General features: G+C 47.6%; 52 protein-coding genes, 2 tRNA genes and 3 pseudogenes (2 of these 57 cut by a window edge). 13 read left to right on the plus strand and 44 right to left on the minus strand.

Features of this window, described 5'->3' with window-relative positions:
- From I6E49_RS01110 to holA, 3 genes are all read right to left on the minus strand, one after another.
- Positions 1 to 1176: the 5' portion of a Tex family protein gene (locus I6E49_RS01110; RefSeq protein ID WP_235400001.1), read on the minus strand. It extends 951 nt beyond the left edge of the window; only the first 1176 of its 2127 coding nucleotides appear in the window; it begins with the start codon at positions 1174 to 1176; the stop codon falls past the left edge of the window.
- Positions 1177 to 1385: 209 nt separating this feature from the next.
- Complete coding sequence (locus tag I6E49_RS01115; RefSeq protein ID WP_235400002.1) at positions 1386 to 1904, minus strand: helix-turn-helix domain-containing protein; 519 nt, start codon at positions 1902 to 1904, stop codon at positions 1386 to 1388.
- Between the two features lie 762 nt (positions 1905 to 2666).
- Positions 2667 to 3698: a DNA polymerase III subunit delta gene (gene holA / locus I6E49_RS01120; RefSeq protein WP_235400003.1), complete on the minus strand. Its 1032-nt coding sequence runs from the start codon at positions 3696 to 3698 to the stop codon at positions 2667 to 2669.
- Between the two features lie 127 nt (positions 3699 to 3825).
- On the opposite strand from holA, the gene I6E49_RS01125 reads away from it, so the two are divergent.
- Genes I6E49_RS01125 through I6E49_RS01135 form a run of 3 tightly spaced genes read left to right on the plus strand, consistent with a single transcriptional unit; the run spans position 3826 to position 5734 of the window.
- Entirely contained in the window at positions 3826 to 4290 is a 465-nt protein-coding gene (locus I6E49_RS01125; protein ID WP_235400004.1) for a type I restriction enzyme HsdR N-terminal domain-containing protein, read from the plus strand.
- Between the two features lie 29 nt (positions 4291 to 4319).
- The gene (locus tag I6E49_RS01130) at positions 4320 to 4886 is read left to right on the plus strand and encodes a sugar O-acetyltransferase (protein WP_235400045.1); all 567 of its coding nucleotides are present in this window, start codon (positions 4320 to 4322) and stop codon (positions 4884 to 4886) included.
- 50 nt (positions 4887 to 4936) lie between these two features.
- Positions 4937 to 5734, plus strand: a complete 798-nt coding sequence (locus I6E49_RS01135) for a DnaJ domain-containing protein (RefSeq protein WP_235400005.1) — start codon at positions 4937 to 4939, stop codon at positions 5732 to 5734.
- Positions 5735 to 5852: 118 nt separating this feature from the next.
- Here the strand turns inward: I6E49_RS01135 and I6E49_RS01140 are convergent, their stop codons facing one another.
- Positions 5853 to 7136 carry an O-acetylhomoserine aminocarboxypropyltransferase/cysteine synthase family protein gene (locus I6E49_RS01140; protein ID WP_235400006.1) on the minus strand — a complete coding sequence of 428 codons (1284 nt, stop codon included), beginning with the start codon at positions 7134 to 7136 and terminating at the stop codon, positions 5853 to 5855.
- Positions 7137 to 7304: 168 nt separating this feature from the next.
- On the opposite strand from I6E49_RS01140, the gene I6E49_RS01145 reads away from it, so the two are divergent.
- On the plus strand, positions 7305 to 7718 hold the full coding sequence (locus I6E49_RS01145; RefSeq protein ID WP_235400007.1) for a hypothetical protein: 414 nt from the start codon (positions 7305 to 7307) through the stop codon (positions 7716 to 7718).
- 929 nt (positions 7719 to 8647) lie between these two features.
- Here the strand turns inward: I6E49_RS01145 and recQ are convergent.
- Positions 8648 to 10489: pseudogene (recQ, locus tag I6E49_RS01150) on the minus strand (DNA helicase RecQ); the annotation flags it as partial.
- Positions 10490 to 10590: 101 nt separating this feature from the next.
- Positions 10591 to 10764 (minus strand): hypothetical protein, encoded by a 174-nt coding sequence (locus I6E49_RS01155; RefSeq protein WP_235400008.1) that lies wholly within the window; start codon positions 10762 to 10764, stop codon positions 10591 to 10593.
- 243 nt (positions 10765 to 11007) lie between these two features.
- Here I6E49_RS01155 and I6E49_RS01160 point away from each other — a divergent pair.
- Positions 11008 to 11178 (plus strand): annotated as a pseudogene (locus I6E49_RS01160) (IS982 family transposase); the annotation flags it as partial.
- 398 nt (positions 11179 to 11576) lie between these two features.
- Positions 11577 to 12524, plus strand: a complete 948-nt coding sequence (gene msrA, locus I6E49_RS01165) for a peptide-methionine (S)-S-oxide reductase MsrA (RefSeq protein ID WP_235400009.1) — start codon at positions 11577 to 11579, stop codon at positions 12522 to 12524.
- Here the strand turns inward: msrA and I6E49_RS01170 are convergent.
- Complete coding sequence (locus I6E49_RS01170) at positions 12521 to 12943, minus strand: MATE family efflux transporter (protein WP_374685175.1); 423 nt, start codon at positions 12941 to 12943, stop codon at positions 12521 to 12523. The genes msrA and I6E49_RS01170 overlap by 4 nt on opposite strands.
- Positions 12944 to 13255: 312 nt before the next feature.
- On the opposite strand from I6E49_RS01170, the gene I6E49_RS01175 reads away from it, so the two are divergent.
- Positions 13256 to 13681 (plus strand): Hsp20/alpha crystallin family protein, encoded by a 426-nt coding sequence (locus tag I6E49_RS01175; protein ID WP_374685174.1) that lies wholly within the window; start codon positions 13256 to 13258, stop codon positions 13679 to 13681.
- Between the two features lie 180 nt (positions 13682 to 13861).
- Here I6E49_RS01175 and I6E49_RS01180 read toward each other — a convergent pair whose 3' ends face one another.
- Positions 13862 to 15073: a glycoside hydrolase family 27 protein gene (locus tag I6E49_RS01180; protein WP_235400011.1), complete on the minus strand. Its 1212-nt coding sequence runs from the start codon at positions 15071 to 15073 to the stop codon at positions 13862 to 13864.
- A gap of 112 nt (positions 15074 to 15185) precedes the next feature.
- Between I6E49_RS01180 and I6E49_RS01185 the strand changes: the two genes are divergently transcribed.
- Complete coding sequence (locus I6E49_RS01185) at positions 15186 to 15620, plus strand: GNAT family N-acetyltransferase (protein WP_235400012.1); 435 nt, start codon at positions 15186 to 15188, stop codon at positions 15618 to 15620.
- 2 nt (positions 15621 to 15622) lie between these two features.
- Here the strand turns inward: I6E49_RS01185 and I6E49_RS01190 are convergent, their stop codons facing one another.
- The 7 genes and pseudogenes from I6E49_RS01190 to I6E49_RS01220 all read right to left on the minus strand — a co-directional run bounded on the left by I6E49_RS01190 (position 15623) and on the right by I6E49_RS01220 (position 24252).
- The gene (locus I6E49_RS01190) at positions 15623 to 16417 is read right to left on the minus strand and encodes a DNA/RNA non-specific endonuclease (RefSeq protein ID WP_235400046.1); all 795 of its coding nucleotides are present in this window, start codon (positions 16415 to 16417) and stop codon (positions 15623 to 15625) included.
- Between the two features lie 105 nt (positions 16418 to 16522).
- A pseudogene (locus I6E49_RS01195) lies at positions 16523 to 17236 on the minus strand (ABC transporter permease); the annotation flags it as partial.
- Positions 17237 to 17288: 52 nt separating this feature from the next.
- Complete coding sequence (locus I6E49_RS01200) at positions 17289 to 17900, minus strand: ATP-binding cassette domain-containing protein (RefSeq protein WP_235400013.1); 612 nt, start codon at positions 17898 to 17900, stop codon at positions 17289 to 17291.
- Between the two features lie 15 nt (positions 17901 to 17915).
- Positions 17916 to 18128 carry a helicase associated domain-containing protein gene (locus I6E49_RS01205; RefSeq protein WP_235400014.1) on the minus strand — a complete coding sequence of 71 codons (213 nt, stop codon included), beginning with the start codon at positions 18126 to 18128 and terminating at the stop codon, positions 17916 to 17918.
- A gap of 129 nt (positions 18129 to 18257) precedes the next feature.
- The gene (gene secA / locus I6E49_RS01210) at positions 18258 to 21647 is read right to left on the minus strand and encodes a preprotein translocase subunit SecA (RefSeq protein WP_235400015.1); all 3390 of its coding nucleotides are present in this window, start codon (positions 21645 to 21647) and stop codon (positions 18258 to 18260) included.
- Positions 21648 to 21784: 137 nt separating this feature from the next.
- Positions 21785 to 23089, minus strand: coding sequence for an alkaline phosphatase family protein (locus I6E49_RS01215; protein WP_235400016.1), 1305 nt, complete (start codon positions 23087 to 23089; stop codon positions 21785 to 21787).
- A 44-nt stretch (positions 23090 to 23133) separates the two neighbouring features.
- On the minus strand, positions 23134 to 24252 hold the full coding sequence (locus tag I6E49_RS01220) for an Lnb N-terminal periplasmic domain-containing protein (RefSeq protein ID WP_235400017.1): 1119 nt from the start codon (positions 24250 to 24252) through the stop codon (positions 23134 to 23136).
- Positions 24253 to 24510: 258 nt separating this feature from the next.
- On the opposite strand from I6E49_RS01220, the gene I6E49_RS01225 reads away from it, so the two are divergent.
- The 5 genes from I6E49_RS01225 to I6E49_RS01245 all read left to right on the plus strand — a co-directional run bounded on the left by I6E49_RS01225 (position 24511) and on the right by I6E49_RS01245 (position 31575).
- Positions 24511 to 25821 (plus strand): hypothetical protein, encoded by a 1311-nt coding sequence (locus I6E49_RS01225; RefSeq protein ID WP_235400047.1) that lies wholly within the window; start codon positions 24511 to 24513, stop codon positions 25819 to 25821.
- Positions 25822 to 25857: 36 nt separating this feature from the next.
- Complete coding sequence (lptC, locus tag I6E49_RS01230) at positions 25858 to 26505, plus strand: LPS export ABC transporter periplasmic protein LptC (RefSeq protein ID WP_235400018.1); 648 nt, start codon at positions 25858 to 25860, stop codon at positions 26503 to 26505.
- Between the two features lie 60 nt (positions 26506 to 26565).
- Positions 26566 to 27804 carry a hemolysin family protein gene (locus I6E49_RS01235; protein WP_235400048.1) on the plus strand — a complete coding sequence of 413 codons (1239 nt, stop codon included), beginning with the start codon at positions 26566 to 26568 and terminating at the stop codon, positions 27802 to 27804.
- 145 nt (positions 27805 to 27949) lie between these two features.
- Positions 27950 to 30091, plus strand: coding sequence for a peptidylprolyl isomerase (locus tag I6E49_RS01240; RefSeq protein ID WP_235400019.1), 2142 nt, complete (start codon positions 27950 to 27952; stop codon positions 30089 to 30091).
- Between the two features lie 587 nt (positions 30092 to 30678).
- Positions 30679 to 31575, plus strand: coding sequence for a hypothetical protein (locus tag I6E49_RS01245; RefSeq protein ID WP_235400020.1), 897 nt, complete (start codon positions 30679 to 30681; stop codon positions 31573 to 31575).
- A 191-nt stretch (positions 31576 to 31766) separates the two neighbouring features.
- Here the strand turns inward: I6E49_RS01245 and I6E49_RS01250 are convergent, their stop codons facing one another.
- From I6E49_RS01250 to I6E49_RS01390, 29 genes are all read right to left on the minus strand, one after another.
- Entirely contained in the window at positions 31767 to 32033 is a 267-nt protein-coding gene (locus tag I6E49_RS01250) for a PqqD family protein (protein ID WP_235400021.1), read from the minus strand.
- A gap of 8 nt (positions 32034 to 32041) precedes the next feature.
- Positions 32042 to 32533: a S24/S26 family peptidase gene (locus I6E49_RS01255; RefSeq protein ID WP_235400022.1), complete on the minus strand. Its 492-nt coding sequence runs from the start codon at positions 32531 to 32533 to the stop codon at positions 32042 to 32044.
- Complete coding sequence (locus I6E49_RS01260) at positions 32530 to 33432, minus strand: hypothetical protein (RefSeq protein ID WP_235400023.1); 903 nt, start codon at positions 33430 to 33432, stop codon at positions 32530 to 32532. Before I6E49_RS01260 ends, I6E49_RS01255 begins: the two co-directional genes overlap by 4 nt.
- A gap of 4 nt (positions 33433 to 33436) precedes the next feature.
- Positions 33437 to 33871 (minus strand): hypothetical protein, encoded by a 435-nt coding sequence (locus I6E49_RS01265; RefSeq protein WP_235400024.1) that lies wholly within the window; start codon positions 33869 to 33871, stop codon positions 33437 to 33439.
- A 122-nt stretch (positions 33872 to 33993) separates the two neighbouring features.
- On the minus strand, positions 33994 to 34857 hold the full coding sequence (locus tag I6E49_RS01270; RefSeq protein WP_235400025.1) for a sigma-70 family RNA polymerase sigma factor: 864 nt from the start codon (positions 34855 to 34857) through the stop codon (positions 33994 to 33996).
- Positions 34858 to 35136: 279 nt separating this feature from the next.
- Positions 35137 to 36606, minus strand: a complete 1470-nt coding sequence (locus I6E49_RS01275; protein WP_235400026.1) for a Do family serine endopeptidase — start codon at positions 36604 to 36606, stop codon at positions 35137 to 35139.
- Positions 36607 to 37013: 407 nt separating this feature from the next.
- A complete protein-coding gene (locus tag I6E49_RS01280) occupies positions 37014 to 37439 on the minus strand; it encodes a biotin/lipoyl-containing protein (RefSeq protein ID WP_235400027.1) in 426 nt (141 codons plus the stop codon).
- A gap of 10 nt (positions 37440 to 37449) precedes the next feature.
- Positions 37450 to 37599 (minus strand): hypothetical protein, encoded by a 150-nt coding sequence (locus I6E49_RS01285; protein WP_007896899.1) that lies wholly within the window; start codon positions 37597 to 37599, stop codon positions 37450 to 37452.
- Positions 37600 to 37617: 18 nt separating this feature from the next.
- The gene (locus I6E49_RS01290) at positions 37618 to 39183 is read right to left on the minus strand and encodes an acyl-CoA carboxylase subunit beta (protein ID WP_235400028.1); all 1566 of its coding nucleotides are present in this window, start codon (positions 39181 to 39183) and stop codon (positions 37618 to 37620) included.
- A 128-nt stretch (positions 39184 to 39311) separates the two neighbouring features.
- Positions 39312 to 39791 carry a cytidine deaminase gene (gene cdd / locus I6E49_RS01295; RefSeq protein WP_235400029.1) on the minus strand — a complete coding sequence of 160 codons (480 nt, stop codon included), beginning with the start codon at positions 39789 to 39791 and terminating at the stop codon, positions 39312 to 39314.
- A 37-nt stretch (positions 39792 to 39828) separates the two neighbouring features.
- Entirely contained in the window at positions 39829 to 41280 is a 1452-nt protein-coding gene (locus I6E49_RS01300; RefSeq protein WP_369681598.1) for a choice-of-anchor Q domain-containing protein, read from the minus strand.
- Positions 41281 to 41374: 94 nt separating this feature from the next.
- Positions 41375 to 41447: transfer RNA gene (locus I6E49_RS01305), tRNA-Lys, on the minus strand.
- A gap of 30 nt (positions 41448 to 41477) precedes the next feature.
- Positions 41478 to 41550: transfer RNA gene (locus tag I6E49_RS01310), tRNA-Lys, on the minus strand.
- Between the two features lie 172 nt (positions 41551 to 41722).
- A complete protein-coding gene (locus tag I6E49_RS01315) occupies positions 41723 to 42100 on the minus strand; it encodes a transglycosylase SLT domain-containing protein (RefSeq protein WP_366558413.1) in 378 nt (125 codons plus the stop codon).
- 662 nt (positions 42101 to 42762) lie between these two features.
- Entirely contained in the window at positions 42763 to 42921 is a 159-nt protein-coding gene (locus tag I6E49_RS01320; RefSeq protein WP_235394090.1) for a DUF4295 domain-containing protein, read from the minus strand.
- A 13-nt stretch (positions 42922 to 42934) separates the two neighbouring features.
- Positions 42935 to 43126: a 50S ribosomal protein L33 gene (gene rpmG, locus I6E49_RS01325; protein WP_094879561.1), complete on the minus strand. Its 192-nt coding sequence runs from the start codon at positions 43124 to 43126 to the stop codon at positions 42935 to 42937.
- 4 nt (positions 43127 to 43130) lie between these two features.
- Positions 43131 to 43394: a 50S ribosomal protein L28 gene (rpmB, locus tag I6E49_RS01330; protein ID WP_235394091.1), complete on the minus strand. Its 264-nt coding sequence runs from the start codon at positions 43392 to 43394 to the stop codon at positions 43131 to 43133.
- A 166-nt stretch (positions 43395 to 43560) separates the two neighbouring features.
- The gene (locus tag I6E49_RS01335) at positions 43561 to 44100 is read right to left on the minus strand and encodes a CinA family protein (protein ID WP_235400031.1); all 540 of its coding nucleotides are present in this window, start codon (positions 44098 to 44100) and stop codon (positions 43561 to 43563) included.
- A 57-nt stretch (positions 44101 to 44157) separates the two neighbouring features.
- The gene (gene tsaD / locus I6E49_RS01340) at positions 44158 to 45171 is read right to left on the minus strand and encodes a tRNA (adenosine(37)-N6)-threonylcarbamoyltransferase complex transferase subunit TsaD (protein ID WP_235400032.1); all 1014 of its coding nucleotides are present in this window, start codon (positions 45169 to 45171) and stop codon (positions 44158 to 44160) included.
- Positions 45172 to 45258: 87 nt separating this feature from the next.
- Positions 45259 to 46122 (minus strand): type I methionyl aminopeptidase, encoded by an 864-nt coding sequence (gene map / locus I6E49_RS01345; protein ID WP_235400033.1) that lies wholly within the window; start codon positions 46120 to 46122, stop codon positions 45259 to 45261.
- Between the two features lie 15 nt (positions 46123 to 46137).
- Positions 46138 to 48903, minus strand: coding sequence for a methionine synthase (metH, locus tag I6E49_RS01350; protein ID WP_235400034.1), 2766 nt, complete (start codon positions 48901 to 48903; stop codon positions 46138 to 46140).
- Between the two features lie 27 nt (positions 48904 to 48930).
- Positions 48931 to 49410 carry an SsrA-binding protein SmpB gene (gene smpB, locus I6E49_RS01355; protein WP_235394096.1) on the minus strand — a complete coding sequence of 160 codons (480 nt, stop codon included), beginning with the start codon at positions 49408 to 49410 and terminating at the stop codon, positions 48931 to 48933.
- A 33-nt stretch (positions 49411 to 49443) separates the two neighbouring features.
- Entirely contained in the window at positions 49444 to 49950 is a 507-nt protein-coding gene (locus I6E49_RS01360; RefSeq protein WP_235400035.1) for a DMP19 family protein, read from the minus strand.
- A gap of 75 nt (positions 49951 to 50025) precedes the next feature.
- The gene (gene hutI, locus I6E49_RS01365) at positions 50026 to 51261 is read right to left on the minus strand and encodes an imidazolonepropionase (RefSeq protein WP_235400036.1); all 1236 of its coding nucleotides are present in this window, start codon (positions 51259 to 51261) and stop codon (positions 50026 to 50028) included.
- Positions 51258 to 52745 (minus strand): histidine ammonia-lyase, encoded by a 1488-nt coding sequence (gene hutH / locus I6E49_RS01370; protein WP_235400037.1) that lies wholly within the window; start codon positions 52743 to 52745, stop codon positions 51258 to 51260. The genes hutI and hutH overlap by 4 nt, the downstream gene beginning before the upstream one ends.
- 46 nt (positions 52746 to 52791) lie before the next feature.
- Complete coding sequence (locus I6E49_RS01375) at positions 52792 to 54804, minus strand: urocanate hydratase (protein ID WP_235400038.1); 2013 nt, start codon at positions 54802 to 54804, stop codon at positions 52792 to 52794.
- A gap of 189 nt (positions 54805 to 54993) precedes the next feature.
- The gene (ftcD, locus tag I6E49_RS01380; RefSeq protein ID WP_235400039.1) at positions 54994 to 56700 is read right to left on the minus strand and encodes a glutamate formimidoyltransferase; all 1707 of its coding nucleotides are present in this window, start codon (positions 56698 to 56700) and stop codon (positions 54994 to 54996) included.
- A 216-nt stretch (positions 56701 to 56916) separates the two neighbouring features.
- Positions 56917 to 57276: a DUF5675 family protein gene (locus I6E49_RS01385; protein WP_235400040.1), complete on the minus strand. Its 360-nt coding sequence runs from the start codon at positions 57274 to 57276 to the stop codon at positions 56917 to 56919.
- 268 nt (positions 57277 to 57544) lie between these two features.
- Positions 57545 to 57671 carry the 3' portion of a DUF3987 domain-containing protein gene (locus I6E49_RS01390; RefSeq protein ID WP_235400041.1) on the minus strand. It continues 2192 nt past the right edge of the window, so 127 of the gene's 2319 nt are visible here — the last part of the coding sequence; its start codon lies beyond the right edge, outside the window; the stop codon is at positions 57545 to 57547.

Raw genomic sequence — 57671 nt, forward strand, 5'->3', positions numbered from 1 at the left:
ACCTATTTCTTTCAGGAATGTAGATGTTTCGCGACTGGCGGTTCCATTGCCAACGGCTATTGCCTCAATGTCGTATTTCTTCACCATGCTGAGCACCTGGCGTGCTGCACCTTGATGGTCGTTCTTGGGAGCGTGGGGATAGATAGCTTCGAAGTGGAGCAATGTGCCCTGTGCGTCAAGGCAAACTACTTTGCATCCTGTGCGGAAACCTGGGTCGATGCCCATTACTCGCTTCTGGCCCAATGGAGCAGCAAGGAGGAGCTGACGCAGATTTTCAGCAAACACTTCTATTGCTTCATTATCGGCACTTTGCTTGCTTGAGAGGGCGAACTCGGTCTCAATAGATGGCTTAAGGAGACGCTTGAATGCGTCATCGGCAGCTTCGCCCACAAGTTTACTACACTCGCTACGTCCCAATACGTACTGGCGATGAATCTTCTCCTTACACACTTCCTCGTCGGCAGAAATGCTGATGCGAAGGAAGCCTTCCTTTTCGCCACGACGCATGGCAAGCAGGCGGTGTGACGAACAACGTCGAAGTGGTTCGGAGAAGTCAAAGTAGTCGCTGTACTTCTGTGCCTCGTCTTCTTCGGCTTTTGTCTTCACAACTTTCGAAGAAATCACGGCCTCGCGTTTGAATACATTTCTGATGGCCTTGCGCACGTCCTCGTTCTCATTGACAGCTTCGGCTATGATAAACTTGGCGCCCTGAATAGCGTCTTCCACCGACTTAACGTCGCCCTTTACAAATTTCTCTGCCGTTCGGAATGGATTGGAGTCGCGCTGCAACAGGATGGTTTGTGCCAAAGGCTCCAGTCCTTGCTGGCGTGCAATGTCGGCTTTGGTGCGGCGTTTGGGTTTGTATGGCAAATAGATGTCCTCTAGTTCTGACATTACCCAGCAGTTTTCTATGCGCTGGCGCAATTGGTCGGTCATTTTGCCATGGTCTTCTATTGTAGAAATTATGGTTTCCTTGCGCTTTGCCACATCCTGCAGCTTCTCGCGCATAAGTGCAATGTCTGAAACCTGCACCTCGTCAAGATTGCCAGTGCGCTCCTTGCGGTAGCGACTGATGAATGGCACGGTACAGTTTTCGTCGAGAAGTTCGAGGGTGTTTTCGACACTACTTTCAGACAATGATAATGTGTCGGCAATGATTCTTGTAAATACGTTCATTATATATAATAAGGTATATGTGTCTACAGACCAGATAGGTAAACCTAAATTGTATAGGTAAGCCTAAATAGTTCTGAGTTGCTAAATAGTTTCTGCAAAGATAGTGCAAACCGAAGACAATACAAAACAAGCTCGCTTGTTTTTATTGTTGAGGTGCAGCATATCTTATCAAGAGATAGTGCAAACCGAGGACAATACAAAACTGTCTTTTACATATTCTTCGGTACGAAGGTCTCCCATGTCTGGTCGTCGTAGAATATTCTTATCTCTACGATATGACGTTCGTTTTTGTCGCAATTTTTTACCAACTGTATTCCACGTGTTTTGCTTGTGTTTTCAGGACCGGATGTCTCGGATGTTTCGGTGGCAGATGTTTCAATCCTTGGGTGGTTGTCAATGTTTGAGTTGATCGTATCGCTAATACTACCAGCGGTTTCTGGCGTGCTGTCAAAGTCAAGTGCAGAATTAGTGGGTGGGGTAGTATTTGAGTTGAGCATAGCTCCTGCCTCAGAGTTGCGATAGTCGGTCATAGCTCCACGGCCGAACAAGAGCCAGTCAGTAGAGATGTCAGGAAACCGGCTCTTGATAGCATCGACGATTTTGAGCGACGGAGCTGTGCGTCCAGTGAAAATGCTGCTGAGTGTAGCTGGAGCAATTTTTATGTTCTCTGCAAACTCCTGCTGGGTCATGTGCTGCGACTCAATAATTCTTTTTATTCTGTCTTTCATATGCAATGATGATGAATTCTTGTTTGTTCTTCTTTTTTACAAAGTTAAATCAAAAAAATGAAATATACAACTTTTGCAAGATATAATTAATTGCGTAAGTACACATTTGTATATGTAAATATGAGCAAGTTTGATTTGTTGTATATGGTAGTATGTGAATTGTAGCGTACTTGTCTGGTATTTTATCAGCAAAAGCTTTGTCTTTTACTTTAACGTTATTCTATAATTAACTGATTAATAAAGTATATAATTATGTATTGATAATGATGAATATACATTAAAACGATTAAAAACCTACTTTGTTTAATTATATGCTTATAATAAGCTTTAAAATGAATGCACTAAAATACTTATTATCAGGTATTTACCGATAATGTCGTAATACGATATGAATATTCATACACAAAAACACATCTTTTGATTTACAAATCAATATGTTTAAATATTGTAGATTTGTAAATATGAAAATAGAATGTGGATTTACAAATCCATATTTGCAAACCGTTGTTTTTGGCAATACGAATTTGTGTATTGGCTTTTTCGAATGTAAAAATATGTAAAACCTAAATCTTTTAAGCCTTCAATACTTCATTTTTCGCAATACAGAAGAATTCTGAACTAAGGATTATGTGGCTTGATTTTTTGCAGAAATAAAGGGGTAAAAAATGGCCTAACTCCCATATTCTTTAGGAAGTTAGGCCGGAAAAATAGGTCTGCACCGTTTCTAATTCTAGGAATGAAACTGGTAGAAAATATGCTTTTTTAGTGCAACATGAAGAAGATTAGCTCCTTCATAAGGTCGCCAGTTGAGGTGTTTTGGTTGTCCAACCCCTTACTTTTGGCTTCGATTTCCCTTAGTTTGGATAAAATCTGTAGAGTTTTCATTGCAGTGAAGTTTCTCATACCAGTGCGATAGTCCTTCAGACCCCACACCGACTTCAGATCAAGAAAGGCTGCGAGATTGTTGTCGTTGTTACGATCGGGCGCATAGAATGCTACCATCAGATTCTGGAAGTAAGAGTATAGTAAAGGCAGGCATGCAAACAGCGAACCTGCTTTGGGATTTTTGTCAAAATATTTTACTATCTGATTTGCCTTGAAAACATTCCTTTCGATTATGGCTGTCTTCAGTTCGAACACATTAAAGTCCTTGCTTACCCCTATTTCACGTTCTACAATTTCGGGTGTGATGCGTCGGTTGTCGTCGGGCAGTGAGATCATCACTTTCTCTAGTTCAGAGATAAGTCGGCTCAAGTCAGCGCCAATGTGTTCAGCTATCATCGAACACGATTTTGGGTCGATGGCAACGTGGTTGTCTTTGAGGTATTTCTCAATGAACGAGGGTAGCTCGAAGTCACGTTTCTTCTTGCTTTCAAATACCACTCCTACTGCCTCGGCCTTGCCTACTATCTTCTTTCGCTTGTCGATAGTGCCGTTTTTGTAGCAGATAACAAGTATAGTAGACTGTAGCGGTATTTCGAAGTATCGCTCCAAGGCATCAAGCGATTTCAACGCCTGCGCCTCCTTTACTATTACTACACGATAGGACGATGGCATTACGGGGTAGCCTTTACATAGGTCGGATATTTGGGCGGCTGATGTGTCAGCACCGAATACTATGGTCTGGTTGAAGTCGCGGTCGTCGGGCTCAATGACGTTCTCTGCGATATAGTCGGCTATCTTGTCGATGTAGTAAGGTTCATCGCCCATAAGTATGTATACCGGTGCATATTTTTTGGCTTTTAGGTCGCGCATGATTGTTTCATACGTAGCCACGGATTTTCTTTCTGCCATAATAATTATATTATAAGGTGTAAAAATAAATTAACGGGTAGCTTTACGGCTCGTTATTCTCGTTAAAATTGCATACTTTTGTATGCTGTTTGCCGCCAGTGCGGCATTTAAAAGCAAAATTACGAAAATGATTCGATTAAATCTACCAACTTTCGAAATAAAGTTATCAGGAACCAAAGAACATCCGCGAATATTCGACATTCTGCGCCGTCGCTATGTGGCTCTCACGCCCGAAGAATGGGTGCGTCAGCACTTTGTCCACTTCCTTACAGGACACAAGGGTTACCCTGCTGCTCTTATGGCCAACGAGGTGGGGCTGATGATTGGTAATAAGAAGTTACGGGCTGACAGCGTGCTGTACGACCGTCAGTTGCACCCTCGCATGATAATAGAGTACAAGGCTCCGTCAATCGAAATAACACAGAAGGTGTTTGACCAGATTGCAGCCTACAATCTCTTATTGCATGTTGATTATCTCGTTATGAGCAATGGATTTCAGCATTATTGCTGCCGTATGGACTACGAGAATCGTAGATATGAGTTCTTGAAGGAAATTCCTGATTATAGTGATATCAATAGTCCCAACCAATGAATATGACAGAACATAAGAACGAGTCGGAAATGACGACTGAATATGAAAAAATGCGTAGTCAACAGCTGTATTGCTTTGAGGATTCTGAGGTAATGGCAAGTATAGTCCGTGCAAATGAGCTGTGCACAAAATTTTCAATGATGACACTTGCCTCGTCTGAATACAGGTCGACTGTCGAGACACTAATCCCTGGCATACCGAAGTCGTCAGTTATCATTCCTCCATTTCGTTGCGACCATGGACATGGTATTAATATAGGTGAGCACACGTTCATCAATTACGACTGTATAATGCTTGATGGTGGAGAAATAACTATAGGGGCGCACTGTAAGATAGGTCCTCGCTGTCAGTTTTTCACGCCACAACATCCTATCGACTATGAGGAGCGTATGCAGCCTGTGGAGACCTGTCATCCTATCAGAATAGGCGATAACTGCTGGCTTGGTGGTAGCGTCACGGTGTGTCCAGGAGTAACGATTGGGCCTCGTAGCATCATTGCTGCAGGAAGCGTCGTGATTTGCGATATCCCTGCCGACTCAATGGCAGCTGGCAATCCGGCTGTGGTGAAGAAAAGACTCATAAGGAATACGGATTGATAATGTTGATAATAATACAAAGTGATAAAAAATAAAAACGAAAAGAAATAATGGGAGTAGGAAGATGGATAGGCGGATTTCTTGGCTTTATGTCGGGTGGGCCGCTCGGAGCACTTGCCGGCTATGCTATAGGTTGGCTGTTTGAGAAGGGGGCTGAAGGATTCAGCGGTGAAGACAATGTGTATAATGCCAACCGCCAGTATGGTGGTTATACAGAGCAACAGCAGTATGAGGGACAGCGCAATTCGTTTCTGTTTTCGTTGCTTGTTCTCGCTTCGTATATAATGAAGGCTGATGGGAGGGTAATGCACTCTGAGATGGAATTTGTACGCTCTTTCCTGCGTCGCAATTTCGGCGAGATGGCAGTACAACAGGGCGAGCAGATATTGCTTCGCCTGTTTGAGCGTCAGAAGCAGATGGGCAATATGGCGTTTAAGGATGTGATACGCGACTCATGTGCTGAGATAGCGCAGCATATGGAATACTCGCAGCGTCTGCAACTCGTCAACTTCCTCGTGATGATAGCACAGGCCGATGGTAGTGTGCCGCAGAGCGAGATTGAAGCCTTGCAGTTTATAGCAGCAAATCTTGGTCTTTCTGTCGAAGACTTGAATTCAATGCTCAATCTGTCGTCGGGCGGCAATAATCTTGATGCTGCCTACAAGGTGCTTGGCATCGCCCCAGACGCTTCTGATGATGAGGTGAAGGCTGCCTACCGCCGCATGGCTCTGAAGCATCATCCCGACCGTGTAGCTACGCTTGGAGAGGATGTACGTAAGGCTGCCGAACAGAAGTTCCAGGAAATCAATGCTGCCAAGGAGACAATATACAAGGCAAGGGGACTGTAGTGCGACAGGAAGTTGCCCTTTGGCATAATAAAAGTTGCCTTTTGGCGTAATAAAAGTTGCCCTTTCGCTCTTCTAAACGAATTCGTTTGAAGAGTGAAAGGGCAATTCTTTTTTATGTTTAAATCTTGTCCAAAGCTTGGCGGATGTCGTCGAGTATGTCCTCAACGTCCTCAATGCCTACTGACAGGCGGATGAGGTCGGGAGCAACACCTGCCTCGCGCAGCTGCTCGTCAGACAACTGACGATGGGTGTGGCTTGCCGGATGAAGCACACAGGTGCGAGCATCTGCCACGTGGGTTACGATGTTTATCATGTCGAGCGAGTCCATGAAGCGGATAGCTGTGTCGCGGTCGCCTTTCAGTCCGAAGGCTATCACGCCGCAAGAGCCGTTAGGCAGGTATTTCTCTGCAAGTTCATGATATAGGTCGCCTGGCAGTCCGCTGAAGTGAACCCATGCCACACGAGGGTCTGCCTGTAGAAATTCTGCCACCTGCTGTGCGTTGGCGCAATGCTGCTTCATGCGTAGGTGGAGCGACTGCAGACCGAGATTCAGAATGAATGAATTCATTGGGGCTGGAATTGATCCAAGGTCGCGCATCAGCTGAGCTACAAGCTTGGTGATATAGCCCATCTTGCCGAACTTCTTGGCGTAGGTGAGCCCGTGGTAGCTATCGTCGGGAGTACACAGGCCGGGGAACTTGTCGGCATTGGCGAGCCAGTCGAAATTGCCGCTGTCCACTACGCATCCGCCTACCTGGCTTGCTGTACCGTCCATGTATTTTGTTGTACTGTGAGTCACGATGTCGGCTCCCCATTCAAATGGACGGCAGTTGATAGGAGTGGCGAAGGTATTGTCAACAATGAGTGGAACGCCATTCTTATGGGCAATGCGTGCAAACTTCTCAATGTCGAGCACGGCACATCCCGGATTGCTTATTGTCTCGCCGAAAACAACCTTTGTATTTGGTCGGAAAGCTTTCTGAATCTCTTCTTCTGGGTCATTTGGGTTGACAAATGTGCATTCTATGCCCAATTTTTTGAGTGTTACACCGAAGAGGTTGAATGTTCCGCCATAAATCTCGTTGCTTGTCACGATATGGTCGCCTGCCTCGCAGATGTTGAATACAGCATAGAAATTGGCTGCCTGTCCGCTGCTTGTAAGCACGGCTCCTACGCCACCCTCAAGCTGTGCAATCTTCTGTGCCACAGCATCGTTGGTAGGGTTCTGCAAGCGTGTGTAGAAGTATCCTTCCTTCTTGAGGTCGAAGAGCATAGCCATCTCCTCAGAGTTGTCATACTTGAATGTGGTGCTCTGTATGATTGGCGGCTCGATAGGCTCACCGTTCTTTGCCTCGTAGCCTCCCTGTACGCAGATAGAGGCTGTTCTTAAATTCTTCTTCATCTTTTTGTTCTTAAATTTAGGCTTATTATATTGATTTCGGATGCGAAGGTACAAATAAAAGTGCTAATGAAGGCCATTTTTTCTTCTTATTTTTTGGGCTTTTATCAAAAGCGGACTAACTTTGTAGCAAATATGAAAGTGAAAATTCAATTTAATGTAATTTGAAAAATGAGAAAGATATTGTTCCTGTTGCCACCCATGGTGCTGGCTTTGGTGGTTGGAATGCTTACAAGTTGTCGTTTCGCTGCATCGTACAATGATGGCGACACTATAGCTGCATCAGAATTTGAGCCTGCTGACACTTCACTTGTTTCAAAGCGTCAGGTCAAGGATACGCTTAATCATGTGGCGCAGAATATTGTTGATAGTACTGACATCTTCTATGTAGGCACAGGCTCTACAAGACATTTTTTGCAGCTTGTTTCCTATCCGTCCAAACGCGACACGCTTGTGTACGGTAAGACATTGCATATCAAGGTGAAAGGTAGTGCCGACTTCAACAGTATTGTTCGCGTAAAGTTCTATTTGCTTAATGGCAAAGATTCGCTGGTGAGTGCTGTTGAACAGGTGGAAATCAATTAGAACAATTCTGCTGGATTGTCTTTGGCAATCTTGTCATTTTCATTTCTGAATGCTTGTTATTTTGCTCTATAGTATAAGTATGTATTCATATTTATTATTGGCTCATCCGATATTTAGAGTGATAATGATAATTTATTAAATGTAACAAGTTTATATAAGGGTGTGGTCAAAATGTGAGTTAAGGGTATTTAAGAAGAAGTTAATCCATCTACGATGGATATAAGTTCTTGCTAAGGCAAAAAATGTGAACGTATGCCGTTTTCTTTATACCCCTATTTTATCCGACCTTCTCTCTCCTCCCATTGCAATCGGCTTTTGGGTACATCGGCAAAGCCAGCCATCTGTTCGTCGTACGCCTGTTGCTGTTCGGGTGTGAGCGATATTATGCCATGCTGTATTTCGTGCTGCCATCGGCGCAATGAACATTCATACTCACCAGATGCCGAGAAAGGCATATGGCCGTTCTGACTGACGAACTGCTTCAGTTTGCTGAGGGCATCGTCGAAAGAGTCGCACACCAACGAATGAACGGGGTTGCCATCGGCATCATATTCTATTCTTCTTTTGATGCTTACCATTTCGTTATCTGCCGACACCTCCACATTGTACGCTGCCGTGACTATCTCTGCAAAACGCTTCACTACAGCATCACGCTTAGGGGCGTCTTCGCTCACATATCGCGTCATGGGATAGTTGCTGTCGTGCCACAGGTTGAAATACACGTCTTTGCTCAAATAGCCTATAGCGACACGCCACTTCAAGCACTCCATCAGCTCTGCACCGATATGATACTCCACGCCGTTGAACGTGACATAATCCTTAGGCGACTTACGTGTTTTCTTGGTCGTAGCCAGTTGCTGTCCGCCTGTAGCGACAGGTACCTCCAAAGTGTTCCACCCTTCGGTCTCTTCCGTCGAAAGGCTCTTATACTGGCGTATTGCCTTGACAAAGGCTGTACCGAACGTCTCCTGTTTATGAGCTCCTACTCCCGACACCATCCCGAAAGCCAAACGAGTTTCGGGCTGAAGTATGGCAAGCTGATGCAGCGTGCGGTCGCCAAACACCACATACGGCGGAACGCCCCTCTCGGCAGCCAGTTGCGCGCGCAGCTGACGTAGTGTCTCAAACAGCGCCATGTCTTCAGCCACCCCGTCTTGCACAAGTCCGGCATGCATAGACTCGCTATGTTTCTGCTTCCTGCCCTTCACCGTGAAGTCTTCGCGATTTACAACAGCCAGTTGTGCTGTCTTGCGCCCGTAGAGCACATCCTCGCCCTGGGGCGTGACTTTCAGGTGCGAATTGTCCTTATAGTCTATCTCGATATAACCCATGTGCAGCATTTGCAGCAAATAGTCCTGCCAGTCCTTGAAAGCGACATCTCTGCCACAGCCATAGGTTTTAAGCTGCTGATAGCCCTTCTGATAGAGTTCATAACCGGACGAGCCTCGCAGAATGTCAATCAACAGTCTGAACCCCGTCTGCTGATGCGTACGCACAATGCCCGAAAGAGCTTTCTGTACAAGTATTGTCCCGTCAAAACGCTGTGGAGGATTCTTGCAGACATCACAGTTGCAGCAGTCATGGTCCATTGTCTCGCCGAAATAGTTGAGCAATATTCTTCTGCGGCAGACTTGACTCTCTGCATATTCCTGCATACGGTCCAACTTCTCGTTGTTGACGGCCTGCTGACCGCTGTCCTCGGCAAACTTACGCAGCATGATGATGTCGCCCACCTGATAGAACAATACCGTCTCGCAGGGCAGTCCGTCGCGTCCTCCACGACCTATCTCCTGATAATAGCTCTCTATGCTCTTCGGCAAGTTGTAGTGCACCACGTAGCGCACATTGCTCTTGTCGATGCCCATACCGAAGGCTATCGTTGCACACACTGCATCTATATTGTCATTGATGAATTCCTCCTGCACCTCATCACGCTCTCTGGGCGACAGTCCGGCATGATAAGCCTTGGCACGCACACCTTCCTCTTGCAGTTTCATGGCTACAGTCTCAGTGGTCTTTCGGCTCATACAGTATACAATGCCACTCTCATTGCGATGACGGGCAATGAGGGCAAGCAGAAAGCGCAACTTGTCCTGCGCCGAATATCCTCGGCGTACATCAAGCGAAAGGTTAGGACGGTCGAAGGAAGAAACAAAAATCTTTGGATCGCCCGTCTTGTCTTTTTCCAGACGCAACTGCTGCACAATATCTTCCTTGGTTATCTTGTCAGCAGTAGCCGTAAAGGCAGCGACTGGTACTTCAGGGAAAAACTCTTTGATTCTGCCCAATTGCGTATATTCCGGGCGGAAATCATGTCCCCATTGCGAGATACAATGTGCCTCGTCTATAGCAAACATGCTAACCTTGAGAGGTCCAGTAGGATTAGTGCCCGACGAATGGTGCAACACACCTGTTTCCATCTCGGCAAGCAAGCGCTCGGGCGAGACGTAAAGCAGTTTGTATTCACCACGATAGGCTCGCTCAGCTATCTCACGGTTCTCTGCCTCCGAAGCATTGCTGTTCAGAGCCGCAGCCTCTATACCATTAGCACGCAGACTCTCCACCTGATCTTTCATCAGCGAAATAAGAGGCGAAACCACAACAGCCGTTCCTTCCATCATCAATGCCGGAATCTGAAAACAAAGGCTCTTGCCACCACCCGTAGGCATCAGCACAAGACAGTCTTTGCCACTAAGAATATGGCGGATTACATCCTCTTGCAAAGGACGAAACTGATCGTAACCGAAGTATTTTTTAAGTGTAGATTGCATTGATCGCATTGTCGTATTGTTCTTTTTTTGAAGGGGTAAAGTTAAGCAAAAAAATCGAACTGGCAAAGACTTGTTACGCAGGATGTGGATGAAGACGCTTCCTACTGGCGGTAGCAGGCTTCATCGTTCCTCCATTGGAACAGATTCACGAGAGCGTGCTGGGCTGCTTCGCCGAATGCCTCATCTACGCTGGCTCCATATTCGGAGTGACCATTTACAGACGCAGCAAGTACGCCATAGCCTCCTAAATTACCAGGCAATAACACCTCCAGCATTCGTGAGATTAGTGAAATTCGTGGTGAAATACACAACACGAATCGCACGAATCACACGAATTATCCACAACTAAATTCATGACCAATTCATGATAATTCGTGACTATAGCGCACCAAACATTCGTGTGATTAGTGAAATCCGTGGTGAAATACACAACACGAATCGTACGAATCACACGAATTATACACAACTAAATTCATGGTCAATTCATACCCCAGTTCGGAATAAGAAATATTTCATAATTTTCCAATGCTGTATCTTACAACCGCTTTGTTGAACTTGAAAGCCACGTGTTATTCCCACTAATTTTCTTCCTCAACCTCCGTGCCTTCGGCAGATGCACAGGCATTACATTTATGGTTTCCACAATGATTCCGGTATGCCGCAATCTAAGGCGTTACGCCAACAAGGTGTTGTTCTTCTTCCTCCTGAGGAACACATCAATTGGGATGCCTGATTTATGCATATAAGTTCTTTGTCAGTACCACATAAGTAACACTTCAGTACCAGTTAAGTGAAACTCCAGTACCACCTATATGAAACTCCAGTACCAGTTAGGCGGTACTGGAAACGGTACTGGAAGCGTGCATCAAGCTTATTGTAATACATAATTAAAGCTCATCCGATATTTGGAGTGATTCAATTATGAACCTATAAGTAGTGGAGGTCTCCGCTACTATACAAACTTGTTATATTAAGTATGTATTCATACTTATAATATCATCACTCAATATCACGGATGAACCTTAGTTTTCTGAAATGTTTTGCATAACTTTGCAATATCATTCAATCAAAACAACACTTAATAGCGATGGACAAAATGAACACTATTGATATTGCGCTCCGCATAGCCACTACAGCACATGCCGGACAGACCGACCGCGACGGCTGTCCCGTCATACTCCACCCTCTTGCCGTGGGACTGATGGGGCATACCGACGAGGAGAAGATAGCAGGGTTTCTGCACGATGTGGTTGAGGACACAAGCTACACTTTCAATGATTTGCTTGAAGATGGTATTCCTACTGGCATAGTAAATGCCCTACGCCTACTCACTTACGACCATTCAACCGACTACTTCGAGTATGTGCAAAACATTATTGACTCGGGAAATCCCATTGCTATGCAGGTGAAATACAACGACTTGCAGCACAATTTTGCCCGAGGCAAGGCTCACCCTGATCTTCAGGCAAAGCATGGCCGAGCATTGGAGATGGTGAAGGCTGCCATCGAAAGCTGCTCACAAGTCAGCCTGTATCATGCTCCTGCGGACGAGAATATCGAGGTAGGCATCTTTGCCTGCGGATGCTTTTGGGGCACACAGCACCAATTTCAGAAACAGTATGGTGTGCTCAACACTCTTGTCGGCTACACCGGAGGCAAGGAAGCTTTTCCCACGTATGCCGATGTGCGCGACCATAAAACCAAACATGTAGAGGCTGTAATAGTAGAGTTCAATCCGAATCTTGTATCATACGAGAACTTATGCAAACTATTCTTCGAGATTCACGATCCGGCACAGACCGACGGTGTAGGTCCCGACATCGGTGCGCAATATCGCAGTTGCATATTCTATCGCAACGAATCGCAAAAGCAGACAGCCGAACACGTTATGCAGATACTCCGTGATATGGGCGATGAGGTGAACACCCTGCTTCTGCCCGAAGAACCTTTCTACATTGGCGAAGCTTACCACCAGCGTTATTATGAGAAGACTGGTGGCGAGCCGTATTGCCATGTCAGAATCAAGAAGTTTTAATCATCATATAACCTATTATACAAACCATTGTCAGCAGTTCTGACACAGCCAAGGCAAGCCAGATGCCCGTCTCGCCAAACACAACAGGAAATTACCATTGTGGCGAATATCCATGCCTGGGTGACATTGATGCGTGCAGCCTTGAGCTTTTGCTGCGCCATATGGATGGATGCTACAACAGAGCATCCGGCTCCCATCATCAGCCCCAGTCCCGTCACCACCATCAGTATCGGCACACATATATTTATGGCTGCTATTCCGTCGGCACCAACGGCATGCCCTACGAATATTCCATCTATGGCTGTCATTGCCGATATGCTGAGCATACCCAATAATGTAGGAAGAAAATAGCGCCCGAAAAGGCGCGGAATGCTCAGCGTACTGAGGTCGATAGCGTCTTTTGTAAGTTTTTCTGACATAATAAAATTAAAAGTGACTTAAGTTTCGCAAGCAAACATACTAAGAATAATCCACACGTCTGACATTTTATCACAAGAGCATGACAAAATTGATAAATATGTCATATTGGCTGATACATATAACGGTTGGCACATAAGTTGCGAACGTACATAATGAAAGCCGGAAGCAATTAATACTGACGGCAAAAGGAAATTTTATTAACACACAGAAATCCCGACCGAACCACACTTGGCGAAGAGAGGACGAGAAAAAAATACAAATGGAGGTAATTCATTATGATGTTAGTTCGCAGGAATAACTATTCAAATTGGTTGAACGATTGGTTTGACAACTGTTTCTTCAATACTGAGGAAGTGCCTCAGACACGCACTACAGCCCCAGCTATCAACGTCAAGGAGACATGTGATGAATATATAATGGAGGTGGCAGTTCCCGGACTCAAGAAGGAGTGGGTGCGCATCAACGTCACCAACGAGGGTTTGCTCCACATGGCCATTGAAAACAAGATGGAGCACAAGGAGGAAGACAGAGAGTGCAAATGCCGCAAGGAAAGACACGAGCGCTACTTGCGCCGCGAGTTCACCTATGGCAACTATGAGCAAAGCTACACTCTGCCTGACGACGTGGAGCGCGACAAGATTTCGGCAAGCGTTGCCGACGGCATTCTTACCATCGTCATCCCGAAGACCACTCCCGAGCAGGAAGCCAAGGTGATGAAGAACATCGAAGTGAAATAACATTTCACATTAACAATTCATGAATTCAGGACTAATGTTAAGTGTTGAATGTTTAATGTTAAATGTTGAATTGTAAGGGTGCGAAACAATTCAAAACTGAACAACTCGCAATCGCAGGCGTTAGCCGAGAATAACTCAACATTCAACATTCAACATTCAACATTGCCAAAGGCTATCGTTTTACTTTACGACAAGCACGCGTGTCTCGTGCGGCATCACACGTCCCTTCCACTTGGAAGCGTTGCGGGCTATGTCCTTATGCTGCCACACGTCGCGTATAGTGTATTTGCCGGGAATGCCAAGCCGGGCAAAGTCGGCAGTCAACACCAGAGGCTTGTCAGACGTGTTGAGCAATGCTACGGCGTGAGAGCCGTTGGCAAGCTGGCGCACGAATATCTGATAGCTCCCGGTCATCACCCTGCGCTCGGCTGCCTTGCCAAGAGGGTCTTGATTGATGGCGATAATCTCCGGATTGAGCAGTATACGACGGTCGCCCTCCGACACCTTGCGCAGGTCGTTGGTCATGGCGAGAGGCGAAGCCATCATACACCACATGCTCATCTGGGTCTGATACTCGGTCTGGGTGCACCCTACTCCACCGAGGTCGCTCGACGGGCCACCCTTGCCTCTAAGACCTACTACGAGCATGTCCATATCGGGCCATTGTCCTGGGCGTACATACTTGGCAAGCGGAGCCGTGATGTTCACTATATCAAGAATACCCATTCCGCCCTGTTTCACTACGTCCTTCCACATATCACGTACATCGTACGTGGTGCGCCACAACTGGCCGCCTACTTCCTCACACCACTCTTCGCATTGTCGCTGTCCCCACTCGCAGATGCCGAGCGCTATGTTACGGCCCGACTTCTGCAAGGCATTTGCCATGGTGCGATAACGATGGCGTGCCGTAGCGCTGTCTTCAGGAGCATTGCAGTAGTCGTACTTCAGATAGTCGACGCCCCAAGAAGCGAACGTACGTGCATCCTGCTCTTCAAATCCCAGACTTGCAGTCCATCCGCCACAGGTGAGCGGAGCGGCATCCGAATATATTCCGAGCTTAAGGCCCTTAGAGTGTACATAGTCGGCAAGCGCCTTTATGCCATTAGGGAATTTCACGGGGTCGGGAATCATATTGTTGTGACGGTCGCGTCCGCCCTGCCACAGATCATCTATAAAAATGTATTCGTAGCCGGCGTCGCGGAAGCCGCCTTCCACCATAGCATCGGCAGTCTCACGAATAAGTTGTTCGTTGATGTTGCCTTGAAACAGGTTCCATGTCATCCATCCCATAGGAGGAGTCGGAGTAAGCTGGTTGCGTGGTGTGGTCTGTGCCGACGCAAATAGCGACGACAATAGTAAGGCTGAAGAAAGAAGTAGTGATTTTTTCATTGCTTTGATTGTTTTATTGCTTATAATAGTTTATTTATGTGCAAAGATACACATAAATTTATGTATCTTTGCACATATAACTAATTAGAACAATCTTAAATAACAATAAAACATGCACGAACCAATTATTTTTGAAGCCACAGAAGCCAATATTGAGTATCTTGAAAGCATCAATATGCTGCTGCCACAGCTCTCACAATCAGCCCAGCCTATGACTATCGAAGCTCTAAACGCTATCATAACATCGCCCGATACCCACCTGCTGCTGTTGGAGGCAGACGGCAAGATAGTTGGAATGTGCACTCTCGCCGTATACTACGCCCCTACCGGCAGCAAAGCATGGATAGAGGACGTAGTAGTAGACAATAGTATGCGTGGCAAGAAACTCGGCAGACTGCTGATTGAACATGCTATAGAAGCAGCCCGCAAATACTCACCATGCACACTGATGCTGACATCGCGCCCGGCACGTGTGGCTGCAAATGCCCTGTATCAATCCGTAGGTTTCGAACCAAAGACAACGAATGTGTACAGGCTGAAAGTATAATATTATAATTCCCAATCGTCGGGATTGCACTCAGCCTCGACCTTCTTCTCTATCTTATCGGGAAGTGACGGGAAGAAGTCGATGCCTGTGATTCGCTCCACTTCATAAACCGAGTTGGCATAGTCGCCCTTCGGACGATTGCCATCAGAATTCTTGTATATAAAGCCGATAGCCTTAGGCTCGCCCTTCATACATAACACCACCTTGAAGAAGGCATCGGGCACTGCCACCTTATTGGCACCTATCGTCTTGGTCTTGCCTTTATAGAATATCGGTCCACAGACAATGTACAAATCGCCATATTGTTTGGCCCACTTGCGGCAGGCTTGCTCCATTTCGTTCCAATCGCCACGATTAAGCGAAGGTGCTTGCGGACATATATTTGTGAAAAGAAACGATTCGTCCATTGCTACTGCGCTCCACTTGTTGTCGCCAGCCGGACACATATGACCACGATCATAGCCCGAGCGTACATAGTCGAAGTTGACAGCACGTGGCTCCGGAACGTCCTCGTCCTCATGAAAAGCCGCCCCATTACGCTTTGCTTCACCTGTCAGTCGGCTTGGCGTAAGATGCCATGCCACCCAGTTGGGCACACGGCGGTCGCTGTTGTAGGATGCGGTATAGCCGGTACGACGGAGTATCTGTTCGGGCACCAGCTTCAGAGAGGCTGGAATCTCAATGTTGGAATATCCGGAAGCAACGCTCCCGGCTTCATCATTGCCGGTACTGGCTCCAACGTTCTTTTTTATCTCAGTAAAAACAGCCTTCTTGCTCTCAGCAACCTTTGCGTCCATGCGCTTCACTATCTGATTGCATGAGCAAAGCGTAGCACAAATGCAGCATAAGACAAGAACGGATTTCAATCGGTCGTAACCGTCAATAACATAACGTCTTGCTATTGTCAGCGAAACGACGGCTGCCACAACCGACGCTGCAAATACTGCAAGCACTACAAGTATCTGAACAGCTGCAGCATCAAAAGCCGATGCTCCACACACCATCATCGTCCACATAAATACCGGAGCCACACCTACAACTGTACCTGCCATACTACGCAGACCTGGCACAAACGATTTCTCCAACGCACGTCTCATTAGATAACCTATTGCCTCAGAACGTGTCGCACCATTGCCTATGAGATAATAGTACAGATGGTTGTGATGTCTGAGTCCTGCATAATATGTCGCCAAGGATTGTGCCATAGGGTCGACAATACTGCCCGACAACAACGCCAGCACAGGCAACAAATAACGCGTACCGAAACCGTCGCCAATAGCTACGTTGGCAAACAATAATATTGCGGAAGCAAAAAGAACTGCCACCAACATTCCGGCAAATACCGGCAACAGGAACAATGACAGTTTAAGACGCGCCCTATATACAACAACTATGACTGAATACATCACATAGACCAAAGCTGCCAACAGGCTGAGTGTCAGACTACCTGTTTGCATAAGATAATACACCGCCACTCCAAGCACACCTACCCGCAACGTCATGCAGCAGAAGGCACGAAGCATGCTCGCCACCATATTTATATGATAGACATAAGCTACACACAAGGGAACTAACAGAAACAAGACTCCAAGAGCCAATCCTAATGTCGTTATCATCGTTATTGTTGTTTATTTGCTATAAATTGTCGTTTGCTATATATTTTGTTTGCTATATATTTTGCTTCTTGTTACATACAGCTGTCACTATAGGGTCGGAAGTGGCAATAACTACTGCCACATCGTCAAACAATGAGGAAGCCAGATAATCGGCAACAAGTCGGCTGCCCGCTTCATCCTGCTGCGAAGTGGGGTTGTCGAGCAAAGCTATCGGCCTACCGTCCATAACCGTAACGGCAAGAGCGGCACGCTGAGCCGTGGATGCATCAATCGAGGCAAAGGCTCTGTGCAGGCAATCCGTTTCCACACCGAGAAGCTGCAGATGACGCTCGGCTTCTTTCGACGAGTATTTGCTGTCGCCCGTCAATATGCTCTTTGCCAACTGCTCAACGGTTATGTCTTCGAAATCAATGTTATTGGGAAGATACGAAATATAACGTCTGTAACAGGCTGCTACAGACGGCAATACGGGTTCGCCGTCAATACTTGCCCAACCGCTGCACAAACGTCGCATGCCAAGCATTGCCTGCAAGGTCATGGTCAGACTCTTATAATCGGAAGACACAAGCGCCAGACGGTCGCCTGCGCCTGCAAGGAAAGACAAATCGGAGAATATCTGACTGTCCTTGTATTTCATTCCGGCTTTGTATAGTTCTATATTCATTGTTCTGCTTCCTTTCTACTTATCGCGCATGTCGCTCAGAATCTGCAACATATCAGCCCGCTCCTCACTCAGTTTGCCAAGCTTGCCACACTTCTTGTTATACTTCCACCAATTAAGAAGTCCACGGTTTTCAACCTTCTTCTTGTCGGGCAGATGACCATGCGCCAATATGTATTCCTTCAACGCAAGATAGTTGGCATTCCATTTTTCTTCGTTTCTTGATGTCATAAGCTTATATGAATTTTAACGATAAACACAAACGCGGATGCTTCAAAAACCCTTTCGCATTTTTGAAACACCCGCATTTATTATAATCATAAAGTGATCCATCATCACTTTAATCAGACAAAAACAAGTTTAGACAAGTCCCTTACCGTGGCAGTTCTTGAACTTCTTGCCACTTCCACAAGGACAAGGATCGTTGCGTCCAGGCATCTTATCCTTAACAAGCGGAGTGTGATTCTCGCTTATGTTCTCACGTGTATCGTGATTGGCGGCGGCACGCTGCTGCTCGTTGTCAAGGTCTACCTTCTCTTCGGTATAGTTCTGACGCTGTGTGTGCTCCTCGGGAGCTGCCTCACGAACCTCATCCTGTCGCTGCATTTCAGGTATCTGTCCACGTGTGAGGATGCTGCAGATACGGTTGTTCATATCGTTAACCATCGAGTCGAACAACTTGGCGCTCTCAAGCTTGAAGATGAGCAACGGATCCTTCTGCTCGTATGAAGCGTTCTGCACACTATGACGCAGCTCGTCAAGCAGACGCAGGTTCTCCTTCCATGCATCGTCGATGATGTGCAGCATTATCACGCGTTCAAACTGCTTTACAACGTCCTTTGCCTCTGTGCGGTAAGCCTCCTTGAGATTGCAAGGAATATTGTATACACGCTTGCCGTCGGTGATAGGCACCATGATGCGCTCATATATTGCACCCTGGTTCTCCTCTACCTCCTTGATGATAGGCCAAGCAACACTCTCGATACGGTCGGTCTTGCGCTTGAATGTAGCCATTGTGCTCTGGAAGGCGCGCTCCTCAAGGTCTTCACGCTTTGCATTGTCAAACTCTTCCTCGCTGAACGGACACTCCATAGCCAGAATCTTAAGGAACTGCTCGCGGCATCCCTCATAGTCGTTCTGCTCAACGATATTGACAACACGGTCCCAGATAACGTTTGTTATATCCATACCGATACGCTCGCCCATAAGAGCATGGCGACGCTTCTCGTATATTACAGTACGCTGCTTGTTCATCACGTCATCGTACTCAAGCAAGTGCTTACGTATACCGAAGTTGTTCTCCTCAACCTTCTTCTGAGCACGCTCGATGCTCTTCGAAATCATCGGGTTCTCAATACGGTCGCCCTCCTTGAATCCGAGGCGGTCCATAAGGCTTGCAATACGCTCTGAAGCGAACAGACGCATAAGCTTGTCCTCCAACGACACGTAGAATACAGAGCTACCCGGGTCGCCCTGACGACCTGCACGACCACGAAGCTGACGGTCTACACGGCGGCTCTCATGACGTTCTGTACCGATGATGGCAAGACCGCCTGCTGCCTTAACCTCAGGAGTAAGCTTGATGTCGGTACCACGACCTGCCATGTTGGTGGCAATAGTCACGGCACCCAACATGCGCTCCTCGAAGTGCTTTGTTCCGTCTTCGCCTACAATCTCAGCCATTCCCTTAGTGCTGCGTCCTGCCTCAGCCACGATGTCAGCCTCCTTCTTGTGAAGCTTGGCATTAAGCACCTGATGCGGAATCTTGCGCATATTGAGCATCTTAGAGATAAGCTCAGAGATTTCTACAGATGTAGTACCTACAAGAACCGGACGTCCGCTATTGCGCATCTCTACAATCTCGTCGATTACAGCCGAATACTTCTCACGTGCTGTCTTGTACACACGGTCGTCGAGGTCCTTACGCAGAATAGGACGGTTGGTAGGAATCTCTACTACGTCAAGCTTATAGATGTCCCAGAACTCGCCTGCCTCGGTAGAGGCTGTACCGGTCATACCCGAAAGCTTGTGGTACATACGGAAGTAGTTCTGGAGTGTGATTGTTGCGAAAGTCTGTGTTGCAGCCTCTACTCTAACGTGCTCCTTAGCCTCAACAGCCTGATGCAAGCCGTCGCTCCAACGACGACCTTCCATAATACGGCCTGTCTGCTCGTCGACAATCTTCACCTCACCATCCATAACGACATATTCGTCGTCCTTATTGAACATGGTGTATGCCTTAAGAAGCTGCTGGAGAGTATGTACACGCTCCGACTGAACTGCATAGTGATTGAGCAAGTCGTCCTTCTTGTCAAGACGCTGCTGGTCGTCAAGATCCTTCTCGTTCTCAAGAGCCGACAGTTCTGAAGTGATGTCAGGAAGCACGAAGAGCTCCTTGTCCTGTACCTGGTTGGCAAGCCACTCTGTACCTTTATCTGTAAGGTCGCAGCTGTTCAACTTCTCGTCAACTACGAAATAGAGAGGCTCAACACATTCCGGCATACGACGGTTGTTGTTCTCCATATAGTACTCCTCGGTCTTGAGCATTCCTGCCTTGATACCTTCCTCTGAAAGGTACTTGATAAGCGGCTTGTTCTTTGGAAGAGCCTTGTGTGAACGGTAGAGAGCGAGGAATCCCTCGTCAAGTTTCTTCTGGTCGTTGGTCTTCTGACCCTCGGCTATAAGCTGCTTAGCCTCAGCAAGATACTGGGTAGCGAGCTTGCGCTGTACGTCTACAAGACGCTCTACCAGCGGCTGATACTCCTCAAACATCTGGTCGTCGCCCTTGGCTACCGGACCTGAGATGATAAGCGGAGTACGTGCATCGTCAATAAGCACAGAGTCAACCTCATCGACAATAGCATAGTTGTGCTTGCGCTGAACGAGGTCGGTAGGCGAGATTGCCATATTATCACGCAGGTAGTCAAAACCGAACTCATTGTTTGTACCGAAAGTAATATCGGCCATATATGCCTTGCGACGCTCGGGTGAGTTAGGACGATGCTTGTCGATGCAGTCTACCGAAAGACCGTTAAACATGTAGAGAGGTCCCATCCACTCAGAGTCACGCTTGGCAAGGTAGTCGTTTACAGTAACGACGTGTACGCCATTGCCTGTAAGGGCGTTGAGGAATACAGGGAGTGTAGCCACAAGGGTCTTACCTTCACCTGTTGCCATCTCGGCAATCTTACCCTGATGCAGAACGATACCACCGAAAATCTGTACATCATAATGCACCATTTCCCACTTGAGGTCGTTGCCACCAGCTGTCCAATGGTTGTGATAGATGGCATTGTCGCCATCGATTGTTATAAAGTCGTTCTTTGGGTCGGCAGCAAGCTCGCGGTCGAAATCAGTAGCAGAAACGACTGTTTCCTCATTCTCGGCAAAGCGGCGTGCCGTATCCTTTACAATAGCAAAGGCTACAGGCATAATCTCGTCGAGTGCCTTCTCGTAGATTTCCAGAACTTCCTTCTCAAGCTTGTCGATAGCATTGAATATGCTTTCGCGCTCATCAATCGGAGTCTCCTCAATCTTTGCCTTCAACTCTGCAATCTTAGCTTTCTGCTCGTTGGCAGAATCCTGCACATACTTCTGCAGCTGTTTTGTACGCGCACGCAGTTCATCATTGCTCAGCGCTTTTATCTCCGGATAAGCGGCCTTTACTTTCTCTACAAGGGGCTGAATCAGCTTCATGTCCTTTGACGACTTGTTGCCGAACAATGATTGTAATAATTTGTTGAAATTCATTTTATATTTTGCTTTTATTTTATGCTTGTTACGATTATTGGGTGTAAAATTACAAAAAAAAATCCGAACAGCACCAAAATAGGCTCCTTTAACGCCTACAAAGATGCCATTTTACCATAACAGAAGCCTCACACAGGCTACTGCAACGGCTCTGACGAACAAGCATTCGGGGCGCGTATACGTATCGCTTTGGCTACGGTTGGAGCTATACGGTCCACCGTGGCTTGGGTTGTGACACGTCCTGGCTTAACTCCCGCACCATACATTATTATAGGGAATGGAATGAAAGCCGCACGCGAGAAATAGTTTTCATGACTGTCTTCATTGAGTATCTGCCATCCTGGGGCTGTCTCTATGACAAGGTCGCCGCTGACAGACGGATTGTACGGACTGGTGGACACATTGCGCACGCCAGCAGTCTGCACAAGCAATTCTTTCGACCTGGTAATCACGTCAGTAAAGCTGATATGACGCTGCTCTATAAGCTTACGGTCGAGATAGATTTGATTATGGAAGCATGTTTCTACATATTTCGCTTGGCCATAAACAGCGCCAAGATACATATTCAGCAGATTGGCTGTACGATTTATATAGAATGTGCCTGAAGGGATGCGGAATCGCTGGTAATCCACGGGCTGCTCATCAGTGTAGCCTGTACTTGTAAGTACAAACATCACCTTGTCGCTGCCCACCTTGTCTTCGATACGCTTAATGAGCGAAGCAAGTGTACGGTCGAGCTTTACATAGATTATTTCCATTTCCGACTGCCATACAGTAGGGTCGGTACCTTTGGCTGAGAGCGTAACTGACAGCATATCAGTAATGTTGTCACGTCCCATAGCCATATCGTTTACACAAGCCACCGAAAGATCGGCAACGCCATCATTGTCGCCTGTAGCACGTCTCTGCATGGTGTTGTTGTAGGTGCGGACAAGTGCCTGAGCACCCTTTGAGTAATAACCTGACGTAGCCCATTGGCCTGTCTTGTCATTCACCCAGAAAGCACCGTCAGCAGCATGGCCTGCCGACAACACAGCGGCATCCTTAACCGGGGCTACCGAATAGACAATGGCAGCACCCTTTGTAGAGATTTTCAACTCATCGGCAACTGTCGATGTAGCCATATTGTGCGGTGAAGTGCCGAATTCCTTGTCATCGGTACAGAACACCGGACGCAACGTATTACGGTCGAGCCACTGTGTTGCAACGATATTGTTGTAATGCGGTGTCGTTCCTGTAGCTATCGACGCAATAGCCGAAGCCCTGTCTACCGGTGCAAACGGATAGCTCGCTGCATCATACACACGACCATGTTCGAGCAGCTTGCGGAAACCGCCGTCACCATATAGTGGTGCGAAATGCTCAATATAGTCGGTACGAAGCTGGTCGACAGTTATATTGACGACAAGACGTGGTGCAGGCTGCAAAGTCTGCGCTTGCATATCCGCTCCTGACAATACCGCCAAAAACAATATAGTGGATAATTTCATCTTGTTTTATTAAATGTAAATATTTCTGACATGTTTCTAATTAGCAAAGATAGTGCCAAAACAAGCATTCCTTCTGCATAGGTCTGCAATAGGCCGCCTATGACGAACAAGACGATGCATGCTGTCCATAGTTTCAACCACGTGTGTATACGTCCACGTCGCAAGCCTCTTACTACTGGCACCAATGCCACAAGGTTTATGGGATTGAGCAGCAATATCTGCAGATTAATCCTTACCGTTGGATGTTGCGAGAACACCATTGCCAGAAGTATCAAGCCACAAATTCCCGTCAGACCCATCAGCACAGCGTCGAGCATCCAGTAATTAGCCCTCTTCACACGCTCAACGCATGTCAGAACCACTACAACCAAAGCTACCAACGCTATACATGCCATTGGCGACAGCGGGAAGGAGTCAGTCCCTACCCCACGTGTACGCTCTACAACCCACGACTCTCCTGCAACAAGCTTGCGTCGGCTGCCGTCATTTGCCACTATTTCTGCATCTGCGAAGTCGTGACATAAGTTTTCGGGCAAGAATTGCTGCTCGCTACGATTGGTCTCTGAATCAGCCTGCACTCCCAGCAACAGGTCGTTGCCGAAACGTGCCCAACGATGAGTTTCGTTGTAATAGTGAATCAGCTTGCGGAACGAAAGGCTTGAATCCACCTGCCCCTTATACTCCACCTTGCCGTCAATATGATTCACTATCATTTCCCGAGCGCGTGTCGTACAGTTGTCGAAGAAATAGTTATATCTGTACACGCGGTTTTCGGGCTGATAATTCTCGTCTATAGCAGCCGCTATAACAGCCTTCTCATGTGCCGTAAGATTGAGCCTTTGCTGACGCACGCCACATCCTGTAGGCGCATATTGCGACACAAAGTCGTCAAAATACTCTATACCCATCTCGTAGTCTGTCAGTCCGAAAACAAACCTGAGCACAAAGAACGGCTTACCGAAAGAGAACATGCCATAGTTGATGGCAAGATCCTCTCCACGTGTTATATTCCTATATCTTATAGCCGTATGCCCATACAGACTATACACATTTGGACGCGGTCCGCATGTAAGCAGGCTTATCTCTATAGAGTCCGGCTCGACGGTTGCGTTCAAATCGTTTGCATACGCATTATTACCATGCGCAAGAAACATAAAAATAGCCAATACGGCAATTGTTAAATGTCTTTTAAAGCGTTTCACGATGCAAAAATAACTTATATTTCTCACACTTCGTGCCATTATTTCGTTTTTTTTCGATAAATTTGCAGCCAATTATTCATAAACAGAATAAAAGCGCCTGCAACCCCCATTATATATAAGGTGTAATGGCAGGAGCCAAATTGATATATAAAAATTAAGATATTCAGAATGATGAAACAAATACTCATGACTGTTTCCATGTTGACATTGTCCATGGCTGCATCTGCACAGAGCGGTACAAACTCTCCTTACAGCCAGTATGGCTTGGGCACATTAGGCGAACAGGCAAGCGGATTTAATCGCGGAATGAACGGATTAGGTCTTGGATTTCATGAACACAACCAGATAAACACACTCAACCCGGCATCGTACGCCTCTATCGACTCCCTGTCGTTCATATTCGATGCAGGTATCTCCGGACAAATAACCAACTACAAGGAAGGCGGAAGAAAAATCAACGCCAAGAACGCCAACTTCGAGTATGTTGTGGCAGGATTCCGTTTGGCCAAGCGTCTCGGACTCAGTTTCGGTATTCTTCCATTCTCTAACATAGGATACAACTATTACAATACCGACAAGATAGGAAATTCTCCGAACGAGTCGTCCACTACATCTTATGTCAACACCTACAATGGCAGTGGCGGCCTGCATCAGGCTTTTCTCGGTATGGGATGGATGCCCGTAAAGGGATTGGCAGTAGGCTTCAACGCCTCATACCTTTGGGGCAACTACACACGCTCAATCGTAAATTCATACACCGACAGCTACGTCAACACCCTTTCACGCTATTATACAGCCACAGTCAACAGCTATAAGCTCGACTTCGGAGTACAATACACCCAGAAAATCTCTAAGAAGGACGAGCTGACTCTTGGCTTGACTTACAGTCTTGGCCATAAGTTGGGTGCCAACCCGAAATGCCAGGTCATTTCGAACAATGCACAGACAGGCGTAGCTGACACAGCAACCTATAGCAACAATGCCAAGAACAGCCTTGAGCTGCCCTCGACATATAGCGCCGGCATCATGTGGAACCACGCTGGCAGCTGGAAGATTGGAGCCGACTATCAGTTGCAGAAATGGTCGAAGACCGTTTATCCGCAACTCGTCAACCCAAACGGAACAACCGACTATGTAACAACCAAAGGAATGTTTGCCGACCGTCATAAGTTTACTCTTGGTGGCGAATATTGCCCACAGGAGAACAGCCGAAATTTCCTTAAGCGCGTACACTACCGCCTTGGCGCATCGTATGCTACAAACTATCTGAAGATAAACGGTGCCGACGGCCCTAAGGAATACAGCGTAAGCGCCGGCTTCGGAATACCGGTAGTCAATGGCTACAACAACCGTTCGCTTCTCAACATATCAGCACAATGGGTACGCCAGGACAGCAAGACAATGATTACAGAAAACTCTTTCCGCATAAATATCGGACTGACGTTCAATGAGCGTTGGTTTGCCAAGTGGAAGATGGAATAAGAAGAACAAACACAGTCACATTGCGATTGAACTCGGATGAAATACAGCAAAATCATAATATTGGCACTTGTCATTTCCGCCCTTTTGGGGGCATGTCAGGAGCAGAAAGAGCATACGGCAGCTGCTGTACGCGACCGTGACTCCGTGTCGATGATGATAAGCTATGGCGTCAACACACTCATATCCGACTCAGGAGTAATAAAATACCGCATTGTGACCGAACGGTGGGAAGTGAACACCGTACGCAACCCGTCACGCTGGATATTCGAGAAGGGACTTTTCTTTGAGCAATTCGACGAGAAGTTTCACGTACAGTCGTACATCCAGTGCGACACAGCATACTATTACGATCAAAAACGCCTTTGGGAGCTACGCAATCGTGTAAGCGTACTCACCAAAGACGGAGTAAGATTTACAAGTCAACAATTATTCTGGGACGAGAGCAAGCACGAACTATACTCAAACGTATACTCCAAACTCGTAACACCCGAACGAACCCTCGAAGGCGCATACTTCAGAAGCGACGAACGTATGACCAAATATTATGTATCAAACAGCCGTGGTTCGTTCGAGAAGACTGACATAGCAGGCAGTGGCGACACTATAACAACAGCCTCCGACACGGTGAAGGCTAACATCCGACCGCAAGCCAAGCCAATACGCCGCATGCAGCCCAACAAATAAAATTCATTAAAAAACACAGTGGAAATAGACATTCCTTTATTAGCAAGTATAGCGGTGACAATGGTGTTGTCAGCGTTTTTCTCGGGCATGGAGATTGCTTTCGTGTCAAGCAATCGTATGCTTGCCGAAATGGACCGCCAAGGCAACAAACTCACCAAAAGACTAATATCCAAATTCTACAGCCACCCCAACGGATTTGTCAGCACAATGCTTGTAGGCAACAATATTGTGCTCGTAGTGTATGGCATCCTGTTTGCAAGCCTGTTTGACAACACGCTGTTCAAAGGGCTTGACGATGGAGTAAGAGTGACAGCCGACACCATACTGTCCACTCTTGTCATCTTGTTTACCGGCGAATTTATGCCGAAAATACTCTTCAAGAACAACGCCAACCGACTATTGTCGGTGTTTGCGCTGCCTGCTTACGGCTTCTATTTGTTGTTATGGCCGATAAGCAAGTTTGCTACATTCCTGGCTAAAATACTTCTGCGACTTGCAGGAATACATATGGAGACAGAGACCGACGACGAAGGATTCTCGAAAGTCGACCTCGACTACCTGGTGCAGTCGAGCATAGAGAACGCGCAGAACGAAGACGAAATAAACGACGAAGTAAAGATATTCCAGAATGCTCTCGATTTCTCCGATTGCAAAGTGCGCGACTGCACGGTGCCACGCACCGAAATCAATGCCGTTGACATAAACGACTGCACTACCGAGAAACTCATGCAGAAATTCATAGAAAGCGGCAACTCCAAGATTATCGTCTACGAGGACGACATCGACCATATAGTAGGCTACATACACAGTTCGGAGATGTTTCACAACCGCGACAGATGGCGCGAATGTATATGCACAATGCCGTTTGTGCCCGAAACCATGGCGGCGCAGAAACTCATGCATATATTCTTGCAACAGAAGAAGAGCCTCGGAGTAGTTGTAGACGAATTTGGAGGCACAAGCGGCATCGTGTCGCTTGAGGACATTGTAGAAGAGATATTCGGCGACATCGAGGACGAACACGACAACGACAAGTATATAGCCAAGCAAATTGGCGACAAGGAGTACATTATGTCGGCACGACTTGAGATAGACAAGGTCAACGACCTCTTCGGCATCGGACTGCCCGAAAGCGACGAATATATGACTGTAGGCGGATACATATTGCACGAATACCAGAGTTTCCCAAAACTCAACGAAGTCGTCAATATCGGTCCTTTCGAATTCCGCATCATCAAGAGTACAATGACAAAAATAGAATTAGTAAGGCTAAAAGTACACGATAAAACCAATTTTTAGCTGCAAACGTGCCATAGTTTGCCAATAAATTAGTATTTTTGTACGCCTTTTGAAACACATGGCCCTTACGAGGCTTGTCATAGGCACATAAAAACCGGTCTATCATTAAAACGGAAATAAAAAAATAAATAATAAACAATTAAAAATGGCAGCATTAGGAAAAATCAGAAGCAAGGGAGTCCTGCTGATATGCATTATCAGTTTGGGCCTTTTTGCATTTATTGCCGAAGAGGCATTCCGCTCTTGCGAGTCGTCAAGCAATGAACACCGACAGCAAGTGGGAGAAGTTTTAGGAGAGAAAATCAATGTTACTGATTTTCAGAAGATGGTTGACGAATACACCGAAGTCATCAAGATGCAGCAGGGTCAGGACAACCTTAACGAGGACCAGCTCAATCAGGTTAAGGACATGGTATGGAACACATACGTACAGACCAAGCTCGTAGAGAACGAGGCAAAGCGTGTAGGACTCACCGTAACAGACAACGAATTGCAGAACGTACTCAACGAAGGCACCAACCCCATGCTTGCTCAGACTCCCTTCTACAATCAGCAGACAGGACGCTTTGACGCTAACGCACTCAAGAAGTTCCTTGCAGAGTATAAGACTCAGAGCCAGGCCAACCCACAGATGGCAAAGCAGTATGAGAGCGTCTACAAGTACTGGACATTCATCGAGAAGACATTGCGCCAGCAGCTCCTCGCACAGAAGTTCCAGGGTCTCTTTGCTCATTGCCTGCTTGCAAACAAGGTAGAGGCCAAGATGGCATTCAACGAGCAGCACGAGGAGAGCCAGATACAGCTTGCATCACTCGCATACACAAGCATCGATGACAACAAGGTACAGATTTCTGATGCCGACCTCAAGGCTAAGTACAACGAGATGAAGCCACGCTTCAAGCAGTATGTAGAGAGCCGCGACATCAAATATATCGACGTTCAGGTTAAGGCTTCTGCAGCCGACGCTGCTGCTCTTCATAAGGAATTTGCCACATACGGCAAGGATCTTGCAGCTGCAGCCGACCCTTCAGACGTAGTACGCAAGAGCACATCATTGGTCAACTACATCGGTGTGCCTGTTACAAAGGAGGCTTTCCCTTACGACATCGCCCAACACCTCGACTCAATGGCAGTAGGCTCTACAAGCAAGGTTCTTGAGAACAAGGCTGACAACACACTCAACCTTATCAAGCTCGTTGCCAAGCAGCAGTTGCCCGACTCAATCCAGTTCCGTCAGATTCAGGTAATAGGCGCTACAGCTGATGAAGCTACAAAGCGTGCCGACTCAATCTACACAGCTCTTAAGGCTGGTGCCGACTTCGAGGTTCTCGCCAAGAAGTATGGCCAGACTGGTGAGAAGACATGGATGACAACACGCCAGTACCAGAGCGCTCCTTCACTCGACAAGAACACCAAGGACTACATCATAGCTCTCAACACCATGTCTGTAGGCGAGATAAAGAACATGCCTCTCTCACAGGGCAGCCTCATCGTTCAGGTAGCCGACCGCAAGGCAATGACTACAAAGTATACTGCAGCAGTTGTCAAGAAGAACATCACATTCTCTAAGGACACCTACTCTGCAGCTTACAACAAGTTCAGCTCATTCGTCAGCGCTAATCTCACAGCCGAGGATCTCGTAAAGAACGCAGCCAAGTCAGGCTATACTGTTCTGGATCGCAAGGACGTGACAACAGCCGAGCACAACCTAGCTGGCGTACGCAGCACACGCGAGGCTATGCGCTGGTTGTTCGATGCCAAGAAGGGTGAAGTATCACCTCTCTACGAGTGTGGCGACAACGACCACCTGCTCATTGTTGTTCTTGACAACATCAATAAGGTAGGCTATCGTTCATTGGACGACGCTCAGGTTAAGGAGATTGTTAAGTCTGAGGTTATGAAGGACAAGAAGGCAGAAATGCTTATTGCCAAGCTCAATGGTGTTAACAGCATTGCAGCAGCCAAGGGCAAGGGTGCCAATATCACAGCAGTCAATCAGGTTACATTCGCTGCTCCTGTATTCGTTTCGGCTACTGGCGCAAGCGAGCCTGCACTGAGCGGTGCTGTTGCAGCTACAGCTAAGGGCAAGTTCTCTAAGGCTCCTGTCAAGGGCAACGCTGGTGTATATGTATTCCAGGTAACTGGCAAGACAAAGCGTCCTGGCAAGTTTGATGCAGCCGCTGAGATGCAGAAGCTTCGCCAGAAGGAAATGCAGGCAGCAGGCAACTTCATGAACGAGCTTTACATCAAGGCTAATGTAGTTGACAACCGCTACCTCTTCTTCTAAAGAGACACAACAAAACCAATATTTATATATCATAAAAGGTCTGAAGGCTTTTGCTTTCAGACCTTTTTTTTATACCTTTGTATCTAATAACCGCAAATAATTATTAGTTAAACCTAAACCAATATAAAATGTCAAGCATTACAACTATTAAGACGTTACGCACAGTTGATATTAAGCTTATTCCTAATCGCTTTTTCGCATTATGCATAGGCATCATCATGATGGTATGTGCCAACACTTGTATCGCACAGGAAACAGAACTATTCAAGCTGGTAAAGAATGTGACAGAACTACAGGAAGGAGATACTGTGATTGTTGTAAACAATACTAACGAGCTTTGCTCAGCACTCAGTACTAAATGGAATTCTAATAAATATAATAAGACGACCTCCATTGACGGCTATAAAATAGACATAAATGGAGAAACAATCATAGCTCCGACAAATGTTGACAGAATACAGCTACAGAAAGATTCCAATGAAAAGTGGCTTTTGTTTTCTACAACACACAAAAAATATCTTTGCAATGATAATAAGTCAAAAGCCACCGGCAGCAATTATATAGCATTACGCGATAAAGAAGACGATTTGTTCAAATTAACTGCACCAGTTGAGATTTCCATTAAAGATTATGCAACAATAGAATTTTTAAAATCTACTGACAATAAAGAAGCCAAACGCATTCTGGCTTTCTCATACGCCTATGGTTCAAACGACCCTAATAGTGTTGGATATTACAATTGTTATGATACAGACAAGGCCACTGCAGATGACAGAATGGTACAACTCTACAAGAAAGTCTCCTCTACTCCCATTACTCTCAATGACGAGAAAGACAACTCGAAATTGCTTACATCCAACAACGGACAGCAGACCGCTGTAAAGCTCTCGCGTAAGCTCTTGGCCAACCAATGGAATACATTCTGCGTGCCATTCGACATTGACGTCACAGACTGCAAAATTAACGGCATTGAGGCGAGTGTAATGGAATACGACCATACCACAGGCAACACAATGGAGTTTAAGGAGGCGACAAAGATAGTAGCAGGAAAGGCTTATCTGATCAAGCCTTCAGCAGACATAACCAACCCACAATTCGACAACGTTACTATCAAGAATGATGATCCTACGGTTAGTGGCGATGCCAACGGCTACAGCTTCGTAGGAATATACAATCCCAAGACCTTCAGCGATAGCGATCAGGAGCGTGTATTGATTTTAGCGAGCGAGGCAAAGTTCATGAGAGTGAATAACGGACAGCGAATGAAAGGAATGAGGGCATACTTCACAATTCCTGCAGGAACGAAGGCAGAAGCCGTACGATTGATGATAAACAACCGCCCTACTGCCCTCACCGAAATCACCACTACCCCATCGACCTCAGAAAAGATATTCTACATTGACGGCACTTATGCCGGCTCCGACATCAAGAACGTCAAAAAAGGAATTGTCATTAAGGATGGCAAAAAATATTTGATGAAGTAAAGGGCCATCCAATTACAACAATCGGTCATTAGCAATGGGCTTATTCCATTGTCTAATGACCGATTTTCATGCAATACGTATTCGATGGCAAATGAAAACGTATTCATCAGCAAATGAAAACGTATTCATCAGCAAAGTAATACGTATTCATTCGCAAAGCAATATATATTACTTTACCAAGTATATTAATATTACTTTATAATGCCAGCCTCAAGCCACTGGTTGGCTATTGTCTTAGAGTCGGCAAGAGCCGTAGCTTCGTCCACATCATATTCGTCACAGAGCAGCGACTTGAGCGTTTCTACGTCGAAATCCATGTTCTGTACCTTCTCCCAGAGATAGGCAGCACTGTCGTTCATGCTGATTATCTTTGTGAAATCAATGTTTTCTCTTCCTTCGGCTACAACGATTTTCTCGCCGCACACATCCTTCAGTACGAAGCCTGTCTTTGTTCTCATATTATTTATTACTTTTTTTGTTTTAATTTCAGAGTAATTCGATAAGCGAACAGCAGATACCTACGCACAGGCAGCAATGCCGTCCATAAAGCCGAATAGATTCGCCATTTCCAGCCTGTGGTATAGTCGGGACGCTTACGTCCCTTACGGTAGAAGCAATGGGCAATGCCCAATACTTTGCTTGCGTCAAACTGTTCGGTGGCAAGGTTGCCGTCGCCTCGCATCGTGACAAGACTGCCTTCTATCTTCACTATACGATGGAGCGCATAGCGTCGAGACGATACTTCAGCCAACACTACATCCCCTACCCTTACGGGCTTGCTGGGCTTAGTGAGTATTGCCTTGTCGCGTCCATCCTCAAGAAACGGGCGCATACTGACACCACGTAACGTCAATGTCACGCTATGACCTTCGTCGAGAAGCCGTGCTATCTCGGGAATGATGACGTCATTGGCAAACTCCTTGTGCCTTACTGACTGACTGTTATTGGTTTGAATCATTGTCGGTCGGGTTTTATGGCTATGGTGTCATAGCATAATAAGGCTGCCTCTGCATCGGGCAGACAATGCAACTTGTACACAGGTGGCGTCAACTCAAGCAGCTTTATCACAAGATCGCAGGTTTTGCCGAATACGCCTTTATCCCATTTCATCGTAGAGCAAGCGGGTACTATTATGCCAAACGCAGTGGCAGACGACACCTTCTCCATTCGGTTTTGCTGTGCCCGTTCTATCTTGACAATGGCTCCTAATGGTGCCTTGATGTTGCGATAGCATGGTGTCTTGCCGCTCCACGGACTGCCGTAGACGAATGGTTTGTCGCCGATTACTCTGATGATTGGGTTGTCATCGTTCATAAGGTCGCATCCTGGAATGTTCTGCATCCAGAGATTGGTGTGTGTGCTCTTTCCTGTTCCGCTTTTGGCTGTGAAGGCGTAGCCGTAGCCGTTGTTGCGCACAAGCGATGCATGTATGAGAAGTGTGTCGAGAGCTGCGCCACGGAAGGCATACAGCATCATTATTGCCGTATTGAGTCCGAACGAGCGCATTATAGGTGTACCGTTCAATGCGCATTTGCCTTCGGAGTAGTCGCTGTTGGTCTGCAGCATACAGCAGCCGTTTCCGTTTATGTCTTTTACAATGAACTGATAGCCACCACCCTTGACACTGTCTACAATGGTCTTGCCGTTGCCCGTATCAAATATGTCGATTCGCTCTCTCAGCTCTTTGTCTATCGGCTTCAGACTGTCGTCTACCGTCAACGACAGCATACAATCCTCGTCAGTTTCCTTTATCTTGAAAGGTTCGTATGAGGGTAATAAAAATATGTCATTTGCCGTTTCACCGACAAATGACACACTTATTTTATGTTCTGCAATATCGAAAAAATGCTTCTTCACTATATTAATTCTTTTCTTTTTTCTCTTTCTTTGCCTTCTTTTCCTTCTTTGCCTTCTTTGTATAAGCCGAAACCTTCTCGCTGTCGTCCGGCTCTATCGGCTCGAATGAAAAGTCGTGGGCTGTGAGATACTTCACGTTATAACGACCGTTGGCTGTATAACGCTTCTTCATAGCGAAATACTTCTTCTCTACGTCTTTGCGTGTCTTGGCATAAACCGTAACGCATGTGGGATTGGGCAGTCCGAGAGTCTTGAGTGCCTCGCGCATCTGATATGAGTAGTTGTCGCGGCTGTAGAGGAAACCTGTCTTGCCATCTACCCATGTGCCTTCCATAAGCTGAATCTCGGTGAAATATACCGTAGAGTCGTTGAATGATGTGGCAAAGCCATATACAAACAATGGCACCTTCTTCTGTGCTGCGTTTGCCATCTTCGGCATAAGCATAGCAACCAAAACTATTATAAATGATTTTATAAACAGTCTACTTGTCTTCATCTTCTTGTTGAAAGTCTTTTTTATATGTTTTATTTATTATCCTCTAACCCTTCAAAGCTGGCGTCTTATCTTCCAAGATAGGCTTTCAGCATCTTGTTCTTGGTGTTCTGCTTGAGCTTGCGTATTGCCTTCTCGCGTATCTGGCGCACACGTTCGCGTGTGAGTCCGTACTTATTGCCAATCTCTTCCATTGTGCATTCAGGCTGGTTGATACCGTAATAAGCCTCTATCACGTTACGCTCACGCTCATTGAGTGCTGTAAGTGCGCTTGCTATCTCCTCGCGCAGCGACTCCATTAGCAGCGTGTTGTCTGTTTCGGGCTCAGCATCGCTCTGCATAAAGTCGATCATGCTTGTGGCGTCACTATCTGACACAGGAGCATCTACCGATACCTGATGTGTGTTCACCTTAAGCACATCCTCTATCTTGTCGTGAGGGATGTCGGTCTTCTCGGCTATCTCGTCAATGCTCGGGCGACGCTCGTTCTCCTGTTCAAACTGGTTGAGTATGCGATTTATCTTGTTGACGCTTCCCACCTGGTTCAACGGCAAGCGTACTACACGGCTCTGCTCGGCTATTGCCTGCAATATGCTCTGTCGTATCCACCATACGGCATATGAGATGAACTTGAATCCTCGTGTCTCGTCGAACTTCTCGGCAGCCTTGAGCAATCCTATGTTTCCTTCGTTGATCAGGTCGGGAAGGCTCAAGCCCTGATTCTGGTATTGCTTCGCAACTGAGACAACAAAACGCAGATTCGACTTTGTAAGCTTCTCTAAAGCCTTACGGTCGCCAGTCTTTATGCGGCGAGCCAGTTCTGCTTCTTCCTCCACAGATATAAGCTCTTCATGTCCTATGTCATGAAGATACTTGTCAAGCGAGGCATTCTCTCGGTTTGTAATTGAGCTTGTGATTTTCAGTTGTCTCATTAAGTGCTGTTTTTTGATATTATGTTCTGCAAATTTAACCAATAATATTGGTTGTCGCAAATTTTTCATTGCTTATTTTACACTTGGTTTTCCAGCTTTGCTTCTTTGCCTGCTCAGCAGCAGACTCCCGTATGCTCTGTAATGTAGTCGTTTTGAGGTGCAAATGGGGTCGTTTTGGTATGCAAAAGGGCTCCTTTGGGAGTGCCAAAGAAGCCCTTTTATAAGGCTGAAGGAGTCCTTTTGTGGAATACGCAAAAGGACAAGCCTTTGTTTTATGTATTAGTCTTCAAGCGGAACGGCGAAGTATGCCTTCTTGCCTGTAGGATAAACGCCCTGTATGTAGAGCACCGGATTGCGGCTTGTAAAAGCTTCCTTCACAAGGTTCTGCAGGTCTTCGATTGTCTTCACGGCACTGTCGTTGACACGCTGGATAATGAATCCCTTGGTAATGCCTGCATCCTTGAACTTGCCAGAGTTCACCTTCAGAACTTCAAGACCATAGCCAATGTTCAGCTGCTTCTTCTGACCGTCGGTGATTGCACGGAAGTTGCCTCCAAGCACGTCAAGGTCAGCCTTCTTCACAACCTGTGTATTACCCTGTTCGTTCTTCAAGGTCATTGTCTTGCTTGCCTTCTTCTTGTCGCGCAGATAAGATACAGAAACCTTGTCGCCCGGACGCTTCTTGGCAAGATACTCCTGCAGGTCAGCCATCTTGTTCATTTCCTTTCCGTCGATGGCGGTGATAACATCGCCTGCCTTCAAACCAGCTTCCTCAGCTGAGCTTTCTTCAAGTACCTTAGCCACATAGATGCCTTCCATTGTTCCAAGGTCAACGTCCTTGCCCTGATCCTTCTGAGCGTCAACATAGTTCTTTACATCCTGTCCCTGAATACCGATAACGGCGCGCTGAACTGTACCGTACTTCTTGAGGTCGTCCACCACCTTGTTCATAATTGATGTAGGAATGGCGAAACCATAACCGCTGAATGAGCCAGTCTGTGAGTAGAGCATGGCGTTAATACCGATAAGTTCGCCACGAGTGTTTACAAGCGCACCACCAGAGTTGCCCGGATTAATGGCTGCGTCAGTCTGAATGAATGACTCTACACCATTCTGATAAAGCGAACGGCCCTTGGCGCTAACAATACCAGCTGTAACAGTATTGGTAAGGTTGAATGGGTTGCCCACAGCCAGCACCCACTCGCCTACCTTAATGTTTTCGCTGTTGGCGATAGTGATGGCAGGAAGATCCTTTGCATCAATCTTGATAAGCGCAAGGTCGGTAGTTTTATCTGTTCCGATGATGCGTGCCGAATACTCCTTGTTGTCATTGAGTGTCACTGTGAGTTCGTCGGCATCGGCTACAACGTGATTGTTTGTCACAATATAACCGTCAGTTGAAATGATGACACCTGAGCCAGAGCCTTGCTGCTTAGGTGTGCGTACGCTACGCTTCTGTCTGCCGTCCTGACCTTGGTTGGGATTGCCGAAGAATCCAAACGGGTCACTGAAGAAATCAGAGAACGGATCACTCTGTACTTCTATAGTCTGTACCTTTGAGTTTTTTGTACTGAGAATATGTACTACCGATGGCAACGACTTCTCGGCTGCATATGTGAGGTCAACGGGCTGCGCCGGCACTGCTGTCGAAGGAGCCTGTGTAGCATTCACCTTTATCAAGGTTCCAGTAGAAAAGGCAAAGGCAAGTGCGCTCATTGCCACAACCAAATACTTAGAATACTTTTTCATAGTTCTTTTACTTTATTGTTTTTATTATCATTTTAAAGTTAAAATGCTTATGTTAACACAAACTTGCATTTTGACACATTGAAGCCAATACAAGTCACAAGTGTGTTAAAACAATAGCGTTTTGTCTTTTTCGGTTGCAAATATAGACGCAATATTTGTTAAAGTGTCATTTTGGCATACATCTTTATTCCATTTTAACACTATAATTTAACATATTAACGGCTATTAGAAATCACCTGTCGGTTTTTCACTTTTGTTTAATCGTACATGCGCCCAACTCCTTAAACACCCTATGAATCATACCCAATGTATACCTACAAAAAATGGATGCGACAGCCTCTTTATACCAGAGAACCATAGCATCCATCGTATAACATTGATGTATTCTTACCGAATACTCCTTCTTATTATTCAATCACAACAAGCGGAGCGTCTTCAAGAACACTTTCTCCATTCTTTACACAGATTGCTGTTACCTTGCCATCTTTCTCAGCCTCAAGGTTGTTGGCCATCTTCATAGCCTCAAGCACAACGACAACGTCGCCTGCCTTAACCTCGTCGCCTACAGCAACCTTAATCTCTGTCACAACGCCAGGCAGCGGAGCCTTAAGCGCATTGGCAGTATTCACGTTGGCTGCACCTGTCGACTCGCCTTCTTCTGCAGCAGCAGTGGGCTGACCGAGTACAACCTTCTTCTTCTCAGGCTCTGCCTCCTGCTCCATCTCGACCTTGAAAGCCTCGCCGTTAACATTCACGCTGGCGATATTGCCCTCAACATCCTCTATCTGGACTTTATATTCCTGTCCGTCGATTGTATATTTGAATTCTTTCATTTCCCTGTATTTATGGTTTAGCTGTTAAACTCAAGAACTTGGCGTTCCACATCGTCTGACGTGGCTGTATTGTTATGAAACCAGGCTCCTTGTCATGAACATTGTTACCCTGGTACTCATATAAAGCCATTGCAATGGCTGCATATATATTCTTGTCCATTTTCTAAACATTTATGAATTACATCGGCATGCAGCCATGCTTCTTTGCCGGCAATGACTGACGCTTTGTGGCAAGCTGTGCCAAACCACGGCAGATACGGAAACGTGTGTTGCGCGGCTCGATTACATCGTCAATGTAGCCATATGAGGCAGCCTCATACGGATTGGCAAACTTATCTGTATATTCCTCTTCTTTCTCAGCGAGGAATGCCTTAACATCCTCTCCTGCCTCCTTCTTGGCCTTGGCTTCCTTGCCACACAGTATGGCAACAGCACCGCTGGCACCCATAACGGCAATCTCTGACGACGGCCATGCGAAGTTGAGGTCGGCACGAAGCTGCTTGCAGCCCATAACGATGTGCGAACCACCGTAGCTCTTGCGCAGGGTGATTGTAATCTTAGGTACTGTAGCCTCACCGTAAGCATAGAGAAGCTGTGCACCGTGCTGGATAACTGCGTTGTACTCCTGACCTGTACCGGGAAGGAATCCTGGAACGTCAACAAGCGAAACGATAGGAATATTGAAAGCATCGCAGAAACGTACGAAACGTGCTGCCTTGCGGCTGGCGTTAACGTCGAGCACACCGGCATAAGCTGCCGGCTGGTTGGCTACAACACCAACGCTCTGACCGTTGAAACGTGCGAAACCGATGATGATGTTCTTGGCAAACTTAGGCTGTACCTCGAAGAAGTCGCCGTTGTCGGTAATGGAACCGATAACCTTGTACATATCGTAAGCCTTGTTGGGATCGTCAGGGATTATCTCGTTGAGCGAATCCTCCATACGGTTGATCGGGTCGTTGCACTCTACACGAGGAGCCTCCTCTGTGTTGTTGCTAGGGATGAACGAGAGCAAGCTCTTGATCATCTCGATGGCCTCTTCCTCTGTCTTGGCTGCGAAATGTGTCACGCCACTCTTTGTAGCGTGAACCGAAGCGCCACCAAGATGCTCTGCATCGATGTCCTCGCCGGTAACGGTCTTAACAACCTTCGGACCTGTAAGGAACATGTAAGAGGTCTGCTCCTTCATGATGATGAAGTCGGTAAGGGCTGGTGAGTAAACAGCACCACCTGCACACGGACCCATAATGGCAGAAATCTGAGGTACTACGCCCGAAGCAAGGATGTTGCGCTCAAATATCTCACCATAGCCGGCAAGAGCGCAGATACCTTCCTGAATACGTGCACCACCTGAGTCGTTCATGCAGATAACAGGTGCACCCATTGTCATGGCCATATCCATTACCTTGCAAATCTTCTGTGCCATTGTCTCAGAGAGCGAACCGCCGTTGACGGTGAAGTCCTGAGCATATACGTATACCAATCGGCCGTCTACAGTAGCACTACCTGCCACAACACCGTCACCATAATAATGCTTCTTGTCCATACCGAAGTTAGTGCAACGGTGCTTCTTGAACATATCATACTCTTCAAACGAACCCTCGTCTACAAGCATTTCGATACGTTCGCGCGCTGTGTATTTGCCGCGTGCGTGCTGCTTCTCAATGGCCTTTTCACCACCACCAAGACGAGCCTGCTCGCGCTTTGCGACCAATTCTTTGATTTTTTCTACTTGTTTGCTCATATTTTTATATATGTTATATTGTTCTTAAAATACCGTGCAAAAGTACTAAAAAAAAAGGAAAGCGTAAAACGATTACAAATTTTTAATGTATAAACCGACCAATATACGTATCTTATTGACCAATATCACTATTTCATGCTTGAATCGACAAACGACAATGGCAATAAATCTTTCGCCGAACCAACGCTATACACTCCACTTTTGCCGTACATAAGTATGCGCATCGGCAGACCATAGCGTTCTTCCACACCAAGCAACACCTGACGACAGGCTCCACACGGCGTAACGGGATTGTCTATCAAACCGTTATCATTGCGCGCCACAAGAGCAAGAGCTTCTATTGACTGGTCAGGAAAATTGGCCTGTGCGCTGAAGACGGCTGTACGTTCTGCGCATAACCCTGAGGGGAAAGCCGCATTCTCCTGATTGGCTCCTATCACTATCCTGCCATTGGCAAGGCGCAAGGCTGCACCGACATAGAAATGACTGTATTCGGCGTAAGCATTGTCAGTTGCCTTCATTGCCTGTTCTATGAGTTCACGATCGGCAACGGAAAGCTCGTCCAGCTGACAATGCTTTATAGCAATATTGAGATTTATCGTCTTCATAATCTTACTCTTTATTTGTTATTTATTCACAATAACCTTACTCTTTGTTTGTTGTATATTCATAAGCTCCAACATCCGGCTTGTCCCCTCGCTCATGTCCGTCATGGTCGTGCTTGGTTGAGGTTTGCACATTGGCCTTATCTATAGCAGCCGACTCCTTACGCAAGTGGAAATCATAGAGTTGCATATTTGCATCGACAAGCAAGAAATGCTTATAACCATAGCTCACAGTGTCCTTTACATCTTCGAAAACCACATCTGTATAATGTGCCTTTTCCTTGTCTTCCACTTCAGGGGTGCGTATTATGCAGTTGGCAAAATCATAGTTGAAAGCATTCTCGCTGCCAACGGCTGGTTTCAATCCCATCATTTCATCGTCCGAATAGCCCGTAACAATGCTGTTCGTCATCTTAAACAACACAAGCGGATGAGCATATCCCGAAAAACCTAACGCACTGGCTCTCAATGCGTCAAACGGATAGAACTGTGCTATTGTAGAACTATTTACGGTGACGTTTCCACCGTCTACACTCAAGCAATTGCCTAATGTATTCGTCAGCTGACAATTCTCCACGAAAACATTCGAATTCACCACACCAAGAGCATTGCCTTGACAGTTGTGGATGGTAGAATTTCGTATGGCAAGTGTCTGACGTGTCACGTCCGACGAATCTACCTGCACGCCATCAAATGTTCCGTGAATATCCACATAATCCAATTCGTTGCCATACGATGTCTCTTCAAATCGAATGCCACGCCATTGTCCGCTCATACGGTCGTACGGCAAATAATCGAACATACGGTCGAGTCTGTCACCACGCAACACAATACCAGCCGACTGATTGCCATTACATATCAGCTTGCCTTTAACATCAATGCCCGCATCGCCGTGGAAATATAAGGTTGTGCCGGGAGCAATATTCAGAGTAGCCCCTTCCTCCACAGTCATCACACCATAAATCACAAGTGGCTTGCCTGGCGACAGAGTCATGTCCTCGCCTACCGTCACATTGCGCATCATGTTAGCATCCCACGACCACGCCTCAAGCGCTACCTTCTGCTCGCGTCCGCTCTCAAGCGCAAACACCAGATTGTCCTCAATACATTTAGGAATGTCGCTATTGGCATTAGCCGTTGTCACTTCTACAAAGACACGGATGCTGTCTCCGTTGCGCACCTCAATACCGTCCGCCTTGTAGCCTTGCTCCGGACTGAGATACACTCCATCCACATTGACACGAAATCCATGCTGATTGCCTCCTTCCAGACGTACGCTCTTGCAACGCAATCCGTCGCCCGACTTGTTGTAGACCCAAAACGAACGGGTCGACGACGGTACTGTTGAGAATACCGTATCGAGCCGCAATGTATCCGTTGAGAATGTCAGCAGATTGCGGGTGGACGTTGTGAACGAATCGTCATCATTACAGGCACACAAAGTTATTAAACCTATAAAAAACAGTATGTTGTAGATTATTGCTTTCATCATTATTGATAACGAGAAAGACTGCGATTTATTGCAACAACAAATCAAAAAGTAATAAAACGAAAAAAGGTATTGACCATAAGCCAATACCTTTTAGTACACCCTTAGGGGTTCGAACCCTAGACCCACTGATTAAGAGTCAGTTGCTCTACCAACTGAGCTAAGGGTGCATTGCGAGAAATAAAGTTGTTTTTTGAGTGTACACCCTTAGGGATTCGAACCCTAGACCCACTGATTAAGAGTCAGTTGCTCTACCAACTGAGCTAAGGGTGCAACTTTCATTTTATTGTCAGCAACCTCATTTCTGAATTGCGAGTGCAAAGGTAGTACTTATTTTCCAAACCGCCAAATGTTTCGGCTCGTTTTTTTATCACTTTTTTATATCAAAAGCTTCAAAATTGACATATGACAAGAATTCGATATTCCTTTACACTTTTTACGCCATTTATTTTCGCGCATTCAAGCACTTCATCACCTTCTCAAAGTACTTCTGAGTACGCTTGACATTATAACGCGCACCACCATTCCATGAGCGGATTGCCATTTCAATATCATTTAAGGGATTAAAGTGTGACTGAATAAGGATGAACATTTCCTTTGATTTCTCCAGACTGAATCTGTCACGCAGGGTGAAGCGCTTTTTGCTCTTACGCTTCTTAAGAATTTCATTACATTCCTTCACCAAAATCGGAGTGATCTGCATTGCACCGCATGAGTTGCCACTCACGGCCTTAGCGTTACCCTCACTTTCAACCTGAACGATAGCCTGAATTACAGGATTCCAATCGAAGCTCGAAGAATTTGGAGCTTCATTAGAAGACACGTTGTTAGCACCCAATACTGGGCTTACTACAAATACACATAAAGTTAAAACAATTTCCTTAATAAATTTAATCATTAGTTTGTTCTTTGTGGAACCCGGACACGCTCTCCTAAATACCCCTATCCCCTATTCCTTCCTCAGGAACAGACGATAGTCTGTATAAAGCATCTTCACCATATAAATCAAGGAATCTTTATCCTAAAACTGATACCGAAAGACACATCCACTATAGGTGCTACAAAAGTCGTTATCCAACACCTATATAAATTCCGTTAGATACTTTCAGAAGACCGCCTCCCGATAATTGAGACACGACTTCCTTTTAATTATCGCTTGCAAAATTATACAAAAATCGTGAGTTGTGCAAGTTTACATACCACAACTTCACCTTTTTTAGCTTTTTCTTGACATAGATAACATGGTGTATATCAATCAAATACACATTTCAGACGCTTTATAAACACCAACTTACACCCAACTCAACCATTTTGCAAACCATATATAGCAAAAGCCACTGCATACAACATAGCAGTTGCCAGCAAAGCTGACAACGAACAACACATTGAGCCTCCAGAACCTACTACAACACCAAACCTCAAGACATAAAAAAAGAGTGCCGAACAAAAAGCTCGACACTCTCATAAATATTGTATTTCAGAATTTTACTTCTTGAAAAAGTCCTTAACTGCTTCGTTAGGAACCATACGCTCGTCAAAGATGTAAGCGCCAGTCTTCTCGCTTCTTACCATCTTGATAACCTTTGTATATGCGCGACCGTCCGATGTACCTTCACGGAGGGTAGCGACCGCTTTCTTTGCCATATCTTATATGTTATTACTTAATCTCCTTGTGAAGAGTCATCTTCTTAAGGATGGGGTTATACTTCATCAATTCCATACGGTCAGGAGTGTTCTTACGATTCTTTGTAGTCACGTAACGGCTTGTTCCAGGCAGACCGCTGTTCTTCATCTCAGTGCACTCGAGAATTACCTGTACTCTGTTGCCCTTTGCTTTCTTTGATGCCATTTACTTATTCTCCTATAACTTTAATGTCATTCCAGTCTACATAACCCTTAGACACAGCCTGCTTGAGGGCAGCGTCCAAGCCCACTTTGTTGATAAGACGCAGACCCGCTGCGCTAATTTTGAGGCTAATCCAGCAACCTTCCTCTACATAGTAGAACTTCTTGCTGAACAAGTTCACATCGAAAGAACGCTTTGTGCGATGCTTTGAGTGTGATACGTTGTTACCTATCTGGGCTTTCTTTCCCGTAATCTGACAAATTTTCGACATTTCTATCTGCTTTTTTGTATTCGTTTTTTGATACCTATTCCAAACAGGGTGCAAAATTAACTACTTTTTCTGAGAATACAAAACAATCTCATAGATAATGTTACTTATTTAATGTTTTTTTTGTTTTCAGATATATCAAACAAGTCCGTCACCCTCCTACCTGTCATTATTCCGCAACAGGAATTACTGGTACTTTGCCTTCGTTCTTCACCTTTGGAGCGTGCTCCTTAAGGAAGCCGATAAACATCTGAAGAGCCTTGCTTGTAGCAATTGCAAGATTGATGTCACGACCATAATCCTCGGTGAGTTTCAGCGTTTCAATATTCTCTGCATTGCCACATGCTATCCAGATTGTGCCAACGGGAATCTCGGCAGTACCACCGCCAGGACCTGCTGTACCGGTTGTTGCAATCGCAAAGTCAACACCAAGAGTCTTTATCGCTCCCTGCACCATTGCCTTTGCCACTTCCTCACAAACTGCTGTCTTCTCCTCAAGAAGCTGATGGTCGACTCCAAGCAGATTCTCCTTTACTTCGTTGGTGTAAGAGATTACGCCGCCCTTAAAATAAGTCGAAGCTCCCGGAACAGCTATAATAGCCTCGGCAATGCGTCCTCCCGTGCAGCTTTCGGCTGAACCTACAGTAAGACCCGACTCATATAAATACTGCTGAATTTCACGGCTAAGTACTTTCTTTTCAAATTCCATTTTTCTCTATTTTTTAATGAATGTTTCGTGAGTAACCAAGCGTGTCCTTGGGACACACTACTTAAATGTCACCTTGCTGAACGCAGGCTTGTCGATTGAGCAGAAGTCCTTGTCGATGAACTTATAGTAGCCCGTTATGCCAATCATCGCAGCATTGTCGGTAGTGTAGCTGAACTTCGGAATATAGATAGTCCAACCATAACGCTTGGCGTGATCGTGGAACGCATTACGCAGTCCGTTATTGGCAGAAACGCCACCAGCCACAGCCACATGCTTTATGCCAGTCTGCTTCACGGCAAGACGCAGCTTCTTCATCAATATGTCGACGATAGTATGCTCAAGGCTCGCTGCAAGGTCGTTCTTGTGATGCTCTACAAAGTCGGGGTCGTCCTGCATCCACTTGCGCAGACTATACAGGAACGAGGTCTTCAGTCCGCTGAAGCTATAGTCAAGACCAGGGATGTGCGGTTCGGCAAATTTATAGGCGAGCGGATTGCCTTGACGTGCCAGACGGTCGATGATTGGGCCACCGGGATAGCCCAGTCCCATCACCTTAGAGCACTTGTCTATAGCCTCACCGGCAGCATCATCAATGGTCTGACCGAGCACCTCCATATCATTGTAGGCATTCACCTTAACAATCTGCGAGTTACCGCCCGACACGAGCAGACAGAGGAACGGGAACGGAGGCGTTGTATCCTCCGGCTTCTCTTTGATGAAATGCGCCATTACATGACCCTGCAAGTGGTTCACGTCAATCATAGGAATGCCCAGACTGCGTGCAAATCCCTTGGTGAAGCTCACACCTACAAGCAACGAGCCCATAAGACCCGGACCACGAGTGAAGGCTACAGCCGACAACTGTTCCTTGGTAATGCCAGCACGCTTCAACGCTGCACTTACCACAGGCACAATGTTCTGCTGATGGGCACGCGACGCAAGCTCAGGCACCACGCCACCATATTCAAAGTGAACGTCCTGCGAAGCTGTCACGTTGCTCAGCAATATATTATCCTGGAGCACTGCTGCACTAGTATCGTCGCAGCTGCTCTCAATACCTAATATGTACATTTCTTCCGAATTTTAATTGTTAAATGTTAAATGTCGTGTCAGCAAAATAGAACTTAGCACTTAAAATTCAACATTTAACACTTAATATTAATAAGTTAACACTTCAACGCCGTGCTCTGTCATTACGAATGTATGTTCCCACTGTGCGCTCGGTTTCTCGTCGCCAGTGATTACCTCCCATCCGTATTCGTCGTCGGCATCAATAAACACCTTCCATGTACCCATATTCACCATTGGTTCGATAGTGAACACCATACCCGGCACGAGCAGCATACCTGTACCCTTATGACCGTAGTGCATCACATCTGGCTTTTCGTGGAATTTCAAACCCACTCCGTGTCCACACAGGTCGCGCACAATGCCGTAGTGATACTTATCCGCATGCTTCTGGATAGCATGACCAATATCGCCAACAAACGAATAAGGCTTGGCTGCCTCCATACCTATCTCCAAACATTCCTTGGCAACACGCACAAGCTGCTCCTTCTCTGGAGTGGTCTTGCCAATGATAAACATACGCGAGGCATCGGCGTAATAGCCGTCAAGGATGGTTGTGAAGTCAACATTCACGATGTCGCCCTCCTCAAGAATATCCTCTTCCTTAGGAATGCCGTGGCACACAACCTCGTTGATACTTGTGCACACGCTCTTAGGAAAGCCCTCATAATTAAGGCAAGCTGGAATTGCACCATGCGATGTGCAATAATCATAACAAATCTGGTCGATTTCGAGAGTGCTCATTCCGGCACGAATATTCTTTGCCACCTCGTCGAGCACACCGGTATTCACCACACCACTGCGGCGAATGCCTTCTATCTGTTCGGGAGTCTTGATAAGGTCGCGCGACGGCACCTCCTTACCCTTGTTTTCCCAGTACATTACTTTCTTGTCAAGTTCAGTTGGCTCCTGACCAGGAAGACAGTGCCAAACTCTCTTTTTTCTGAATACCATAACTATATAGATATTTTAAAACAATTCCAACTTATTCTTTCTTGCCTCGTCGAGCGACGATAGCTTCTGCTGATGAGCAGCATATTCCTCGCGCAGCTTGGCGTAACGTTCTTTCAACTCTGCCTCAAATGCCCGACGTTCATCGGGATTCATGAGTCGCTGTGCTATCATCGGATTCTGCGCAGCATCCTTCACCCACACCACAATTCCACTATAGACAGGCGCGATTTTCAATGCCACGTGCATCTCTGAAGTCGTAGCACCGCCAACCATAATAGGAATCTGCAGACCAGCATGTTCAAACTCCGTAGCCACATTGACCATCTCCTCAAGACTCGGCGTGATAAGACCACTCAGTCCCACCATGTCAACATTCTCTTCGATGGCCTTCTTCAGAATCTGCTCAGCAGGCACCATCACTCCGAGGTCAATCACCTCGTAATTGTTGCACGACATCACCACATCAACAATATTTTTGCCAATGTCATGAACGTCGCCTTTCACGGTTGCCATAAGCACCTTGCCCGACGACGAGCCGCCTTCCTTCTTATCAGCCTCGATGTATGGTTGCAGTATAGCCACAGCCTTCTTCATAGTGCGTGCAGTCTTCACCACCTGTGGCAAGAACATCTTTCCGCAACCAAACAGCTCGCCCACCTTGTTCATACCGTCCATCAGTGGACCCTCAATGATGTCCACCGCCTTCGGATAGACAACAAGAGCTTCCTTGATGTCTTCCTCCATATAGTCGGCAATTCCCTTTTGCAGGGCTGTGGCAAGACGTGTGGCAACGTCAGCCTTGCGCCATTCGGGCTCAGCGGCAACCTGTGTTGTGCCTGTTCCAGTCGCTATTCCGTTCTTCAGAGCCTCCTGTTTTTGTTTTATCTCGTCGGCAAGTTCCACAAGACGTTCCGAAGCATCCTTCTTTCGGTTGAGCACCACGTCCTCTATTATCTCCAGTTGGTCGGCAGTGATATCGTCGTAGGTCACCTTGGTTGCCGGATTCACGATTCCGAAGTCCATACCCTTGCCAATGGCATGATAGAGAAACACCGAGTGCATTGCCTCGCGTATATAGTTGTTGCCACGGAACGAGAACGACAGGTTGCTCACGCCACCGCTCACATGCGCTCCTGGCAGATTTGTCTTTATCCAGTCGACTGCCTTAATAAAGTCGACAGCATAGTTGTCGTGCTCTTCCATGCCCGTAGCTATGGCAAGCACGTTGGGGTCGAATATTATATCGAGCGGATTCATGCCCACCTTCTCTGTAAGAAGTTTGTAGGCACGTGCTGCAATTTCAATGCGTCGTTCGTAAGTAGTGGCCTGTCCTATTTCGTCAAAGCACATAACCACCACGGCTGCACCATAGCGCATCACGTCGCGAGCGTGGCTCAAGAACACCTCCTCGCCCTCTTTCAGCGAGATTGAGTTGACGATGCACTTGCCCTGCACGCATTGCAGTCCGGCAGTTATCACATCCCATTTCGACGAGTCGATCATCACAGGCACCTTGGCAATGTCGGGTTCCGAAGCGATGATATTCAGGAATGTGCGCATCTCCTCGCGAGCGTCGAGCAGTCCGTCGTCCATGTTCACGTCAATGACCAGTGCGCCGTCAGCCACCTGCTTGCGTGCTATGCTCACAGCCTCGTCGTAGCTCTTCTCCTTGATGAGTCGCAGGAACTTGCGCGAGCCAGCCACATTGCATCGCTCGCCCACATTGACAAAGCGCACATCGGGCGTAACGTCGAGCAGTTCCAGTCCGCTCAGCCACATGGTCTGGGGCTTGGGTTGCGGCACATGCGGCTTTTTGCCCTCGGCAATAGGCACATATTTGGCAATAAACTTCTCCGTAGTTCCGCAGCATCCGCCAATGATGTTCACCAGTCCCTCGTCTATGAATTCCTGTATCTGTGGAGCCATCGACTCTGGAGTCTCGTCGTATGCGCCCAAACTATTGGGCAGCCCGGCGTTCGGATAAGCACTTATATAATAAGGTGCACGATGAGCCAGCTGTTTTAAGAAAGGCTTCATCTGGTCGGCACCGAACGAGCAGTTGAGTCCGATGGAAAAAATCGGGTAGCTGCTCACACTCGCCAGCACAGCGTCGAGTGTCTGTCCGCTCAGAGTACGTCCGGCAAGGTCGCTTACGGTGATGCTCAGCATTATAGGCAGGTCTTTGCCTGTGCGTCTGCCCACCTCCATTGTTGCATCGATAGCAGCCTTGGCGTTGAGCGTGTCAAAGACTGTCTCAATCAATATGGCGTCTGCACCACCCTCTTCCAGCGCCTCAATCTGCTCCACATAATCAGTATAGAGCGTCATATAGTCGAGGTCGCGTGCGGCAGGATTGCTCACGTCCGGACTCATCGAGCACGTCTTGTTAGTAGGGCCAACCGATCCTGCCACAAAGCGTGGACGGTCCTCTGTCGAGAATTCGTCGGCTGCCTTGCGTGCCAGTCGTGCTCCTTCCAGCGCCATTGCCCTGGCTGAGTCCTCCAAATGATAGTCAGCCTGACTGATGCGCTGTGAGCTGAATGTGTTTGTGGTGATGATGTCAGCACCAGCCTCAAGGTATTTTCTATGAATGTCGCTTATCACGTCAGGGCGTGTGATATTGAGCATATCGTTGTTGCCCTTCATCATACCCGGAGTCTTGCGGTAGCGGTAGCCACGGAAGTCTTCTTCCTCCAGTCCGTACTGCTGAATCATGGTGCCCATCGCACCGTCGAGTATTATTATCCTGTCTTTAGCGACTTCTCTTAAAGTCTTCTTCATCTAATAATATTTAGCCACACCTCATTCTTAATAATGCTTCATCGCCCTATCCATCTCTCTTCTGTCTTCCTTCTCCTTCAGCGTCTGTCGCTTGTCGTATTCCTTTTTGCCTCGACACAGGGCTATGTCCACCTTAGCACGTCCGTGCTCGTCGATGAATACGAGAGTAGGCACAATGGTGTATCCAGGCTGCTTTGTAGCGTCCTCAAGCTTGTATATTTCTCGCTTGTTGAGCAGCAACTTGCGGTCGCGTCGTGCTTCATGGTTGCTGAACGAGCCGTAGAAGTAGGGCGAGATGTTCATGCCCTTCACCCACACCTCATGGTTGTTTATATAGCAGAAAGTGTCGACAAGACTCGCCTTTCCGAGTCTTATCGACTTTATCTCGGTGCCGGTAAGCACTATGCCTGCCGTATACGTCTCCACAAAAAAGTACTCAAACGAGGCTTTCTTGTTCTTTATGCTCACCGGACTTTTCTTTCTCTTCAGTTCCTGTTCCTTATTCATTGTTTTTGCTATTGAAGTCGTGGGGAGTTACGCTTATTCCTCCACCACCACAAATTCCTCTATATGCTCGTCTACATAGTGAGCCACGCCTGCAGTCCACGCCTCCTCGTTTTCTACAAACTCGTCGTCGTAGTCGTCAAACTCGGGGTATTGCTCAAACATTGCCATAAACTCCTCGTCCGAGCAGTCACGCTGTATCTTCGGTCCGTACTCCTTGTAGAGTTTGCGCACCGAAAAGAGCATCTTGGCAAGGTCGCGCAGTCCCCAGTCGCGCAACACCTTGGCAAAGGGGTTGTCAAATATGAAACCGCCGTAGCCGTTGTAGATGAGCTGCACAAATCCGCCGTCCATCACCTCCTCGTGCAGGATGTCGTAGGCAAGCAATGTAATCTGCGACACGCTCAACTGCTGCATATTCTCAGCATTAAGCTCGCCGCCAATGGCCTCCTTAGTAGCGTCGATAAACACCTTGAGGAAAGCATCCATATCTTGCATAGCCGCCTCACGAAGGGCAGCGTCTTTCACTTTTACCTGTATCATAGCGTGCAAAGTTAGTGGAAATCGAAGACAATACAAAATAAATACATTTATTTTTAATCTTCATTCCCTTATGATTCATTGCATTTTGCCTCGCAACACCACTTTTTTCACTATCGGTGTAGTGTAGGCATAGGGTATGAAGTCTACCGATGGCAGCGGATGGGTGATGAGGAAATTTGCCACCTTGCCCTTGGCAATACTTCCGTATTCGGCACTCTCTCCCATAGCATAAGCTCCGTTTATTGTAGCTGCATTCAACGCCTCGCTTGGCAGCAGACGTAGCTTTATACAAGCCAGCGAAACCACAAACTTCATGTCGCCCGAAGGTGTCGAACCCGGATTGTAGTCGCTTGCCACCGCCACGCCCAGTCCCGCATCAATCATCTTGCGCGCCTTGCCGTAAGGCATATTCAGGAAGAACGACGTGCCGGGCAGCACGGTAGGCATCGTGTCGCTCGGGCGCAATATTTCTATTTCCTCCACGGTCATGCTCTCCAGATGGTCTACAGATAATGCTCCGTGCCTTACACCCACTTCTACTCCACCCGACGATGCCAGTTCGTCGGCATGAATCTTCGGGCGCATTCCCCATGCAGCAGCAGCGTCGAGAATACGTGCAGTCTCTTCAGGCGTGAAGAATCCACGGTCGCAGAACACGTCAACGAAATCGGCAAGACGCTGACGTCCCACTTCTGGAATCATCTCGTCGACAATCTGTTTTACATATTCGGCCTGTGTCATTCCGCGTGCCACAGCATGCGCTCCGAGGAATGTCGACACAATCCGAGCATCCGAAGTCTCCTTCATGCGCCTAATCACGCGCAGCATCTTCAGTTCGTCTTTCAGATTGAGCCCGTAGCCGCTCTTTATCTCTATACAGCCGGTTCCCTTCTGTATAACCTCGTCCAGTCGGCGCATGGCCTGACGATAGAGCTCATCTTCTGAGGTGTTGTGCAGAAGGTCGGCCGAATTGAGTATTCCTCCGCCACGTCGTGCAATCTCCTCATAACTCAGTCCGTTGATTTTGTCCACAAACTCGCGTTCACGGCTTCCGGCAAATACTATATGTGTGTGCGAGTCGCACCACGACGGCATCACGATTCCGCCCTCAGCGTCAATGGTCTGGTCAATGTCGGCAAATGCCGGCATCCCGTCTGCCACACTGCCAAACTCGGCAAACCTTCCGTCCTCCACCAGGAGCCACGCATTGTCAATGGCGCAGAAACGCCCCATCTCCTTGCCCTTCAGCCGGGGCTTAGGTTCGTATTCTACGCCAGCAAGACATCGTATGTTTTTAACAAGTTGTTTCATAACTTTTCTCCCCTCAAAAACTCTACCGACCTCGCAATATGCGGATACATCACTTCGTCGTCTACGATAAACGGCACCACCTTTCGGTAACTGTCGTGCAGCGCCTCCACTGCTGGCGACGACTTCAGCGGACGACGGAAGTCGAGTGCCTGTGCTGCATTGAACAGTTCGATGGCAAGCACACGCTCCGTGTTGAGCACCACCTTATAGAGTTTTATGGCAGCATTGGCACCCATACTCACGTGGTCCTCCTGTCCTTGGCTCGACGGAATGCTGTCTACCGACGAAGGTGTCGACAGCGTCTTGTTCAGGCTCACTACCGAGGCAGCCGTATATTGCGTTATCATGAATCCGCTGTTCACACCCGGATTTGCCACAAGGAAGCTGGGCAGTCCGCGCGTACCGCTCACAAGCTTGTAGATGCGGCGCTCCGAAATGTTGGCCAATTCGCACAAGGCTATTGCCAGAAAGTCCATCGGCATTGCTATCGGCTCGCCGTGGAAGTTGCCAGCCGAAATAATAATGTCGTCGTCAGGACACACAGTCGGATTGTCCGTAGCCGAGTTCACCTCCACGTCAACTGCGGATGTCACATAATCGATAGTATCCTTCACCGTGCCATGCACCTGCGGAATACATCTGAACGAGTACGGATCCTGCACATACTGCTTGGGCTTCTCCACAATCTCGCTGCCTTCGAGCAATTGGCGCATACGTGCAGCCGTGGCAATCTGTCCCTTATGCGGGCGCACCTGATGAACAGCGTCGGTGAAGGGAGCAGTTAGTCCGTAGTAAGCATCGAGCGACATTGCAGCAATCCTGTCTGCCCATTCGCTCAGCCTGTACGACTGCAGCAGCGCCCACACAGCGAAAGCCCCCATGTTCTGCGTACCGTTGAGCAGCGCCAGTCCCTCTTTCGAGGCAAGCTGTATAGGTTGCCACTCCAGCTTCTGCAGCAGTTCGGCTCCCGTTATCACCTCGCCCTGATATTCCACCTCGCCCAATCCTACGAGCGGCAGCGTGAGATGAGCCAGCGGCACCAAGTCGCCCGAAGCTCCGAGCGAGCCTTGCATGTACACCACCGGATAGACATCGTTGTTGAAGAAGTCGATGAGCCGGTTGACAGTAGCAAGCTGACAGCCCGAAAATCCGTAGCTCAGCGACTGAATCTTTAGCAGCAGCATTATCTTCACAATGTCGTTGGGCACACGGTCGCCCGTACCGCAAGCGTGCGACATCATAAGGTTTATCTGCAACTGTGCCAGATAGTCCTGACCGATGCTCACGTTGCAGAGCGATCCGAATCCGGTAGTAACGCCATAGATGGGCGAAGTTGTCTCCTCTATCTTCCGGTCGAGATATTTTCTGCATTCCACTATGCGCTTCTGTGCGTCGTAGCTCAATTGTATCTGGTAGCCGCCATATACTATTTCACCTATACGTTCAATCGAAAGGTGCTCGGCTGAAATCTTGTGTATCTTCATATTGCTTCAGTTGATAGATTGTAGTGTTGATAGGTTGATGTATGGTTTAAGGGTTGGCGTATTTGCTGATGATTTCGTCGTCAACGATGTTTGGCATTGTCACCTGCAACCCGTGCGAGCGCAGCATCTCGCGCTCAATGCTGTGTATTGAGCCTTCGTTGCGAGCCCATGCGCGGCGTGCGATTCCGTTGTTCACGTCCCAGAATAGCATTTCGCGTATGTGGCGGTCGCTTTCCTCACTGCCGTCAATCACCATGCCGAAACCTCCGTTTATCACTTCGCCCCAGCCTACGCCGCCGCCGTTGTGCAGCGACACCCATGTAGCTCCGCGGAACGAATCGCCTATCACGTTCTGCACAGCCATGTCGGCACAGAACTGCGAGCCGTCGTATATGTTGCTTGTCTCACGGAATGGCGAGTCGGTGCCCGACACGTCGTGATGGTCGCGTCCCAGCACCACAGGGCGTGTTATCTCGCCACTCTTTATAGCCTCGTTGAAAGCCTGGGCTATCTTCGAGCGGCCCTCAGCGTCGGCATACAGGATGCGAGCCTGCGAGCCCACCACGAGGTTGTTGCGGCTTGCCTCGCAAATCCAGTGTATGTTGTCCGCCATCTGTCCCTTGATTTCGTCGGGCGCAGTCTGCATTATTTCCTCCATCACACGTGCCGCAATCTCGTCGGTCTTGGCGAGGTCGGCTGGGGTGCCCGATGTACACACCCATCTGAAGGGACCGAAACCATAGTCGAAGAACATCGGACCCATTATGTCCTGCACGTACGACGGATATCGGAACTTGCCATTCTCCTGGCAGATGTCGGCTCCTGCACGCTTCGACTGCAACAGGAAGGCGTTGCCATAATCGAAGAAGTACATACCACGCTCGGCAAGGCGGTTTATGGCAGCCACCTGTCGGCGCAACGACGCCTGCACATGCTTGCGGAACTCATCGGGATTCTCAGCCATCATCTGCTTCGACCCCTCCAGAGTCAGGTCGGCAGGATAGTAGCCACCCGCCCACGGATTGTGTAGCGAGGTCTGGTCGCTGCCTATGTCCACGTGCACTCCTTCGTCAGCGAGTCGCTCCCACAGGTCCACCACGTTGCCCACATATGCCATCGACACCGTGCGCTTCTCGTCTACGCTCTTTCGTATGGCAGGAATCAGCTCGTCCAGATTGTCATGCAGCTCGTCCACCCATCCCTGGTCGTAGCGCTTCTTGGCAGCCAAAGGATTTATCTCTGCCACCACGCTCACCACACCGGCTATGTTGCCAGCCTTGGGCTGAGCGCCCGACATGCCGCCCAATCCAGACGACACAAACAGCATACCGCTGATGTCGTGTGCCTTACCCTTGGCGCTGAGTTGCTTACGGCAGGCGTTCAGCACGGTGATAGTAGTGCCGTGCACGATGCCCTGCGGACCGATGTACATGTATGAGCCAGCCGTCATCTGTCCGTATTGGCTCACGCCCAAAGCGTTCATGCGCTCCCAGTCGTCAGGTTTGGAGTAGTTTGGTATCACCATACCATTTGTCACCACCACTCGTGGCGCATTCCGGTGCGACGGGAACAGTCCGAGCGGATGTCCCGAATACATCACAAGCGTCTGCTCGTCGGTCATCTCGCTCAGATACTTCATCGTCAGCCGGTACTGTGCCCAGTTCTGGAATATGGCACCGTTGCCGCCGTACACAATCAGCTCGTGCGGATGCTGCGCCACCTCAGGATTGAGGTTGTTCTGAATCATCAGCATTATGGCAGCCGCCTGTTCTGAGCGGTGCGGATACTCGTCGATAGGACGGGCGTACATCTCATAGCTCGGACGGTAGCGGTACATATATATGCGGCCGTAACGGTCGAGCTCGTCCATAAACTCGGGCGCCAACTGTGCGTGCAGATGCTTGGGGAAGTAGCGCAGAGCATTGCGCAGAGCAAGCTGGCGCTCCTCGTGTGTCAGTATCTCCTTGCGCTTGGGCGCATGATTTATATTGTTGTCGTAGGGCTTCTGCTCGGGTAAGCAGTCAGGAATGCCCAGTCTTATTTCGTCTGTAAAAGTCATAATGTAATATATTTCAGCCCGACCCCCGACCCCTCCCCCATAGGGAGGGGAGTGATGTGATTTGTGGGGTGTGAGGGATAGCTGGGCTGTTTGGTTATTGTTTATTTTGGGTTATTGTTTAAAAATTGTAAGTAGTCGGTTCATACTACTCCCCTCCCTACGAGGGAGGGGCAGGGGGTGGGGCTTTTTTTACAGTTTATCCTCCACCAACTTTGTTATTTCCTCTTCCTCCTTATTCGCCTTAGCTATCAGCTCGTTGGCCTCGCCTATGAGTGCTTCAGCCTCCGTGCGGTCCTTCAGCGACCCGGCGTTAATCTTCACGTTCATACCGGCACCGAGCACAGCGGCACGTGCAGCCAACGCTCCCACTCCGGCATCCGACACGCTGTTGGGATTGCCCTTCTCCACCATCTTGCGGCATACGGCAAACACCTCGTACGAAGCCTTCATCGTCTCCAGCGGCACCTCCGTAGCAAAGAGCGTAGCCGTCTGTATGGCTTCCGTACGTGCCGCCTTCTCCTCGGGCGTATTCTTCGGCATTCCGAAAGCAGCCATAATGCGGTTGAACGCCTCTGTGTCCTCGTCTACAAGATGCAGCAGACGCTCCTGCAGAGCCATGCCTTCCTCAGCCACTGCGGCAAACTCGCTCCACTGCTCGTCCCATCCCGGCTTGTGGCTTGACAGATTTGCCACCATCGTTGCCAATGATGCGCCCAGTGCTCCCATATACGCCGACACCGAACCGCCGCCAGGAGCCGGACTCTCGCGCGACGTCTCCTCAGCAAATCCCTTCACCGTCATGTCTACCAGCAGGTGCTGCTTCTCGTCGCCCTCAGCCATCACATATTCTATAATCTTCTCCTCGGGCTTAAACTCCTTGAGGTCAGACAGTCCGAGCGACTTGATGGCAATGTTCAGTATGTCCTTCTTCGGTATGCCAGCCGAGCGCTGCTGCTTGGCAAGGAAGTAGCGTCCAGCCTCCAGCAGGGTGCGCTCGGGCACCAGTCCCACAATCTCCGTTCCCGTAACGCGCACGCCACGGTTCTGAGCGCAGCGGCACACCTCGTCAAAAGCCTTGTGCAGCGGCGTAACGTTGATGTTGGTGATGTTCATCGACACCTGGGCGATGCCATACTCGTCGATATACCATCCTATGGCCTTGGTACACTTCAGCGTGCCGGGCTTCATGATGGGCGTGCCGTCGGCATAGAGCAGTTTCTTGCCGATGATAGGATTGCCCTCGCGCATTGGCCTACCCTTCTCTCTCACGTCAAACGCGATGGCATTGGCACGGCGTGTCGAGGTAGTGTTCAGATTGAAGTTCACCGCAATGAGGAAGTCGCGCGCGCCCACCACCGTACAGCCTGTTCGTGCCACCTGCTCGTCGTACGGACGTCGGCCGAAGTCGGGAGCTTCAGCATCGTCGTCTATACGCTCGGCAATGCCCTCATATTCGCCCTTGCGGCACACGGCAAGGTTTCTGCGTTCGGGAGTGAACGCCGCAGCCTCATAGCAATAACAGGGAATGTTGAGTTCATCGGCAATGCGCTTGGCGAGTTGGCGCGAAATCTCGGCACACTCCTCAAGCGTAATTCCGCTCACGGGAACAATGGGCAGCACGTCGGTAGCGCCTATGCGCGGATGAGCGCCGTGCTGCTGGCGCATATCAATAAGTTGTGCGGCCTTGCCCACAGCTCTGAAGGCAGCCTCCACCACGTCGTCGGGCTCGCCCACGAAGGTTACGACAGTACGGTTGGTAGCCTCGCCGGGGTCGACGTCGAGCAACTTCACACCCTTGACGCTCTCTACTGCGTCCGTTATCTGACGGATTACGCCCATGTCGCGGCCTTCGCTGAAGTTAGGCACACACTCTACAATCTGCTTCATTTTTGCCATAGTATAAGGTATTATGTTAGTAGTATAAAAAATCAAATAGCAGAAGTATCAATGATACGTTGCAAATTTAGTGAAAAAGAATATTTAATGCAAGAAAATAGCAATAAACATTTACTATATAATGGTTACCATACGTCAAATAATATTGTCACCCAACGTTATTTATTAAATAACATTGAGTGACACTTTGATTGTAATAGCATTACAGCAACAGCGCTATACTATCGTCAGCACTACGCCCTTGCCACGCTTCATTGTTTTCCATATACGTTCGTAGAGCCGCTCGTACGTTTGCGCCGACTTCAACACCAGTCCCGGTATGTACTCCTTGCCTACGATGATGCTGCCGTTCTTCAGCGTAAGGGCACCGTTGCCGGGGCGTATGGTAGCGCCGCAAGGCGTCGTTGGCAATATGCGGCAGAGTTTCCTGTCTATCTCCAGTTCCAATGGATAGGAGCCGGCTGGGAGATAATTACGGGGATGTTCCAATGTGGCGCAAATAGTGCGACCGTTTATTATGAGCATGCCGTCTACGCCATAGGACGAGTAGCGGTTGCGTTTGATTTCTATCAGCATATTTTGAGTTTTGAGTTTTGAATTAGGAGTTTTGAGTTGGTCGCCTGCGGCGATTTTGAATTTTTGAGTTTTTCAATTTTCAATTTTGACTAAATGACTAAATGACTAAAAGAGTTTTGAATTTTGAGTTTTGAGTTTTGAATTGTGCGCTACGCGCATTTTGAGTTTTTGAGTTTAGAGTTATTAGTTTTTGAATTATCAATTCACAACTGAAAAATTCCCCATCGCAGGCGTAGCCGAGAATAACTCAAAACTCAAAATTCAAAATTCAATAAGTCTTCCGGAAACTGTTGTTAGGCTCAAAGCTGACAAGTCCTTGCTTGCGCCAGTTCTTGAGCATTTGCTGAACGGCGTTGCGCGACGTATTCGAACCCTTCACGGCTATGCTGTGCTGC

The organism is Leyella stercorea, from assembly GCF_021531655.1.

What these genes read in the sequence shown, in the direction of transcription:
- I6E49_RS01115 (WP_235400002.1), bottom strand. Translation starts at nt 1,904, where the DNA reads ATGAAAGACAGAATAAAAAGAATTATTGAGTCGCAGCACATGACCCAG.
- holA (WP_235400003.1), bottom strand. Translation starts at nt 3,698, where the DNA reads ATGGCAGAAAGAAAATCCGTGGCTACGTATGAAACAATCATGCGCGAC.
- I6E49_RS01125 (WP_235400004.1), top strand. Translation starts at nt 3,826, where the DNA reads ATGATTCGATTAAATCTACCAACTTTCGAAATAAAGTTATCAGGAACC.
- I6E49_RS01130 (WP_235400045.1), top strand. Translation starts at nt 4,320, where the DNA reads ATGACGACTGAATATGAAAAAATGCGTAGTCAACAGCTGTATTGCTTT.
- I6E49_RS01135 (WP_235400005.1), top strand. Translation starts at nt 4,937, where the DNA reads ATGGGAGTAGGAAGATGGATAGGCGGATTTCTTGGCTTTATGTCGGGT.
- I6E49_RS01140 (WP_235400006.1), bottom strand. Translation starts at nt 7,136, where the DNA reads ATGAAGAAGAATTTAAGAACAGCCTCTATCTGCGTACAGGGAGGCTAC.
- I6E49_RS01145 (WP_235400007.1), top strand. Translation starts at nt 7,305, where the DNA reads ATGAGAAAGATATTGTTCCTGTTGCCACCCATGGTGCTGGCTTTGGTG.
- I6E49_RS01155 (WP_235400008.1), bottom strand. Translation starts at nt 10,764, where the DNA reads ATGCTGGAGGTGTTATTGCCTGGTAATTTAGGAGGCTATGGCGTACTT.
- msrA (WP_235400009.1), top strand. Translation starts at nt 11,577, where the DNA reads ATGGACAAAATGAACACTATTGATATTGCGCTCCGCATAGCCACTACA.
- I6E49_RS01170 (WP_374685175.1), bottom strand. Translation starts at nt 12,943, where the DNA reads ATGTCAGAAAAACTTACAAAAGACGCTATCGACCTCAGTACGCTGAGC.
- I6E49_RS01180 (WP_235400011.1), bottom strand. Translation starts at nt 15,073, where the DNA reads ATGAAAAAATCACTACTTCTTTCTTCAGCCTTACTATTGTCGTCGCTA.
- I6E49_RS01185 (WP_235400012.1), top strand. Translation starts at nt 15,186, where the DNA reads ATGCACGAACCAATTATTTTTGAAGCCACAGAAGCCAATATTGAGTAT.
- I6E49_RS01190 (WP_235400046.1), bottom strand. Translation starts at nt 16,417, where the DNA reads ATGGACGCAAAGGTTGCTGAGAGCAAGAAGGCTGTTTTTACTGAGATA.
- I6E49_RS01200 (WP_235400013.1), bottom strand. Translation starts at nt 17,900, where the DNA reads ATGAATATAGAACTATACAAAGCCGGAATGAAATACAAGGACAGTCAG.
- I6E49_RS01205 (WP_235400014.1), bottom strand. Translation starts at nt 18,128, where the DNA reads ATGACATCAAGAAACGAAGAAAAATGGAATGCCAACTATCTTGCGTTG.
- secA (WP_235400015.1), bottom strand. Translation starts at nt 21,647, where the DNA reads ATGAATTTCAACAAATTATTACAATCATTGTTCGGCAACAAGTCGTCA.
- I6E49_RS01215 (WP_235400016.1), bottom strand. Translation starts at nt 23,089, where the DNA reads ATGCAAGCGCAGACTTTGCAGCCTGCACCACGTCTTGTCGTCAATATA.
- I6E49_RS01225 (WP_235400047.1), top strand. Translation starts at nt 24,511, where the DNA reads ATGAAACAAATACTCATGACTGTTTCCATGTTGACATTGTCCATGGCT.
- lptC (WP_235400018.1), top strand. Translation starts at nt 25,858, where the DNA reads ATGAAATACAGCAAAATCATAATATTGGCACTTGTCATTTCCGCCCTT.
- I6E49_RS01235 (WP_235400048.1), top strand. Translation starts at nt 26,566, where the DNA reads ATGGTGTTGTCAGCGTTTTTCTCGGGCATGGAGATTGCTTTCGTGTCA.
- I6E49_RS01240 (WP_235400019.1), top strand. Translation starts at nt 27,950, where the DNA reads ATGGCAGCATTAGGAAAAATCAGAAGCAAGGGAGTCCTGCTGATATGC.
- I6E49_RS01250 (WP_235400021.1), bottom strand. Translation starts at nt 32,033, where the DNA reads ATGAGAACAAAGACAGGCTTCGTACTGAAGGATGTGTGCGGCGAGAAA.
- I6E49_RS01255 (WP_235400022.1), bottom strand. Translation starts at nt 32,533, where the DNA reads ATGATTCAAACCAATAACAGTCAGTCAGTAAGGCACAAGGAGTTTGCC.
- I6E49_RS01265 (WP_235400024.1), bottom strand. Translation starts at nt 33,871, where the DNA reads ATGCCGAAGATGGCAAACGCAGCACAGAAGAAGGTGCCATTGTTTGTA.
- I6E49_RS01270 (WP_235400025.1), bottom strand. Translation starts at nt 34,857, where the DNA reads ATGAGACAACTGAAAATCACAAGCTCAATTACAAACCGAGAGAATGCC.
- I6E49_RS01275 (WP_235400026.1), bottom strand. Translation starts at nt 36,606, where the DNA reads ATGAAAAAGTATTCTAAGTATTTGGTTGTGGCAATGAGCGCACTTGCC.
- I6E49_RS01280 (WP_235400027.1), bottom strand. Translation starts at nt 37,439, where the DNA reads ATGAAAGAATTCAAATATACAATCGACGGACAGGAATATAAAGTCCAG.
- I6E49_RS01285 (WP_007896899.1), bottom strand. Translation starts at nt 37,599, where the DNA reads ATGGACAAGAATATATATGCAGCCATTGCAATGGCTTTATATGAGTAC.
- I6E49_RS01290 (WP_235400028.1), bottom strand. Translation starts at nt 39,183, where the DNA reads ATGAGCAAACAAGTAGAAAAAATCAAAGAATTGGTCGCAAAGCGCGAG.
- cdd (WP_235400029.1), bottom strand. Translation starts at nt 39,791, where the DNA reads ATGAAGACGATAAATCTCAATATTGCTATAAAGCATTGTCAGCTGGAC.
- I6E49_RS01300 (WP_369681598.1), bottom strand. Translation starts at nt 41,280, where the DNA reads ATGATGAAAGCAATAATCTACAACATACTGTTTTTTATAGGTTTAATA.
- I6E49_RS01320 (WP_235394090.1), bottom strand. Translation starts at nt 42,921, where the DNA reads ATGGCAAAGAAAGCGGTCGCTACCCTCCGTGAAGGTACATCGGACGGT.
- rpmG (WP_094879561.1), bottom strand. Translation starts at nt 43,126, where the DNA reads ATGGCATCAAAGAAAGCAAAGGGCAACAGAGTACAGGTAATTCTCGAG.
- rpmB (WP_235394091.1), bottom strand. Translation starts at nt 43,394, where the DNA reads ATGTCGAAAATTTGTCAGATTACGGGAAAGAAAGCCCAGATAGGTAAC.
- I6E49_RS01335 (WP_235400031.1), bottom strand. Translation starts at nt 44,100, where the DNA reads ATGGAATTTGAAAAGAAAGTACTTAGCCGTGAAATTCAGCAGTATTTA.
- tsaD (WP_235400032.1), bottom strand. Translation starts at nt 45,171, where the DNA reads ATGTACATATTAGGTATTGAGAGCAGCTGCGACGATACTAGTGCAGCA.
- map (WP_235400033.1), bottom strand. Translation starts at nt 46,122, where the DNA reads ATGGTATTCAGAAAAAAGAGAGTTTGGCACTGTCTTCCTGGTCAGGAG.
- metH (WP_235400034.1), bottom strand. Translation starts at nt 48,903, where the DNA reads ATGAAGAAGACTTTAAGAGAAGTCGCTAAAGACAGGATAATAATACTC.
- smpB (WP_235394096.1), bottom strand. Translation starts at nt 49,410, where the DNA reads ATGAATAAGGAACAGGAACTGAAGAGAAAGAAAAGTCCGGTGAGCATA.
- I6E49_RS01360 (WP_235400035.1), bottom strand. Translation starts at nt 49,950, where the DNA reads ATGATACAGGTAAAAGTGAAAGACGCTGCCCTTCGTGAGGCGGCTATG.
- hutI (WP_235400036.1), bottom strand. Translation starts at nt 51,261, where the DNA reads ATGAAACAACTTGTTAAAAACATACGATGTCTTGCTGGCGTAGAATAC.
- hutH (WP_235400037.1), bottom strand. Translation starts at nt 52,745, where the DNA reads ATGAAGATACACAAGATTTCAGCCGAGCACCTTTCGATTGAACGTATA.
- I6E49_RS01375 (WP_235400038.1), bottom strand. Translation starts at nt 54,804, where the DNA reads ATGACTTTTACAGACGAAATAAGACTGGGCATTCCTGACTGCTTACCC.
- ftcD (WP_235400039.1), bottom strand. Translation starts at nt 56,700, where the DNA reads ATGGCAAAAATGAAGCAGATTGTAGAGTGTGTGCCTAACTTCAGCGAA.
- I6E49_RS01385 (WP_235400040.1), bottom strand. Translation starts at nt 57,276, where the DNA reads ATGCTGATAGAAATCAAACGCAACCGCTACTCGTCCTATGGCGTAGAC.